Below are 57671 nucleotides of genomic sequence, written 5' to 3' on the forward strand. Positions count from 1 at the left end.
TCAAGTAAACGATGAAAAGCATTCAGCTTTGACTCTTCATGTTGATCAGTTTAGAGAGCAGATGGAGTATTTACATAATCAGGGATACAACACGATTACATTAGATCAATTATATGATTATTTAGAAAATGGTACTGAATTACCGAATAAGCCAATTGTTATTACCTTTGATGATGGCTATGTTGATAACTATAATAATGCATTGCCTATTTTAAAGGAATACAATATGAAGGCTACCTTGTTTATGATTAGTGATGCTGCTAATACGCCTGGTTTTGTTTCTACAGAACAAATGCATAAAATGGAAGCAGGTGGCTTTGATATTCAAGGTCATACTAATCATCATAAGATCTTAACAAAAATTGACCCTACTGAGTTGCCAGATGCTCTGCTTGGAGGGAAGACTTCATTAGAGGGGATTTTAGGTGAGCCCATTGAATATTTAGCATATCCTGGTGGGTTTAACGATATGCTCGTTCAATATGTAACTAAACAGTCTGGTTATAAAATGGCTTTCACAGTACAACCAGGTACAGTACAGCCAGGAGATAATCTATATGCCTTAAATCGATTGGCTATATTCCAAGGTGATACACCATATCTATCGTTCTGGATGCGCCTACATTGTGCACCATTTATTCACTACACATGGGCATTACGTGATTTTTTACGCGATAATGGATGGCCGAGATTAGCATCTATTATTCCGTTATTCTAGGAGGAACTATGTCTTACGAAGTTGTAGCAAGACCTTTACGCGTTGCTGTTTTAACAGTTTCTGATACTCGTACCTTTGAAACCGATAAAGGCGGTAATAAAGTACAAGAGTTTTTAGAACAAGCAGACCATATTGTGGCAGATCGTAAAATTGTTATTGATGATTACGATGAAATTAGAAATGCTATGATCCCATGGTGTAATGATGAAAATATTGATGTTATCATTTCTACAGGTGGCACTGGCATTGCTAAGCGAGATGTGACAATTGAAGCTGCGAATAGCCTCTATGAGAAACATATTCCTGGATTTGGTGAAATCTTTAGATATTTGTCCTATACAGAGGATATTGGTACTAAGGCGATGGCGTCTCGTGCTGAAGCAGGGGTCAACAATAATACCTTGATGTTCTCTGTGCCAGGCTCTGTAGGTGCCGTTACATTAGCTATGAGTAAACTTATCATTCCTGAAATGGCCCATCTCGTTCGAGAAATTACAAAATAATATATTTAGACTGCTCATTCGTGGGCAGTCTTTTTTTGATAATAGAATTCATAATGCTATTTAAGGGACATAAAAATATTCAGATAATACCTTATTAATGGGTATAAAATCTATATATGCTAATTCTCAATATATAAAACAATACCATTGCAGTATTGTTTTATTTCGATTATACTAGATTTAGTAATACGTTTGTCCGAGTGCACGAGAAAGGAGACCTTATGAAGTTAAATCAGGCCACGGATTATGCATTTCGCATGGTCTTGCATATGGCGCTATTACCTTCGGGAACGAAGATAACTGGCTCTGTATTGGCTGAGCAGGAATTGATTCCAGAACGATTTTTGCTTAAGATTATGCGTAGTCTCATTGCAGCTGGGATTATGAAATCCTTTCGCGGTGTAGATGGTGGGTTTGCTCTCAATCGAGATCCTCAAGAGATTTCATTGCTCGATGTAATTAGAGCGGTAGAAGGGGATGCGTATTTACAACGGTGTTTATATGATGTAGGTTCTTGCTCTAAGTCTTGTATGGGGCATTGTGCTATCAATGAGGCTATGGGGACGATTCAGGACCAATTAATTAATCAGTTGGAGCAGGTTAACTTTAAAACGCTTGCTCAACGTGAACAGTTGATTGAGGCTGAAGCGTTGCCATATTCACAAGCGCAATGATACAAGGTTTTTAGTAAAAGCTCATCAAGTGATGTAGGTATTTAATTCTAAGGAGGAAAACACATGTTTGAAGCTGTAGATTTAGCTCGATTACAATTTGCGCTAACATCTATCTATCACTGGTTGTTTGTGCCGTTCACACTAGGCATGACAGTGACTGTAGCTATCTTAGAGTGGACATATGTGTCTACAGGTAAAGAAGTTTACAAAAAAATGGCAAAATTCTGGGGCAAATTGTTCCTAATTAACTTTGCTATGGGTGTGGTAACTGGTATTGTTCAGGAATTCCATTTCGGTATGAACTGGGCAGAATATTCTCGTTTTATGGGTGACATTTTCGGCGCTCCATTGGCCCTTGAAGCATTAATGGCATTTTTCTTGGAATCTACATTCATGGGTGTATGGATCTTTGGCTGGGATCGTTTAAATAAAACTGTTCATGCCCTTGTAGCTACGTTGGTAGCATTAGGTACAAACCTATCTGCATTCTGGATTCTCGTAGCGAACTCCTTCATGCAACATCCTGTAGGTTATGTAATTCGCAATGGCCGTGCAGAAATGGACAATTTCTTAACAATTGTTCAAAACGGCTATGTTCCAGGCCAATTCTTCCATATCGTGTTGAATGGTTTATTAACAGCAGGCGTAATTATCATGGCTATCAGTGCATGGCACTTATTGCGCAACAATGCGACAGACTTCTACCGTCGTTCCGCTAAATGGGGCATGGTTATTGCTCTTGTATTCGGTACTTTAGGCGCTTTGGCAGGTCATCATCAAGGTCAATACATTACAAAAGTACAACCTATGAAAATGGCTGCGATGGAAGCATTGTGGGAAACACAAGATCCAGCTCCATTCTCTTTGGTAGCTAACATTGATACTAAAGCACAAAAAAATACGGGCGCACTTGAAATCCCTGGTGGTTTGTCCTTCTTGACTCAAAACTCCTTTACTTCTGGTAAAGTAGAAGGTATCAAAGATCTTCAAGCTAAATCCGAGGCTCAATATGGTCCTGGTAACTATATTCCAGATGTTCCAGCAATCTTCTGGACATTCCGTATCATGGTTGCAGCTGGTTCCATTATGTTACTCGTTGCATTCGTAGGTCTTATCCTTAATGCAAAAGATAAATTGGTTGGTAATCGCACATTCTTGAAAATTATGTTCTGGACATTGCCATTGCCATTCATTGCTCATTCCACAGGTTGGTTTGTAGCAGAAGCAGGTCGTCAACCATGGCTTGTATATGGCTTGCAATTAACTGCAGACGGTGCATCTAAAGCCGTTACAGCTCCAGAAATTATGACTACTATCATCGGCTTTACAGTTGTGTACATCGTAGCAGCTATTGCAGCTCTCTACCTTGCTGTAGAACACATCAAAAAAGGTCCAGATGGTAACCCATCTCACGATGTAGTTGAAAAAGAGGAGGCGAGATTATGGAATTAATTTTTAATAACCTTGAAGTGGTATGGTTTATTTTAATTACTGTACTATTCGCTGGCTTCTTCTTATTAGAAGGTTTTGACTATGGTACTGGTATTTTATTACCATTCATCGGTAAAACTGACGTTGAACGTCGTCAAATGATCAATGCCTTGGGCCCTGTTTGGGATGGTAACGAGGTATGGATGATTACTGCAGGTGGTGCATTATTTGCATCCTTCCCTCATGTATATGCTACATTGTTTAGTGGTTTCTATTTAGCGTTATTCTTAATGCTTGCGGCTCTTATTATCCGCGGTGTATCTTTTGAATTCCGCTCCAAGAGCCCTAACTTGTTATGGCGTAAAACTTTTGACTACTGCATCTTCTTTGGTTCCTTGATTCCTGCATTATTGTGGGGCGTTACAGTTGGTAACTTGATTCAAGGTACTCCAATCGATGCAAGCATGACCTATGTAGGCACATTCTTTGATTTATTAAGCCCATACACAGTACTTTGCGGTATTGCGTTTATCTTGGTATTCACATACCATGGTGGCTTATTCACTTCTATCAAAACAGCTGGTGCTGTTTCCGAACGCGCTCGCGCAGCTTCTTTGGTAGTTGGTGTTCCTACTGCAATCGGTGCTTTAGTATTGGTTGCTGCTACATATGTATGTACAGATTTGTTCAACTCTGTATTAGCAATCGTGTGCTTCGCATTAGCAATCGTGTTCTTCCTCATTTCTTGGGGTGCTGCACGTACTCGTAATACAAAATGGGGCTTTGTATTTAGCTCCTTAACTGTTATTTCTGTAACGGCTGCTTACTTTGCAGGTTTGTTCCCTCGCATCATGGTTTCTTCTTTGAATCCTGACTGGAGCTTAACTATTGCAAATGCAGGTAACTCTACTTACACATTGACATTGATGACTTGTGTAGCCTTCGTATTTGTGCCAATTGTATTGGCTTACCAAATCTGGGTATACTGGACATTCCGTCATCGTGTATCTGAAAAAGACTTACACTATTAATAGAATAGCTTTATAACTCTAGTGAGTTATAAAATTTAAGTCTCAATGTGAGGCGTGTCGTAGCGGCACGCCTCTTTTTTGTGGTAAGATGAATATAATATTGATAAATTTAGATTCATTTGTTCGTATATATTGGATTCTAAAATTCATATGATTTTTTATATTAACTATATTTACCATAGGGGATACTATGATACAGCGTACCGCCTTTAAAGCGTTGCTAGAACATAAAGGTCAGCTTTTATTACTAGGATTAACTTGTTTAGTTGAAAGTCTATCTATTGTTGGGCAAGCTTGGTTCTTTGGAACCTTAATTAATAATTTTATTTTTTCTGAAAATACCTTACACGATGAAAGGTATACCATTATCTATTTAGGGATTGCTATTATTGTGAGATTACTAGCACATTATGTGCAAGAATCTGTAGCCAACCGATTGGGGAGTGCAGTAAAAGCAACCTTTAGAAAACGAGCTTTAGCACATATGTTCAAGCTAGGTGTTCAACATAAGGAGCGTCACGGCGATGTAATCCATATGCTTACAGATGGGTTAGAGCAAGTAGATGCTTACGTAGCTCGATATATTCCGCAAATTTTATATGCTATTATGATTCCTCTTATCATGGGCATTGCTATTGTAGATACTTTGCCTATTATTGGCATCATTCTAATTGTTACAGTACCATTGATTCCATTCTTTATGATCTTAATCGGCAAGCAAGCAGATCGCCTCAATAAAGAACAGTGGGAACGTATGAGTTTCTTGTCTGGGCATTTCCTCGATGTATTGCAAGGTATCACCACATTAAAACTCTTTGGCCATGCGAAGGATCAAATAAAGGTCATTGGTCGTTTATCTGAAGAGTTTAAAGACTCTACTTTGCGTGTGTTGCGCGTGGCGTTCTTATCTGCATTGGTTCTTGAACTTGTAAGTACTATTAGTACGGCATTGATTGCGGTATACCTTGGTTTAACACTATTAGATGGGGAGATACCATTCTTTTCAGCCTTCTTTATTTTGCTATTAGCACCAGAATTCTATACGCCATTTAGACAACTGGGGGCTGCATTCCATACGGGAATGGCAGGGAAGACCTCCATTTTAAAATACGAAGAGTTTATGAATCGCCAGCCATCGTTACCTGTAGGTGGGCAATCTAAACTTCAAGGGCCTATACAAGCTATTGAAATTAAGGATTTAACCTTTACCTATGAAGATAGTGAAAATGGGGTACAACATATTTCATTAGAGGCTAAACGCAATTCTCCGATTATGCTTGTTGGTGAAAGTGGAGCCGGGAAATCTACAATCGCTCATATTATTGGAGGCTTTTTAACTGCTCCTAAAGGTGCTGTTGTCATTGATGGTCTTGATGTTTGTGACATCGATGTTGAGTGGTGGCGCCAACAAATCACCTATGTATCCCAGCATCCTCATATCATGAAAGGAACCTTACGCGATGTATTATCCTTTGGAATGAATGTAAGTGATGAAGAAATCATAGAGGCATGTAAAGAAGTACAGCTACTGGATGTGATTAATAGACAACAAGATGGTCTTGATACGATTATTGGTGAAGGTGGCTTAGGTCTTAGTGGTGGCGAACGTCAACGGGTGGCGTTAGCACGTGCGTTCTTACGAAAAGGGCAAGTGTTAATTCTCGATGAGGTAACGGCACATCTTGATGTAAAAACAGAATCTATCATAAGTAGTGCTATCCAACGTTTGATGGAGAATAAAATTGTTATTATTATTGGCCATCGCCTACAAACGATGCACTGGGCTTCTACGTTATACGTTTTAAAACAGGGGCGCATTATTCAACAAGGCTCTTATGAAGAGCTTATTGCGGTAGAGGGATATTTTAAAGACCTTGTCACCTCTGGTTTAGGCGAATTTTCTTCAACTATTGAAGAGCAGTTGCAAACAGGGAAATCATTTGATATTCAAGATAGAGATGAGCTAGATCATTCAATTCCTGTTGATAAAAAAGGTGCTCATGTAGTAGGAAACAATACACATACATCTGAAGTGTCAACGTCTAATATGGGCTTAGAAGGATGGAGATTACTCTTTTCTGTATTAAGTCCTGCAAAGTGGTCTTTAGTATTAGCTTTGATTTTTACATTCTTAACAGTATTTATGAATGTAGGACTTTTAACTGTGTCTGCATGGTTATTGGCCTCAGCTGCATTGCAACCAGGCCTTACCTATTTGAGCCTTGCCATTGTAGGGGTTCGATTCTTCGGCGTTAGCCGTGCCGTATGTCGTTATTTTGAGCGCTATACATCTCATCGGATGGCATTCCAAGGATTATATGGTTTGCGTGTATGGTTCTATGCTCATTTGGAACCATTAGCACCAGCTATTCTTAAACACTTTGGTGCTGGGGATATGTTAGGCCGTATTATGGGTGATATAGAGGTATTACAATTCTTCTACTTGCGCACATTAATTCCTCCTGTAGCAGCCATTGCTTTAACTGTTTTAGTAGCCTATGGTGTTTCTACCATTGATAGCACTTTGGTTACACCTATAGTTTTGTCGGCTTTAATATTAGGTTTTGTATTGCCTATAGTTGTATATGCTCATAATAAACAATCATTGACTGCGATTGGACCGCAACAAGGGGAGTATAAATCACTATTAAGTGATACTATGGATAGTTTGGAGGATGTCATTAGCTATGGTAATGAAGATTTAGTCTATCATCGTATTCAACATATGATGCATACTGTGGATGCTAATAAGGGTATTATTGAGCGTGGCATGAACTTAGGGAATACGCTGTTCCTAGGTGGTGTGCAAATTACTGTTGTCATTGTAGCTATATTGGCTGCCAATGCTTTGACAGGCGCTTGGGCTAGTGTTATGGTAGCGGTTGCTGCCATTGGTACACAAGCTTGGTTTGAAGCGTTACAACCTATGATTGCGGCTGTTCATCATGGTGCTGAAAGTAAGGTGGCTACGAGTCGTCTTATGGCACTCGCCAATGAGCCAATGCCTGTGGTAGACCCAAAGGCACCAAAACCATTCAATGCTAATCGAGATATTACCTTTACGGATGTATCTTTTGGTTATAATAAAGATCGTTGTATTTATGAACATCTTAGATTAGGCATTAAGCAAGGGCAATCAGTTGCTATCGTTGGTGCTAGTGGCTCTGGTAAGACTACATTATTTAATATGCTTGAGCGTTTATATGATTATGGTGGTTCCATCCATGTAGGTGACGTAGAATTAAAGGATATTTCTATAGATACATGGCGTAATGCGTTAGGAACTATTACACAAGATACGTATATCTTCCATGCGTCCTTTGAGGATAATATTCGACTAGCAAGGCCGGATGCTTCAGCAGCTGATTTAGAGCGTGCTATCGAGCGTGCTTCCTTGCGCTCTGTAGTGGATAGATTGCCAGCTGGTTTTAATACGATTGTTGGTAGTGGTGGTCATGGCTTAAGTGGTGGTGAACGTCAAAGGGTTGCATTAGCTCGATTATTTTTGCGAAATCCACAAATCGTTTTATTGGATGAACCATTAGAAGGTTTAGATCAAGTAACGAGAAAGGCTTTACATTGTGATTTGATGGAATATGTAAAGGATAAAACATGCTTATACATTACACATCAGTTAGAAGGATTAGAGCAAATGGACCGTATCGTATTTATGGATAAAGGTCAAATTATAGAAGATGGAACATATGAAGAATTGATTGCACTTCGTGGTCATTTCTATGAATATTGCTACCTATCTATGGCAAGTATTCAATAAAAATAAATATCAATTAAATTATCTATTATAACTATTAACTTATAATAGGTTGAATATTAAACTACAGTAATAAAGCCCCTTTTGCTATGTAAAAGGGGCTTTATGTATGCCTATATTTAATAGTATATGTAGTAGTCTTTTATCGATAAATCATGCAATATATGGTATAATTTGTATGTCAAAAGCTATTTTTTTGTTACCCTTGGAGGGGTTATGACTAAGATCTTCACCAAAATACGAGCGTTGGTGGATGAAGCATTATCTGATCGTGATACAGCGGTGGATAAGGTGCCTACTATAGAAAAGGCTCCATTAGAACAAGACTTGTTCGACCACCGTTTACTATATATAGAAGAAGACACAGTCAATCGTATGTTACGGGCTGCTCTTCGCAATCATTGGCTCTTTTACGCGGTAACCTTTGAATTTGAGCCAAACAATCAAATATTCCTATCCATTATTACGAAATGGGGGAATGTGATCAATGTGGAATTCACCTTAGAGGATTTATGGTTTGATGATTACTCATCATCCTTTGCAATCCGTCTCGACACAAATAATATAGATACAGGTGGGTTTATTTTAAACTCTATCCTACACTTATTAGGTAACTGGTGCCTCAGTCTCTTTGGTATATTCTTTAATCCTATTGCACTAGGTGAGAAGGGATCTACTATGCGTTTTGAGAAAAAGGGGATTATCCAGTTCGATCTATTACCGAATACACAAGTAAAAAAATTCATACCTTTGCCTGAACGACATATCGGTAGTAATGGTCCTGTTCTATTGGGGAACCCTCGTACTAGTCAATCCGTTTTACAGTTAGATTACTATGCGTTTCACGATCCAGTAGACACATTTACTGTACCAGATGTACCAACCCGTACTAGCTGGCTTCGTTCCATCGATATTGCGGCAGTTCTCTTATTGCCAATCGGCGTGTGGATTACCTTTATTATCTTGCATCACTACTTGCCTACAGAAACGTTAGAGTTCTCATTCTCTACATATTTCTTGATTTCTTTAGGGATTTTTATCATTTCCTTCTTGGTTATGAATATTCCTAGATATCTGTATATGTACTTTGATTCTCGGAAACAGTGGCAAAGTGCATTTGTACATAATAATATTAAGATTCAAATGCGCAAATTACACCGTCGTATTTTCATGCAGCAAGCTACACTCACATCTGATTGTGACGAATGTACTGCTAATGAAAGCCAAGAGCGCATTAAGCATTTGTTATTGCAAATTCGGGATAAACGGTTCCTTGCAAATCGACTCAAAATTGCTGATGATGATAGAATGCGCAAGCAGAAGGTTAAGTTTATTATCGCCTATATTGGTTGTACATTAATTGAATTGATGCTGCTCATGAATTACTAGGCATTGATTATTAAATAACATCATATGTTATGGTATAAATAAAAAACGTATCTCTTATGATATGTACCCATTTTCCTGGACACATATTGTTTACTAGCCTAAACACATGGATGCTTCCCTGTATTTTACAGGGGGCATCCATTTTGTTTTTTTCTGGATTCTTCTGTTGTTGTAATAGTTAATAGTTAATATATTCTTCTATCGCTACTGCAAAAGCATTAAATGATGAATATTCTGTTTCAAAACCATAATATATTTCTGTTTTCAATCTACCAAAAAAGGTTTCCATCACAGAGTTATCATAACAATTTCCTTTTCTAGACATAGACTGAATAATGCCATGTTCTTTAAGTGCTTGCGTAAAATAGTTATGTTGGTATTGCCATCCTTGATCAGAGTGGAAGATTAATCCCGAAAGATTAGTAAACTTCTTAAAGGCTTTCTCTAACATACGAGAAATCTGCTCTAAGTTAGGCCTTAATGCTAAGTCATAAGCAACAATCTCATTCGTATTCATATCTAAAATAGGAGACAAATAGCATTTCCCCCACGAGAAATTAAATTGAGACACATCAGTAGTCCATTTTTGTAATGGTGCAGTTGTACTAAAATCTCTATTAACGATATTTTCTGCTACTTTACCGACCTTCCCTTTGTAAGAGTGATATTTTTCTTTCGGTCGCTTTCCTGCGAGTCCCATGCTATGCATAAGTCTTTGTACTCGTTTATGATTGACTACAAAACCTCGATTAAGAAGTTCTTGGTATACACGGCGTACACCATACCGACCTTTATGTTCTGTAAAAATCTTTTGAATTTCATCTTTTAGCTCTGTATTCCTTTTATCTACAAGATCTACTTTAGTAAGTTCAAAATAATAGGTAGATTTGGCCATTTTCATAGCTTTTAGAAGATATTTTAGTTGATATCCTTGCTTTCGGAGCGTTTTAATAATCGCTGCTTTTTCGCCTTGAGACGCGCAGCTTCCTTTTCTTCTCTCAAGGCAATCTCTTTTTTTATGACTTCATTTTCAGCTTTAATATAAGCAATTTCAGCTCGTAAGCGAATGAGTTCCTCATATTCACTCTCTTTGAGTTTCCGAGGTGAGATAGTCTTAGTTACTTTCATTTTGCAATCCTTTGGTGGTCGTCCTTTAGGTTTATTCATAAGACCATTGTATCCCAAAGTTTTGTATTTATGAACCCATTGATACAGTTGTCCAGGATTAATACCAGCCACAATAGCTATCGCTCTTAAAGCTTGCCCTGAAAGAACTTGGCATACCAACTTATATTTCTCCTCTGGAGACCAATACTTCTTAGTAACTCGAAATTTATTAATATTCGGACCATGAAATTGTTCTAGTTTAACCCATTCTCTTATTTGATTATGAAATGTACGTGTTGACACACCGGCAGGTGTCTTGGGCCATTCACCTTGATAGAATAATTCAATTGCTTTTCTTTTAAATTCATAACTATATCTCATTAAAATACCCCCTTTACTGGTTGTCCAGTAAAGGGGGTACATATCATTAATAGAGATACGTTTTTTATTATGTTTGTTTTATGTTTTACCGTTTTTTACGACGTTTTCGAACGGTTTTTCTAATTTCTCGTTCTGATTCAGATCCTGGTTGTTGCATTGACTCGTAAGTTGGTCGATTGACAGGCATAAAAGGAGGATTTCCGTATTGGTTTGGTTCCGGTTGTCCCGGCAATACCCAGAAGAGGAAACCGATGAGCCATACGAAAAGCTCCAGTAAGTAATTGAATGGAGATACAGCAGAGTAAGTATTGATGAAAATAATAATTACTGACCAGAGAATCCCGGCCCATGCATTAAAGCCGATATCGTGAATACGACGGCCAAATAAGATGCAGGACAATGGGAAGAGTGTTGCTAATAAAATCCATATGATGACCCGTGTAAACCAATAAGCTGGTAAGGATACGACAAAGTCTAAGAATAGATCATCGATGTAATGAACGATGTGGAATAAAATCATTAGTACGATAAAACATATGATAAATTGAAGTCGATTTAATCGTCCCGTTAGATTAAAAATCGATAGGCCCATACGTCGACCTTGGAATGCGATGAGCAAACCTACAGTACATATGAGCAGTGTTCGTAATACAACATAGAGTAAATCCATAAGTTCCCCTTTATTTATAGCTTATAGTTGAGTTAATTCTGGCAAGACTAGCTCAAATGCTACACCTTGTTTCATAGATTTTACAGTATCTACTGTGGCTTGAATCGCTTTAGTAGTAAAATTCATTGCTAACTCTGCCGCATCATAAGGTGAATATCCCCTCATTACTGCACCGGATAATACAGCAGTAAAGATATCCCCAGTTCCTGTAGCTTTCACAGGGATAAGAGGAATATCATAAGTTTTTAAATAATCAGTTGGCCCATCATAGACAGCGATAACCGCATGCGTTTCAGATGGTACGCTGGTCATGATAACCATGTCAGGCCCCATTTGATGCAATCTTTTGCAACGATCATGCAATTCATCATCGCTAATAGGATCTGTAGAAAATGGAATATCTAATAAGAAACAAGCCTCCGTGTAATTAGGCTTTACAATATGAGCCTTGGAAACAAGTTGGCGCATAGCTACTACCATATCTGGTGTATAAATAGAGTAGAGGCGACCATCATCGGCCATAGCAGGATCGACGATAATCATTTGGCCATTGTTACCGAAGCGATCGATGGCTTCTTCCACGAGATGAATTTGTTCTGGGGATGCCAAGAAACCACTTACAATAGCGTGAAAGTCGATTTCATTTTTATCCCAGCAGTCCATAAAATCTCTCATATGTGCCGATAAATCTACAAACTCGTAGTGTGGATATTCTAAGTGATTACTCAATACAGCTGTTGCCAATGGAACCGCTTGGCAACGCATAGCGCTGATGATTGGAATCATAACGGTTAGGGCACAACGGCCGATGGAGCTCATGTCTTGAATTGTTAAGACTCTAGGTACTTCTGTCATAGACACCTCCAAAATATTATATATTTTATTGTACGTTATGTAGGGCTTTCTGTAAATGTAATGATGTAATTCATGAAATTAACTTCATAATGTAGTATAATAAAACAGATAGACTTTTTATGGAGGATAGTGACAATGACAAGGTATGTGTTTCGACGTCTAGGTGGCGCAATCATAATCTTATGGGTCATCATTACCGTAACATTTGCATTAATGCATGCAATTCCGGGGGGACCTTTTACAACTGAGAAGAAATTACCACCTCAGGTGAAAGCAAGTATTGAAGCAAAGTATCATCTTGATGATCCTGTGTGGAAGCAGTATGGTGATTATTTAGGTGGTGTTATTACTGGTGATTTGGGACCATCATACAAGTATGAAGGCCGTAGTGTAAACGATATTATCAGCGATGCATTCCCAATTTCTGCACAGCTCGGCTTATTATCATTAATGGTGGCTGTAGTAGGTGGCATTGCAGCAGGTGCTATTAGTGCTATGCGCCCTAATGGTATCGTTGATTATGCGGTAACCATATTATCTACAATTGGTATTTCTGTGCCTACCTTTATTATTGGTGCCGTTCTTGTATATGTGGTGGGCTTTGAACTAGGCTGGTTCCCAGTGGCCTTATGGCGTGGTCCATCTTATATGGTGCTACCAGTATTAACGTTAGCTGCACAACCGATGGCATTCATTGCACGCTTAACACGCAGTGGGTTGCTTGATGTGTACCAACAAGAATACATCCGTACAGCTCGCGCCAAAGGCTTGAGTTCTTGGACTATTTTGACACGTCATGCGTTAGGGAATGCTATTTTGCCAGTTATTACCTATTTGGGCCCATTGGCTGCCAGCCTTTTGACAGGTAGCTTTATCGTAGAAACAATCTTTGCTATTCCAGGCCTTGGACAGTATTTCGTAACATCTATTTATAACCGTGATTATACCGTTATTCTTGGCATTACGATTTTCTATAGTGCTCTTGTAGTATTTCTTAATATTTTGGTGGATATGATTTATCCATTAATTGATCCACGTGTTACGACAGAGGAGGGGACAGATGAATAAGGAAGATTTTTTACCTATTGAGCGAACCCCTCAAGAAGAAATTACAAGCTTTATAAAACGCCCTAGTAAATGGGCGAGATTTAAGGTAAATCGCTTGGCCGTAGTAGGGGCAACCATCATTATGGTGATGATTGTATTGGCTATTTTAGGCCCCCTAATTTCGCCATATACCTATGCAGACCAATCCTTGATTGATGCGAACCAAAGCCCAAGCTTTAGTCATTGGTTTGGTACCGATACATTAGGTCGCGACATTTACACTCGCGTTATGTACGGTGCTCGTATTTCCTTAACCATCGGTTTTGTAGCGGCATTTATCAATCTTGTTATCGGCGTTACCTATGGCGGTATTGCAGGTTACCTTGGTGGTAAGGTTGACCGCATCATGATGGGGCTGGTAGATGTATTGTACGGTATTCCACTTTTACTGTATGTAATTTTGTTGATGGTTGTACTTGGCCCTGGCTTAACATCTATTTTCGTAGCATTGGGCATTGCGTACTGGCTGAATATGGCCCGTATCGTACGTAGTCAAATTTTGAAAGTTAAAAACGAAGAATATATCATTGCTGCTGAAGCGATGGGCATTCCCAAATATCGCATTTTATTGCGTCATATTTTGCCAAACTGTGTGGGACCAATCATCATTACTTTGACATTGGCCATCCCAGAGGCTATTTTTACAGAAGCATTCCTTAGTTTTATCGGCTTAGGTGTAAATGCACCTATGGCGAGCTGGGGTGTACTCGCTTCTGAAGGGATTAGTAGCATGCGCTCTTATCCGTTCCAATTGATTTTTCCTGCTGTTGCCATTAGTGTTACCATGCTTGGTTTCGCATTCCTTGGTGATGGCTTACGTAATGTGTTAGACCCTAAGGAAGGAGATAGATAATGAATAACGCAATTGTTGATGTGCGCAATGTGTCCATTACCATCGATACCTTCCAAGGCCCTTTACGGGTTATTCGCAATCAAGATATTTCCTTACAACCAGGTGAGATTTTAGGTATTGTTGGTGAATCCGGCTGCGGTAAATCTGTGCTAGTTAATTCCTTAATGGGATTACTACCATATGGTAAAACAAAAATCAAAGCCGATACATTTATGATTGATGGCAATGATTGCCTTGAATTTACTGAAGATGACTGGAATGAACTCCGTGGTACTACTGTTGCCATGGTATTCCAAGATCCTATGACATCTTTGAATCCAATCATGACGATTGGGGAGCAAATGTATGAGGTTATCCATCGTACCAATGCATATGGTGAGGATTATGATGAACGTGCTATCGCCATCGACTTGTTAAAGAAGATGGGCCTTTCAACACCGGAAAGACGATTATCTCAATATCCTCATGAATTGAGTGGTGGTATGCGCCAACGCGTTTGTATCGCTATGGCTGTGGCAGGTCGTCCAAAGGTTTTGATTTGTGATGAACCTACAACGGCTCTTGATATTACAACAGAGGCTCAAATCTTACGCCTTATGCAAACATTAGCTGTAGAGGCTGGTATTGGCATTATCTTTATTTCTCATAATTTACGCGTTATCGCTCAAATTTGCGATCGTGTTATGGTTATGTATGCTGGTAAATGTGTTGAATCTGCTACAGTGGAGGGCATCTTTAATGAACCTCGCCATCCGTACACATTAGGGTTGTTGCTCGCTCTGCCACAAGGTAAATGGCATGGTGAGTTAAAAGCCGTTGAAGGTCAACCGCCAGATTTGTTTGATTTGCCGCGAGGCTGTGCATTTAATCCACGGTGCAAGTGGGCTATGCGTATCTGTGGTAATCGGATTCCTATGGTTACAAATGTTGGTGAGAATCATCAATTTACATGTTGGTTAGCTAAGTTGGAGGGACTTTAATGAGTTACGTATGGGAAACTGACAATCTCGTTAAAGAGTTCACTCTGTCAGGAGGCTTATTTAAGCCAAAACACACGGTACATGCTGTACAAGGCGTGAGCCTATATCAATCACCAGGGGAGACCCTTGGTATCGTAGGTGAGTCTGGATGTGGTAAATCCACATTTGGCTACACTTTGATGGGCTTACATCAAGCTACATCAGGTTCTATTTATATGAACGGTCGCCAGATTGATCCATATGTGGATCGAAAAGCTGTTCATCCGGTGATGCAAATGGTATTCCAAAACCCTTATGCATCTCTTAATCCACGTCTTACAGTTAATGCGATTCTAGAGGAACCATTGGAGCTAGATCCAAAATATACACCTCGCGATCGTGTTATTCGTGTAAAAGAAGTGCTTGATCAAGTTGGTTTAAACATGTCCTTTGGTGAGCGTTATGCTCATGAATTGTCAGGTGGCCAACGTCAACGTATCGGTATTGCACGGGCTCTCATTATGCAGCCACAGTGTATCATCTGTGATGAACCGATTTCAGCACTAGATGTATCCATTCAAGTACAAATTATGACCTTGCTTGAGAGATTACAAGAACAACATGGTATTTCGTACCTCTTTATTTCTCATGATTTAAATATGGTGCGCTACATCAGTCATCGCATGGTGGTTATGTACTTAGGTGCTGTTATGGAAGAAGGTCCAGCACTGGATTTATACGAATTCCCACAACATCCTTACACTCGTGCATTGACGGCCTTAAATGGTCCTGTTATACCACATGCTCCAATTGGAGCACCTCTTAAAGGGGACCCACCAAATCCACTAGACCCACCGAAAGGTTGTTTGTTTAGTGGTCGATGTCCAGAAGCAGAGGGTCGTTGCTTTGCAGAACGTCCACCTCTTCGTGATTGGGCAGATCGCCGCATCGCATGCTGGCACATATAATGGGAGAATAGTATGGAAAAGTTACTTGTTGGCAAGTCCTTGGAGCATCAACTCGATACAGTTATTAAAGAATTAGCACCAAAAGGAAATATATCCTATGTAGTACTTCAATTTGACGATGAAGAGGAACCGATTATTATCGCTTCTAAAGGGGAGGATACGGTACATTCTAGTGCAAGTTTGATTAAGGTACTCATCATGGAGTATGTGTTCCATTTAGCTCGTACTGAACAGTTAGACCTTAATGATACAGTTCCACTATCTAGAACACCTCGTGTTGAAGGTGGTGGAGCACTACAAGAATTAGTAGCAAAGCATAGCTTTACGTATCTTGAGTTATGCCGTCTTATGATGGTTCTCAGCGATAATATTGCAACAAATTTGCTCATTACAGTTCTTGGAATGGAAAATATCAATGCTCGTGCAGAACAGCTTGGTGTAGATGAGATAGAACTTAATCGCATGATGATGGACTTTGAAGCTCTCGCCGAAGGCCGTGATAATCGTATGACTGCTATGGCGTTAGCTCGTCTCTATAAACACATTTTTGAATGTCGCGATAGAGATTTTTATGGCCGAGAAATGTGGAACATTTTAGGTCGCCAACAATTCCGTGATATTTTGCCATTTTATTGGGGAGAAGATGTACGCTTTCACCATAAAACAGGATCCCTTAATCGCGTAGAGCATGATGGGGGCATATTGGAAACGTTTAGAGGTCATTTTTGCTTTATCCTTTTGATGAGCGATATTGATAATGACCGAGGTAAAGAGTTAGGCGCTCGAGTAGGGCGTATCATGAAAGAATTTGTAGAGGAAGCATTGCCATGATGGATAAACGAAATTTGTTAAAACTCATGGTCCTTGCTCTTGGGGTGAGTGTGCTCTTGTTTGTATTTGGTTATCCTCGCGGGGAACAACCAATTGATGAGCATACAATCCGATATGTTATTGAGCAGGAACCATCCACATTGGATCCAGCAAAGTCTACTACCTCTCCGGAGGCAACGGTTCAACTCCAATTATTTGACGGTTTAGTTCGTTTAAATGATGAAAGTGAACCAGAGGCAGCACTTGCTAAAAGCTGGGATATTTCTGATGATGGTCGCGAGTATACCTTCCATTTGCGACCAGATTTAAAATGGTCCAATGGAGAGCCTTTGACGGCTCATGATTTTGAATACGCTTGGAAACGCGTATTAGACCCTGAAGTCCATGCGGACAATGCATATATGTTATATGTATTAAAAAATGGCGAAGCCTTTAATAATGGTGATGCCAAAGCTGAAGACGTTGGTGTTAAGGCCATCGATGATGATACATTGGTAGTTACCTTAGAAAATCCAACCGCCTATTTCTTAAAATTATTAGCATCTCATAGTTACTATCCAGTAAGTCAAAAGGTTGTAGAGGCTCATGAAAACTGGGCTGCTAATGCAGATACATTTGTGTCTAATGGTCCATACCGCTTATTATCTTGGAAGCATAATGGGGAAATGGATTTCATTAAGAATTCAGATTACTGGGATGCGGACTCTGTAAAAACAGAGAAGATGAATTGGCCTATCAGTGAATCCCAAAGCACACGCCTTACATTGGTTGAAGGTGGCGAAGCAGATATGACTGTTGAGCCTCCTGTAGCGGATCAAAAACGTTTAGAAGAAGCGGGCCTATTACATATTGGACCTATGCTTGGTAACTATTACTACGTATTCAATGTGAAAGCAGAGCCTTTTACAGATCCTGAAGTACGTAAAGCATTCTCCATGGTTATCAACCGTGCTAATATCGTTAACAATATTGTTCGTGGCGGTAAAGAGGCTGCTTATGCATTTGTTCCATATGGCATGCTTGAAAGTAACGGTCGTGAAGACTTCCGTGAAGCTGGTAGCTATCTCGTTTACGAAGATGTAGAGCAAGCGAAAGAAATTTTGAAACAAGCTGGCTATGATAAGAACCATCCATTGCCTCCAATTACGATTTTGTATAATACAAGCGAATTACATAAAGCGATTGCTGAAGCTGTACAGGATGCATGGGTAAATGCATTTGGTGCAGATGTGCGCTTACAAAATCAAGAGACAAAGGTATTCTTAGCCGACCGCGAAGCTGGTAAATATCAAGTTGCTCGTGCTTCTTGGGTTGCGGATTACAGTGATCCACAAAACTTCTTAGAAGTATTCTCTGCGGAAGACAACGATAGTCAGTACCATAGTGAAGACTATAATGAGTTAATCGCTCGTATTCGTACGACACCAAATGGGGCTGAACGGGATGCGTTGATGCATAAAGCAGAACAGATGATTTTTGATGAATCTCTAGTAATGCCATTGTATTTCACAACACAACCATATGTAACAAATGGAAGTATTCAAAATTATTTCTGGACTACATTGGGCCTTGTTGACTTTAAAAAAGCATACAAATAAGATACACTTAAGACGTACACTATGTGTACGTCTTTTGTTGTATTTTATGAGGACATATGAACTGGATTGAACCAAAGCGCTTAGCACCGGGCATGACCATAGGTATTATGGCACCTGCCAGTGCAAGCGATGAAGATTTACATAGAATAGAAGAAATTTGTAACCTAAGGGGCTATAAAGTACTCTTTGGTGAAAGTGCACATCGTAAAGGACTCTATGGTGGTACACCAGAGGAGCAATCCCAAGAGTTTCAATATATGATGACCACCGCACTTTGTGATGCGGTGCTAGCTTTGCGCGGTGGTTACGGAACGATGCGTTATCTAGACTTATTAGATTATAAGGCCATTCGTAAATATCGTAAGGCCTTTGTCGGGTATAGTGACTGCACGGCTCTTCATATGGCTATCAATCGATATAGTAGACTTATTACGTATCACGGGCCGATGGGCGTAGATTTTAAGCCTGAACGCAAAGCAGATATTGATGCTTTATTTAATACTTTAGAAGGTAAATTACAAGTCATAGAACCCTTACCTGAACCGCCTCGTGGTGCTATTGGTACTGAGCTAGGCGAAGGTATTTTACGGGGCGGCAATATGACGATGTTATCTATGTTGTCGGGAACACCGTATTTTTTAGAGGATGCATCTTGGAAGGATACATTACTATTCATTGAAGATGTAGGAGAGGCACCTTATAAGCTAGATCGCATGTTGCAACAATTTCGCCTCAGTGGTTTATTGAGTCGTATTAAAGGTTTAGTGATTGGTACTTTTACAGATTGTGAAGGCGACGATGATGAGCGTGATTACGATTTAGGCTATGAAGCGTTACGCTACATGGAGGAAAATAGAGACCCTGAATTGTTGGATCCTTTTGTATGCTATGTCCCAACAGGTCATGGAACGCCGCATCAAACATTACCACTAGGAGCGATGATTAACTTTAGGTATATTTCAAATACCATAATTGTTCATCCCTATACGAAATAGACACATTCTCCTTAGTTAGAATAAATAATCAACAGTATAAATTAGAAATTAAAAAGGGAAGTTATGACATTACAAGAACGAGAGGCTCGTGCCTGTGCCATCATAGATAGTATGACAGAGGAATTGCGCGATATCTCCTTATATTTACACGATAACCCAGAATTGGGCTTAAACGAGCATAAAGCAGTTAAGGTAATTAACCAATTCTTAGAAACACATAATTTTACATCTCAAGTGGGGCTAACTGATTTTCCAGAGTTACAAACGGCGTTACGGGGTGACTATAACGGTACTGCACAGCATAAAATAGCCTTTTTAGGTGAATATGATGCACTACCAGAACTCGGTCATGGTTGCGGACATAATCTCATTGCCATGATGAGTTTAGGCGCGGCGGTTGCTTTTAGTCAATGTGCACCAGAAACATGGGGAACGACCTTCTTTGGATGTCCTGCAGAGGAAACCATTGGTGGTAAGGTATATATGGCGGAGGCAGGTCTATTTAAAGGCTATGATGCAGCACTCATCATTCATCCAGGCGGTGAAAATGAAGTGGGTGGCACATCGTTAGCGACGCATCCCTTAGAGGTAACCTTCCATGGTCGATCCTGTCATATCGCATCACTTACTGATTCTGGTATCAATGCCTTAGATTGTGCTGTAGATCTTTATCAAAGAGTTAAAGAGTTAAAGAAAACCTTCCCTAAAGGTGCTATTGTAGGTGCTATATTTACCGAAGCTGGTACGGCACCAAACGTAGTAACTCCTAAGGCTACGCTTCGCATGACTGTACGGGGGCGTACGGTGGATGATTTAGAAGGTATTATTTTGCCGGCTATCAAAGCGGCTGCGCAAGAGATCGGAGCATCCTATGGCGCTCAAGTTGAAATGCATCATTATGAGCCACTTTTTAAGGATATGCGTCAAGATAAAAAGTTATTAGATCTTTTTAACGATGTGATGACTGAGTTTGGTGAAACACCTCGTATATTGCCTGATGATGAAGCGGATGGTAGCACTGATGTAGGGAATGTATCCTATGAGGTGCCTACGGCACAGCCTACATTACAGATTGGATTAGGCTTAGAAGCGCATACGCCAGAGTTCACTTGTGCAGCCGGTTCCGATTATGGATTGGAGCAAGCGATTAAGGGCGCTAAGATTATGGCTGTGGTAGCCTTGCGTTATGCAGTAGGTAAGTGATGTTCAATTTTTGACATATAGAGGTCAAAAAGGTACAATAGATATAATATTTAAGTAAGTATGAAACAAGCCGTCTTCAACAAGACGGCTTTTATTCCGGTGGAGATAGATATGAGTGTTTTAACCGTTTCAAATGTAACCCATGGTTTTGGAGCGCGACAAATTTTAGATGATGCATCATTCCGCTTGTTGAAAGGTGAACATGTAGGGTTAATTGGTGCTAATGGTGAAGGCAAGTCTACATTCCTAAATATCATTACAGGCAAAATACCTCCTGATGAAGGTAAAATTGAATGGTCCAATCAAGTAACTGTAGGTTATTTGGATCAACATGCGGTCCTCGAAAAGGGCATGACCATTCGCGACGTATTGCAACGAGCTTTTGATGATTTGTTTGTAATGGAGCAAAACATTAACGATGCGTACAATCGCATGGGTGATGTGTCTGAAGATGAAATGAATAAGCTTCTCGAGCAAGTAGGGGAGTGGCAAGAAATTCTAGAGCAGCGTGGCTTCTATGAAATTGATGCGGTTATTGAGCGTACAGCTGCAGGTTTGGGCCTTATGGATATTGGACTTGACCGAGATGTTACGGAGCTCAGCGGTGGCCAGCGTACAAAGGTTTTACTTACAAAACTTTTACTAGAAAAACCGACGATTTTGCTCTTGGACGAACCGACAAATTATCTTGATGTAGAGCATATCCAATGGTTGCAAAACTATTTACAAAACTACGAAAATGCGTTCATCTTGATTTCTCATGATATGGAGTTTTTAAATTCCGTAGTCAACGTGATTTATCATATCGAGCAAGCAGTTTTAACGCGTTATACTGGCGACTATCATCAGTTCCAAGCGGCTTATGAAGTGAAAAAAGCGCAAGCAGCTAAGGCTTATGAGCGTCAACAACAAGAAATTGAGCGCATGGAAGACTTTATCCAACGCAATAAGGCTCGTGTAGCAACGCGTGGTATGGCAAATTCTCGAGCTAAACGGTTAGAGAAAATGGAGATTTTGGAAAAGCCAAAAGAGTACATTAAACCAAGTTTTGGTTTTAAAGAAGGCCGTACGCCAAGTCGTTTTATTGTAGAGGCCTTTGGTTTGGAATTAGGCTATGATGAACCGTTGACTCGACCAGTAGACTTTCAAATTGAAAGAAATAAAAAAATCGCTATTCGTGGCGTTAATGGTCTAGGTAAAACGACATTATTGAAAACAATTTTAGGGTTATTAAAACCGGTGAGTGGTGAGTTGGTAAAAGGTGATTTCTTACAAATTGGGTATTTTGCTCAAGAAGATACACCATCCAATTCTGAAACTGCCTTAGATTATATTTGGAATGAATATCCGGCAATGACTAATGCAGAAGTACGTGCAGCGCTTGCTCGTTGTGGCCTTACTAACGAGCATATTACATCGCAAATGCGCGTGTTATCTGGTGGTGAGAATGCAAAGGTTCGCTTATGTAAACTGATGCAAAATAAGTACAATGTACTCGTATTAGACGAACCAACGAATCACTTGGACATTTATGCAAAAGAAGAACTGAGTCGTGCTTTGCGTGAGTTCAAAGGAACTATCGTTTTAGTAAGTCATGAATCTGAATTTTATAAAGATTGGGTTACGGATATTTGGAATATTGAGGATTGGACGACGAAAATCGTTTAGGAGGACCGATGAATCAACGTGCAAAGGACGGGATAAAGCAATTTTTAGCGGCTTTATCTGTTGATACTGAGGCGCCAGAGCTAGAGAAAACACCAAGTCGTGTAACAGAATTATATAGTGAATTATTCAGTGGCGTAGGATTAGATACAAAGTCAGCCTGGGGTGAAACATTTAGTACTGATTATAAGGGTCTTGTAGCGGTTACAGGAATTCCTTTTTACTCTATGTGTGAGCACCACTTGTTGCCATTCTTTGGAACCGTGGATATTGTGTACCAACCTAAGGATGGGTGTGTGGCAGGGCTTAGCAAGTTTCAAGATATTGTTAATATTCTTAGCCGGAGGCCGCAACTACAAGAGCGGTTAGCATCAGAATTAGCAGATGCAATTATGAATGATTTATCTGCTCATGGTGTATTCGTACGCATTACATCGACTCAGTTGTGTATGCTTATCAAAGGGACCATGCAGCAAGATTCAAAGGTTATTACATTAGAAAGCCGTGGTGTACTAGCAGAGACTGGCACATTACGAGATGAAGCGTTGGCAATGTTAGGTGGAGGACAGGCAAATGTTTAAACGTAGAAATTACACATGGAATGATGGCAAAAGTTTATCTTTGTGCGATCGTACCCTTATTATGGGGATACTAAATGGTACGCCTGACTCTTTCTCTGATGGTGGTAAATTCAATACTCCAGAAGCGGCAGCAGCACATGTAACGCAAATGATTGAAGATGGTGCTGATATCATTGATTTAGGCGTAGAATCTACGCGCCCTGGTTGCACACCATTGACAGCAGATGAAGAAATTGAACGCTTAGCCCAATTGATAGACCCTGTACTACATGCATCTACAGTACCTGTATCTATCGATACCTATCATGCTAAAACTGCTGATTATGCACTTTCAAAGGGCGCTCATATTTTAAATGATATTTGGGGCTTACACTATGATCCTGATATGGCAGCAATAGCCGCAAAATACAAGGTACCTGTAATCATCATGCACAATAGTAATGATACAAACTATGGTGACATCATTGAAGATATGAAGGCATACTTCTTCTTTGCTGTAGATAAAGCCTTAAAGGTTGGTGTAACACCACAACAAATTTGGCTTGATCCAGGTATCGGATTTTTTGGTAAAACAGAAGAACAAAATATTGAAGTTATGCAACGTTTAGGCGAATTAACGGCTTATGAATACCCTATTTTACTTGCCCCTAGCCGTAAGGGTTTTATCGGTTCTATGTTGGGCGGTTTACCTCCAGAAGAACGCGATGAAGGCACGGTAGCGGCTTGTATTACGGGTGTATTCCAAGGTGTTGATATGGTGCGTGTTCATAATGTGAAAATGCACAAACGCGCCTTGGCCGTAGCAGATGGCCTATTACGAGGTGAATAATGGATAAAATCGTTTTAAAAAACATGGCATTTTATGGATACCATGGCAATTTGACATCTGAACAAGCGCAAGGACAGCGCTTTTTTGTAGATGTTGAAATTACTACGGATCTTACAAAGGCCGGTCAAAGTGACCAGTTAGAGGATTCTATCAATTATGTAGAAGTATATGAGCTTGTAGAATCTGTTATGACTGGAGAAAAACATAATTTATTAGAGCGTTTAGGTGCACTTATTGCCGACTCTTTATACCAACATTATCAAGGTATCGTTGGCTTATCTGTAACGGTGCGCAAACCATCTGTACCTATTGCTGGTATCCTAGATTATGTTGAGGTTGTCACTACAAGAGGTCAAATTTGATGTATACCTATTACATCAGTGTAGGTTCAAATATAGGTGATAAAAGAGGCTATATTAATTCCGCTTTTCACCTATTACAAGGGCATGAGGCCGTTTCAGAGGTTATTAGTTCTTCTTTGATAGAAACGGAACCTTGGGGATATACAGATCAGGCGTCATTTATTAATGGCATGTGGTCTTGTAAAAGTACTTTGAATCCTCATGAAATGTTAAGTGTCCTTCAGTCCTTAGAACAAGAGGCTGGTCGTGAACGACTCATTCACTGGGGACCACGTACATTAGATTTAGATATTATTTTGGCTTTTGATGAAGCCGGTTCTATGATTTCCATTTGTGCTGAAACTCTAACTATACCGCATCCTTATTTTTGGGATAGAACCTTTGTCTTAGAACCTTTACATGAGTTGTTACCAACTTTTACCTATAAGGGTATCTCAATTAGCGAGCGACTAGCTACATTAAGTTTGGCATAGAAGTCCACAAAGATATTAAAAAAATTTACAGTTATACCTAGAATTGGGATTATATTAATAGGGACTTACTGTAATGGCAATATATTATTACGTTTTATGCCTGGGGATTCATAGGGAGTATAAATGAATATAAAACGTATCGGTTTATGCATACTAGCATTAATTGTAGTGGGGCTCTCCTATTGGCTTGCAGTAGGTGGCAATTACGACAGTAAAACAGTACGCATAGACCCAGAAGAGCATACATTAGTAAATTCTAGTGATGCCATCATTTCAAAACGAATATTAGCGATGAAGTCTATCGACTCACAAGTGTACTTTCTAGGTTATGAAGGGTATGGTATTTATAATTTAGCTGATAATACACTTCGGTTGATGCCTATTACCTTTCGTGGCCAACATATTGAGCCACCGAAGACCGAGAATTACCAACGTGGTTTACGAGAGATTACTATGGTAAAAACTTTCTCTGATTTTAGTGGGCCAGAACAATCCGTACTCAAGGATTTGTTGGAATCTACAGATAGAGGAGCTCATTATTATGGGGACTTTTACCATTCAGGTTATGAGTCATCCCTCATTGACATGAAGGATCAATATTTTATAACGAATACGGTACGAGCTTTAAAGCGTATAAATCATACATTGTATGTATATGATGCGTCAGGGTTTATTATCATTGATTTAGATAGTCGTCGTATTCAAGGGTTCTTTAATAATCGTCTAGGTGGAGAAGGACCCAAAGGAGTACCTGATAGCTTGCGTGGCCATTATGGTTCAGATTTCACGATGATATATGCATTGTCCAAGTTAGATCCAAAGGATTTAGAGATTTTATGGTCAATGCGAAAACAATATTTAGAAAAGTCACCACAAGTGATGGAGAATAAGGATTTATTCCCGCTTAATCTTGATGAGATGACTTTATAGGAGGTATATTATGCTTTGGTCAATTATTGTAGGCGGATTCATTGGTTTTGTAGCTGGTCGTATTACTAAAAAGGCGCAAAGCATGGGGATTATTCTTCGTGTTATTGCTGGTTTAGTAGGGGCTTCTGTAGGTCAAGCTTTGCTTGGTACTTGGGGCCCAAGTCTTGCAGGCATGGCATTAATTCCGTCCATCGTTGGTGCAGTTATAGTGATTGCTGTAGTAAGCTTCTTTACTGGACGAGACTAACTATATAATAGAAGGACTATTATAGGATTTCCTATAATAGTCTTTTTTTATCGCTATAAATCTATTTTCTTATATACCTATGAGAAAATAGGTATATAATAGTTTATGTATTTTACAAGCAATATGTTTTAATATAACTTAACATTGTCGATTCATATAATGGCAATCGCTGGTTTAAGTGGAATTGTATTAGAAGATGTATATCTTTTAGTGCGAATCGTAGGAGGCCCTTATGAAGTTACGTAAAGTAGGTATTATTGGCACTGGACATGTAGGTTCTCATGTAGCATTTTCTCTTGCTCTACAAGGTGAAGTAGATGAATTGTATATGATGGATATTGACGAGAAAAAAGCTAAAGCACAAGCAATGGATATAAATGATGCTGTTAGCTATATTCCTCATAAAGTAACAGCTACTGCAGGTCCTATTGAAGATTGTGGGGATTGTGATATTCTCGTATTTAGCGCTGGTCCTTTACCAAATTTATATCAAGATCGTTTAGAAAGTCTTGGTGATACAGTAGAGGTTTTAAAGGATGTTATTCCTCGAATTAAAAAGTCTGGCTTTGATGGTTTTATTATCTCTATTTCTAATCCTGCTGATGTTGTTGCTACTTATTTATGTAAACATTTAAATTGGAATCCAAAACGTATTATTTCCAGTGGTACAGCTTTAGATTCAGCGCGTTTACAAAAAGAATTGGCGCGCATTTTTAATATTAGTAACCGTACAATTACAGCCTATTGTTTAGGTGAACATGGCGGTAGTGCTATGGTGCCATGGTCTCATGTTTATGTACAAGGAAAGCCGTTAGTACAATTACAACAAGAATTGCCTCATAGATTTCCTACACTTGATCATACTCAAGTGCTAGATGATGTAAAAATTGGTGGTTACCATGTATTGGCTGGTAAAGGCTCCACAGAGTTCGGCATTGCTAGTGCAACAACAGAATTAATTCGTGCTGTATTCCATGACGAAAAGAAAGTCTTGCCATGTTCTTGTTATCTAGATGGCCAATATGGTGAAGAAGGTATCTTTGCATCTACACCAGCAGTTATTGGTAAAGATGGCATTGAAGATGTATTTGAATTAAAGCTTACCGAAGAGGAATTGGCTTTGTTTAAAAAGTCTTGCGCTGTTATTCGTGAATACGCTCATAAAGCAGAGTCCTTATAAGGCTCGTATCTGTTATATAAGTCTAGTGCTGATAATAAATATCTATATATAGAGAGAATATATAGATTTAAAGGAAACTATAGATAATTTTATTTAGTCCCTAACAAGGTTCTATGATATAATTAAAAAATGACAGTATACAGATGATGAATATTTTTGGGGGACATTATGAGTCAAGACACTATGGAAGTACAACGTCCAAAAAGGCCGCGCAAACGGGTTCGCCCTAATCGCAAAGCGCAGGATCAACGTATTATCCTCATGTGGATCAAGCGAATTGGTATAGGGATTATGGTGCTGCTATTGTTAGGGCAAGCCTATCGCTTGGTGGCTGTATATCAAGAAAAACAACATATTGAGCAACAATTGCAAGAATTAAAACAGCGAAATGAAGAATTAGAACAGGAAAAGGCTAAGTTGCAAGATCCAAAGACCATTGAGGGGGTGGCTCGTGAGGAGCTCGGCCTTGTAAAACCTGGTGAAGTACCTTATGTAAAATAGGTTTGACTGTAGTAATTTAGATTCGCATTAGTTTGTAGTTTGAGGTTTCCGCATTAATTAGGAGGTTGCATGGCAATCGAAGTTGGTAACATTATTGATGGTACCGTATCTGGTATTACAAAATTCGGTGTATTTGTTGATTTAGGAGAGAAGCAAACCGGTCTAGTTCATATTTCTGAAGTAGCTCATGGGTATGTCGAAGATATTAATACCGTATTAAAGGTTGAAGATCCAGTAAAGGTTAAGGTTTTATCTATTGAAGGCAATAAAATAGGCCTTTCTATTCGTCAAACACAACCTAAAGAGACACCAAGTGAAGAGCGACGTCCTCGTCGTGTTCAATCTAAACAAAGCACAGAGGCTTTTGAAGCAAAGATGAAATCATTCTTGCGCGATAGCAATGAACGATTGCATGATTTAAAACGCAATACAGAAGGTAAACGCGGAGGCCGAGGCGGTCGTCGAGATTAATAGTGAGAGATGGCATTGAGCCATCTCTTTACTTATGTATAGGCTTTCACAGTATAATAGTGTTAGAGGAATACTAATTATGTAAGGAGCGGTTATGAAGTTAGCTATTATCGATATTGGATCTAATTCAGTGCGCTTATTATTGGCTACCTATGAGAATAATATATGGCACTATGAGCCAAAACAGTTATGGACTACTCGATTGGGACAACGAAATGCAGATGGTACATTGCGATCTGAATCGATGGAGTCATCGTATCAGGCCTTTAAGGATATTAAAAACTTGGCAGACCAATATGGTGCGGACTATTGCTTTGGTTTTGCTACTAGCGCTGTTCGTGAGTCTCAAAATGGGCTTGAATTTATGGAACGAATCACGGAATACTGCCCTATGGAATGGCGAATTTTATCAGGTGATGAAGAGGCTATTTATGGATTTAATGGTGCCTTGGGAGATCAGTTGAATGATGGTCGTCATTATACGACTATCGATATTGGTGGGGGTAGTACAGAACTCGCTTTAGGAAATAAAGACGGCGTATATTGGAGTCGTTCTTATCCAGTGGGAGCGGTGCGTTTACAATCTATGTCTGACGAAGGACCTCAACGGGTATGGGAAGAAACTCGATTCCTTTGGGACCCAATGATGATTCAAGGCGAATTTGGTGAATTTATTGGCATCGGTGGTACATTAACGACGCTAGCTGCTATAGATTTAGGCCTTGAAAATTATGATGGTACAAAGGTGCAAGGTCATAAATTAAGTCGTGAAACAGTAGAGGGCATTATTCTAAACTTGCGTTACATGAGTTGCGACGAGAGATTACAGGTAAAAGGTTTACCTGCAGGCCGTGCCGATATCATTGTAGCCGGTGCAGAAATTTTGACGTCCTTTATGGATGCCTATGAGGTTCCTCATGTATTTGTGAGCGATCAAGATGGTATGGAGGCGATGGCCCGTGAATGTGAAAGCACTCGTTCGAACTGTTAATCACACCTTAAAATCGCATAATCTATTTCCCGAAAATAGTCGAATCTTAGTGGCATGCTCCGGTGGACCTGATTCAATGGCTCTATTGCATTTGTTGAAAGACATTGCCATACATCGACATACAACGTATGAATTAGGTGTGGCTATCGTAGATCACTGCATTCGTCCTGAAAGCAAGGAAGAGGTTTTGTGGCTCCAACATCAAGTAGACGATTTAGGACTACCATTTTATTCTGCTACATTTGATGTGCCTCGCTTGAGCAAGGAACAAAAAATGTCTGAAGAAACTATGGGGCGTCAAGTACGGTATCAATGGCTTACAGAGGTTGCAAAGTCTGAAAACTATGATTATGTTGCGGTGGCTCATCACAAGGATGATCAAGCAGAGTCGATTCTAGCACATATCATCAGAGGTTCGGGATTAAATGGTTTGGCCGGCATGTCTGTAGTAAGCTCTGAATATGCTACTCCTGTAATTAGACCGCTGTTAGAGGTTACAAAAGAAACCTTATTGGCTTATTTAGAGGTGAAGAGGATTTCCTATTGTGTTGATCGTACGAATGAAGATGTGCGATACCAACGAAATAGGATTCGGCATCGTATTATACCTGAGTTAGAAGCTATTAATCCAAATGTAGTAGATGCTATTGTTAGATTGGGAAATTCCGTACATGAAGATTTACTAGTTATGTCTGATTTAACGGAGCTAGCTTTCGAAAAACTTGTGACTATAGGTGCTGATGGGGTGAGCTTATCTCGCCGTGCCTTACGACAAGAATCGTTGGCAATACAACGGCGCTTATGGCAGCGTTTAGTGAATACGGTAGACCCTGATATAACGCTTTCTGCAGCCCATCAAGAGCAATTACTTGATATTGTTAACACCGGGGAAGAGAAAACTTTCACTATTAAAAGTATAAAAGTAACCGCTCAATGTGATACAATAAAAATATATTGCGAACATTAATATGAATCGTGGAGGTCATATAGATGCATCAAGATGCAAAAGAGATTTTATATACAGCGGAACAATTACAAGCTCGTGTAGCAGAGTTGGGTAAAGCAATTAGCGAAGACTATAAAAATGAATCTGTCGTGCTTGTAGGGGTATTAAAGGGAGCTGTCGTTTTCTTTACAGACTTAGCACGCGCTATCGATGATAGTGTAGATGTAAGTTTTGACTTTATTTCTTGCTCTAGCTATGGTAGCGGCACAACAAGTACAGGGGTAGTACGAATTTTAAAAGATTTGGATCGCTCTGTAGAGGGTAAGCATGTACTCGTTGTTGAAGATATCGTAGACACTGGTACAACATTACATTATTTATTAGAAAATTTACATGCTCGTGGTGCTAAAAGCGTACGCCTTGCAGCGTTGTTGAATAAACCAGATCGCCGTAAGATGGATGTAAATGTTGACTATGTAGGCTTTATTATTCCTGATTACTTTGTTATCGGTTATGGTTTAGACTACGCTGAAAAATATCGTCATTTACCATATATCGGTATTTTGAAGGAAGAAATGTATCAAAATTAAAAATATGATATAATATATGAGTGCATCTCTCAATGAGATGTACTCAATTCGTTTATACAACTAAAAATTATTATTGAAAGGGGTAATCTTTTGGGTCGATTTACAAAAAATATCGTCCTTTATTTACTTATCATTGCCGCTTTCGTTATCGCCATTGACGCTTTCTCTGGTCAAAGTGCGAATAAATCTGAATTAAGCTACACAGGATTTATTCAACAAGTACAACAGAAAAAGGTTGAGTCCGTAACGATTACCAATGATCATGGTATTAAAGGTAAACTAAAAAATGGAACAGAATTCAATTCTTATGCGCCAAGTGATGAAACATTAATTAAAACATTACAAGATAATGGCGTAGAAATTACAGCAGCGCCACCTGAGCAACCAGCTTGGTGGATGAGCCTTTTAGGTTCTGCTATTCCTATTATCATCTTGGTAGTGTTGTTCTTCTTCATTATGCAACAAACACAAGGTGGCGGTGGCCGAGTGATGAACTTTGGTAAAAGCCGTGCTAAATTGATGGGTGAAGGTAATGTTAAGGTTAGCTTCAAAGATGTAGCAGGTGCGGAAGAAGCAAAACAAGAATTAGAAGAAGTAGTAGAATTCTTGAAGGATCCAGGTAAATTTACAGCTATCGGTGCTAAAATTCCGAAAGGTGTATTGTTAGCGGGACCTCCAGGTACAGGTAAAACATTGCTTGCTAAAGCTGTTGCTGGTGAAGCAGGCGTACCATTCTTTACGATTTCCGGTTCTGATTTCGTAGAAATGTTCGTAGGTGTTGGTGCATCTCGTGTACGTGATCTTTTCACACAAGCGAAAAAGAATGCGCCATGTATTATCTTCATCGACGAAATTGATGCGGTTGGTCGCCAACGTGGCGCAGGTCTTGGTGGTGGTCACGATGAACGTGAACAAACATTGAACCAATTGCTCGTTGAAATGGATGGCTTCGGTGCCAACGAAGGTATTATTACCATCGCTGCTACAAACCGCCCAGATATTCTTGACCCAGCGCTCTTGCGTCCAGGTCGTTTTGACCGTCAAGTTATCGTAGGTCGTCCAGACTTACGCGGTCGTGAAGCAATCTTAAAAGTTCATGCTCGCAACAAGCCGTTGGCTGACGATGTAGACTTGAAAACAATTGCGAAGAAAACACCAGGCTTTACTGGTGCCGACTTAAGTAACTTGTTAAATGAAGCGGCTTTATTAGCGGCTCGTCTTAACAAAAAAGTAATCACTATGGCTGAAGTTGAAGAGGCTAGTGAAAAGGTTAGCATGGGTCCTGAACGCCGCAGTCACATTGTGAGTGATAAGGATCGCAAGTTAACAGCGTACCATGAATCTGGTCATGCCATTGTGGCACATTTGTTGCCTCATGCAGATCCTGTTCATAAGGTAACAATCATTCCTCGTGGCGCAGCAGGTGGTTACACTATGATGCTTCCTACAGAGGAACAAAACTACAAAACAAAATCTCAATTATTAGCGGATATTCGCGTAGCCCTTGGTGGTCGTGTGGCAGAGGCCTTGATTTTGGATGAAATCAGTACAGGTGCTTCTGGTGACCTTCAAAGTGTAACGAATACAGCGCGCGCCATGGTAACGCGTTGGGGCATGAGCGATGAGCTTGGCCCAATCGTATTTGGTGAACAACAAGAACAAGTATTCTTAGGTAAAAACCTTGGCCATGAACGCAACTACAGTGAAGAAATTGCTGCAAAAATCGATACTGAAATTCATCGTATCGTTGAAGATGCTTATAAAGATGTAACAAAACTTCTTAGCGATAACGAAAAATTCTTACATGATATGGCGAATGCTCTATTAGAGGAAGAAACAATCGATGCGAAAGCAGTGGCAAATCTTTACAAATATGGTACAACAAAGGCCCCTGAAACAGAGGAACCTAAAGCTACGTTAGAAGCGGCAGGTATTGTAGTGCCAGAGGTTGTAGATGCTAATGAGCACACTTCTACAGTGGAAGCGCCTAGTGAAACACCTTCTAACGAAATTAAATAATGGATACTGTCCAAATAAAAAGAGCTGATCTCCTTGGAGACCAGCTCTTTTTTATTGTCCATCATGGATGTGACGGGTTGCTAAATATTCTTGTATGCGACGTTCCTTAAGTGATTTTAAGTATTTCTGTGCTAATACATGCGGTATGGCCACACCGACAGCGATGCCAACGATGGTTAAAATACCTGTTACACCATTTTGTACCATATGTACAAGGCCGGATTCATTGAGTGCATTGATGTGAAGAATATCGAATAGAAAACGATAATATAGAATCCCTGGCATTAATGCGATAGCAGACGGAACGATAATGATCGTACTAGATGTTTTAAGCCAGGTAGAAACTTTTACATAAATAATGCTCATCACGGCGGCCCCTACAAAGGTGGCCCCAGCAATAGAGAATCCCAATTCAACAGCTAGTAAATTGCGAATAAAGACACATAATACACCGCCGATACCTATTGAGAGCAAGAGGCGTACAGGAGCGTTAAATAAAACAGCGAATGACGCAGCGGCCATAAAAGAACCTATAATCTGTTCAATGGATAGTACATGAGGTTTAATGTCTACAAAGCTAAATGCAGGCATTGGATTAAAGTATAAGGCCATGGCCATACCTAAGGTCATACTACCTACGATGAGAATTGTTCTAATGGCTCGTGTAATACCCGATAAGATATGATTGTTTATTGTATCAATGACGGCATTAATAAGCGGTACCCCTGGAATCATAAATAAGGTACAGCATACAAGAACATAAACTAATGAATCCTGTTCAATATGTGAATAGAAACCGTAGGCAGAAACCATAGCGGCAAATCCACCTAATGCAATACCTACATACTCATTACAGCCTAAACGCACGGATAGAGTACGTGTGAAATAGCCGATTAGAGAACAAATAATTGTTACTATAAAAGCTATCATATCACCACTATATAGAAAGGCGAGCCCTGCAGAACCTAGTGCACATGCAATACCCTTTATCCAATCAGGATATACAGGTATAGTAGAATCTAATTTTGAAATGAGCTGTTCATAGGTTGTGAGTGAGTAATGTCGTTCGAAGGCGCGCCATGTGAGTTTAGATACGGCATTGATCATGGCCATATTGGGAACATGAACTGGTGTTTTTCTAAAAACTGTTATGGAACGCTCTTTATGCAATAGATTCACCATAATAGTGGTATATGAAATATGAATATTTAAATAATTATGAGGTATCCCCATAAATGTGGCAGCTTTTAACATCTCCTCAATGATCCGATTTGTATCAGCACCACATTCCATAAGTAGCTTGCCTATGTTTAATAGAACATCAAGTTTTCTGTGAATATGGATAAATGGGTTCTCTAGAACTTCATTTTTTTCTTCTAATGTAAATTGTTGCATATATCTCCCCAGATAATGATAGACTATACTATTGTTATCTTTTACATAAGGTATAACTTAATACTACATGTATTATACCATTAATTATTTTAAATAATCCTTGCATTTTATAGGGTACACTTGTACAATCGAATTGTAAACCTAGGTTGACAAAGAAAGGGGCTCTAAACTATGCGTGATGAAGTATTAGAATTCTTGAGACAAAACCAAGGTGGTTTCGTATCGGGACAAGATATGTCGGAAGCGTGTCATGTTTCGCGCACAGCTATTTGGAAGCATATCAAAGCATTACGTCAAAAAGGCTACAAAATAGAATCTTATACCAAGAGGGGGTATCGATTATTGGAGGAACCTGATTTGTTGAGTCCATTAGCAATGAAGCAAATCTTAAAAACAGATGTATTTGGCAAACGGTATGTCTATATGGACACTACCGAATCTACAAACCTAGAAGCTCGTCGTTTAGCACAACAAGGTGCAGAAGAAGGCACTGTTGTTGTTACAGAGGAACAGGCTGCTGGCCGCGGTCGTTTATCGCGGGGCTGGTATTCTCCATTCGGAAAAGGTCTATGGTTTAGTCTCATTTTACGCCCTGACTTTGCACCAGTAGAAGCACCGAAGTGTACATTGATGGCTGCCGTGGCATTAACAAAGGCATTTCATAAAATGGGCCTTACAGATGCGGGTATTAAATGGCCAAATGATATCCTTGTAAATGGTCGTAAATTAGTTGGTATTTTGACAGAAATGTCCGGCTCTATGGAGGAAATTTCCTATATTGTTATGGGCATAGGTGTCAATGTAAAGACTAAACAAGAAGAACTTCCAGAAGAATTGAAGTTAATTGCTACGTCATTAACAATGGAAGGCATTGATATTGAACGGACAGAAGCTTTTAAAATTATTTTGGAATCCTTAGAACATCAATATTATGAAGTCCTCGATAGTGGCTTTGAGGAAACATTAAATGAATGGCGCCAATTATCGGTAACCCTTGGCGAAGAAATTGAAGTGAGAGCACCAGGAAATACCTATGAAGGGGTAGCTACAGATATTGATGAAGATGGTAACTTATTAGTAAGAATCCCTGATGGGACAGTTAAACGTATTGTGGCAGGGGACGTGTCAATTCGTCCGCGCAAATAGGAGGCATTCATGTTATTAGTAATTGATGTGGGGAACACCAATATTGTTCTCGGTGTATACGACAAGACAGAGCTTGTAGGTCACTGGCGTATTTCCACGGATCGCGTTCGGACCACCGATGAATATGGCATGTTGATGATGAATTTATTCTTCCACGATCGCAAGGTTAATGTGAAAGATATTAAGGATATTATCATTTCCTCAGTTGTGCCACCGTTGATGCCTACATTAGAACGGGTATGTTTACGTTATTTTAATGTAAATCCTCTCATTGTTGGACCTGGTACTAAGACTGGTATTGCTATTAAGTATGATAATCCTCGTGAAGTAGGGGCTGACCGTATCGTAAATGCTGTGGCTGCACATGAACAATATAAAGGTGATTTAATCATTATCGACTTTGGTACGGCTACAACCTATTGTGCGGTTCAAGGTAATGGCGATTATATGGGCGGTGTAATTACTCCAGGCGTTACAATTTCTGCGGAGGCTTTATTCCAACGAGCAGCTAAATTACCACGTATCGATGTAAGAGATCCTGGTCAAGTGATTTGTCGCAACACCGTATCTTCTATGCAATCTGGTATGTTCTATGGCTACGTAGGCCAAGTAGAAGGTCTAGTATCTCGTATGAAAGCTGAAATGGGCGGTCAAGTAACTGTAGTGGCTACAGGCGGTTTAGCACAGCTTATCAGCAGCGCTACAGACTGCATTGACCATGTAGAGCCTATGCTTACATTAGAAGGCTTACGTCTTATTTACGAAAGAAATAAATAATGCTACTATAATATAGTTACGTATATGTAACGAAGTAGTGTACATTTGGGTACAGCTTATGCTGTACCCTTTTTGTTAGGGGATATAGAATTATATGAACAATAAACAATGGCAAATAGGATCCGTCAAAATTGATGGACAAGCCATATTAGCGCCAATGGCTGGGGTTAGCGACATTGCCTATCGTTTACTTGCTAAAGAGCATGGCGCCGCCTTGGTATGTACCGAAATGGTAAGCGCTATGGGCATTAAATATAAAAATGAACGCACCCATGAATTGTTGCGCCTTGAAGATGTGGAACGGCCTGTTTCTATGCAAATCTTCGGTTCTAATCCAGAGGCGATTGCCATCGGAGCAAAGGTTGTAGCTGATGCGGGGGCAGATATTGTAGATATCAATATGGGTTGTCCTGTTAAAAAAGTTGTTTCCTCAGGGGATGGCTCTGCACTTATGAAGAATCCTGATTTGGCGGCACGCGTAGCAGAAGCGGCAGTTAAGGCTGTCGATGTACCTGTAACGGTGAAAATGCGCATTGGTTGGGATAGTGAATCTATCAATGTAGTAGACTTTGCAAAGCGCATCGAATCCACGGGGGTCGCAGCAATTGCTGTACATGGCCGTACAAAGGAACAAATGTACAGTGGTCATGCGGACTGGTCCTATATTAAGGCTGTAAAAGATGCAGTATCTGTACCAGTTATTGGCAATGGTGATATCGTAGAACCAGAGGATGCGAAGCGCATGCTCGATGAAACGGGATGTGATGCGGTAATGGTAGGCCGTGGTGCACAGGGAAATCCATGGATCTTTAATCGTATTCATCACTATTTAGCGACTGGTGAAGTATTGGCGGCGCCGAGCGATATTGAACGTCTCGACATGTTGTTAAAGCATTTTGATCTCTTATGTCAATATAAGGGTGAAAGTATGGCCGTTAAGGAAATACGAACTCATGCAGGCTGGTATATGAAGGGCCTCCCTGAATCAGCATACTGGCGCAATCGTGTGAATACAATTCATACTGTAACAAGCTTTCACAATGAGCTAGAATCATACCGTAAAATATTGTCTGAAATGTAGTCAGATTGACAAATGTACAGTATTTTTATATAATGGTTGAGATAATTTAGAAATAAAAGATAAGGTGTCATCTTATTATGGCACTTTTTTCTTATTTAATTTATATGTAGAAAGAGTGGGGTACCCATGGCAGACGTAAAAGAAACATTACTTACCGCCGACGGTTTAAAGAAATTAGAAGAAGAATTAACGTATTATAAATCTGTACGTCGTATTGAAGTGTCTGAACGTATTAAGACTGCTATTGAATATGGCGATATTAGTGAAAACTCTGAATATGATGATGCAAAAAATGAACAAGCTTTCATCGAAGGTCATATTGTAGAGCTTGAAAATAAAATTAACACTGCGAAAATCATCGACGAATCCGTAAAAGGTGATGTTGTATCCGTAGGTAGTAAAGTAACGGTACTAGATACAATGTACAATGATGAATTAGAATATGTTATCGTTGGTTCCTCTGAAGCGGATCCATTCAACAATCGTATCTCTAACGAATCTCCTGTAGGTAAAGCTATTTTGGGCAAACGTAAAGGTGATGAAGTAGAAGTTTCCACACCAGATGGTCCTGTTACATTCAAAGTGTTAGCAATCCAATAATTTACATTTACTGACGAAGAGGCGATAACATGAGTGAAGAAATTAAAAATGTACAAGAAGAGCTGAATGAGCAAATGCAAATTCGCCGCGACAAATTGGCTGAATACGAAGCGGATGGCATCTATCCATTTGGTCAACGTTTTGTTGTAAAAGATAATGCAAAAGAAATTAAAGATGACTTCTTCTTGAAATATGATGGTCAACCTGTAGTTATTGCAGGGCGTTTGATGACAATCCGTTCCCATGGTAAAACAGCATTTGCCAATATTCGTGATAAATCTGGGGATATTCAAGTATATTTCCGTAAAGATGTATTGGGCGAAGATGCTTATAAATACGTAAAAATGCTTGATATCGGTGATATCATCGGTGTAGAAGGTCATGTATTTAAAACTCATACAGGTGAAGTTACAATTAAAGTTAACAAATTAACTTTGTTATCTAAATCTTTACGTCCATTGCCAGAAAAATGGCATGGTTTAAAGGATACAGAACTTCGTTACCGTCAACGTTATGTTGATTTGATTGTAAATCCTGAAGTGCGTGATACATTTGTAAAACGTTCCCAAATCGTTGCTAAAATTCGCGAATACATGATGCGTGATGGTTTCATGGAAGTAGAAACACCAATGATGCATGCTATTCCTGGTGGTGCTGCAGCTCGTCCATTCATCACTCACCACAATGCGCTTGATATCGATATTTACATGCGTATTGCACCAGAATTATACCTTAAACGCTTGATCGTTGGTGGTATGGACCGCGTATTCGAAATGAACCGTTGCTTCCGTAACGAAGGTATCGACAACCGTCATAATCCAGAATTCACTACTATCGAATCTTACCAAGCTTATGGCGATGTTGAGGATGCTATTCGCTTAACAGAAAATCTTGTGTCCTACTGTGCACAAGAGGTTCTAGGTACACAAGAAATCACATACCAAGGTACAGAAATCAATTTGACTCCACCTTGGAATCGTATCACAATGGCTGAAGGTGTAAAAAAATACACTGGTGAAGACTTTGATGCAGTTACTACTGTAGAAGAAGCTCGTGCTATTGCAGATCGCTTAAATGTAGAATACACAGAAAATGATGGTATTGGTAAAATCTTAAATCTTTGCTTTGAAGATTATGTAGAAGAAAACTTGATTCAACCAACTATCGTATATGGTCATCCAAAAGAAATTTCTCCACTTGCTAAAGCAAGTCGTGAAAATCCTTTGGCTACAGAACGTTTTGAAGCATTCATTTATGGCCGTGAATTGGCAAATGGCTTCTCCGAGTTAAATGACCCAATCGACCAAAAACAACGTTTCTTGGATCAATTGAAAGAACGTGAAGCTGGCGATGATGAAGCTCACCGTATGGATGAAGACTTCGTTACAGCTCTTGAATACGGTTTACCTCCAACAGCTGGTTTAGGTGTTGGTATTGACCGTCTTGTTATGTTCTTAACAGACTCTGCATCCATCCGCGATGTATTGTTGTTCCCATTGATGAAACCAGAAGCTCCTAAGCATATTGAAGCTGAAGAAGAAGCAGCTGAATAATCTAAAACTAAAAGGCTCCCTATTCTTTGAGTAGGGAGTCTTTTTATTCGTTATATGTTTTTATACTATGTTTTATTCCATATGTGTTGATGTATATATCGAGTGTGATACATAGTTACGAAAGGAGGAGGCTGTGAAACATTTAAAGGTTGCCTTATCTGATTCCGTACAATCCCAAATTAGCTCTATAGAGGGTCGTCTATGTGTTCCTGTTTGTGATACAGATTTTATAGATGTCGGTGCCGTTGTCATTGGCGATTGTGACTTAGAGCTTATCAATAATAATCAAATTCATACCTTTGGTATACCTGTTATTGTCCTAAGATTTGATGAAACTAGCGATTTATCTTTATATAAGGAGCGCATAGCATCCATTATAGAGTTTTCATCTACAAGTTTGGACGACTGCAAATTAGAGATTGAAAAATTAGTTGTAAATTATGAATCCTCTATTTTACCACCATTTTTCAGTGCTTTATCCGATTATGTGGGAGAACGAAATTCACAGTTCGATTGTCCAGGACATCAAGGTGGTCAGTTTTTCTATAAACATCCTACAGGTCGCGCCTTTTACAATTTCTTTGGGGAGAATATATTTAGAGCGGACCTTTGTAATGCAGATGTAAAATTAGGAGATCTTTTAATTCATGAAGGTTATGCTTATGATGCGCAAGCGCATGCTGCGAAAGTCTATAATGCTGACAAGACCTATTTTGTGTTAAATGGTACATCTTCAGCGAATAAGGTAGTACTTAATGCTCTGTTAACACCGGGCGATATTATCTTATATGATCGGAATAATCATAAATCCATCTGCCATGGTGGTCTTGTTATGTCTGGTGCTACCCCTATATATCTTGAGACAGCGCGCAATCCTTTTGGGTCCATTGGCGGTATTTTAGATCATTGTTTTGATGAAAGTTATATTCGATCTTTGATTGCAGAAAAATCGCCTGAAAAAGCAAAGGCTAAACGTCCTATTCGGCTGGCAGTCATTCAATTAGGCACCTATGATGGTACAATTTATAATGCACGCCAAGTATTAGATAAAATTGGTCATCTTTGTGATTATATTTTCTTTGACTCTGCTTGGGTCGGATATGAACAGTTTATTCCTATGATGAAAGATTGTAGTCCCCTATTATTAGAGTTAGGTCCAAATAATCCTGGGATTTTAGTAACCCAATCGGTACATAAGCAACAAGCAGGTTTTTCTCAAACCTCTCAAATTCATAAGAAGGATAGTCATATAAAGGGGCAAGACCGTTATGTAGATCATAAACGTTTTAACAACTCCTTTATGATGCACGCGTCAACCTCGCCATTTTACCCCTTATTTGCCTCTCTCGATGTAAATGCTAAAATCCATGAAGGTGAGTTGGGACAAAACCTGTGGCGTGAGTGTGTTGAAGTTGCTATTGATGCTCGTAAAGCTGTGTTGAAGCAATGCAAATATCTCCGTCCATTAGTACCACCGATAGTGCATGGCAAAAAATGGGAAGACGGAAATACACAGGTCATGGCGGAAGATGTAAATTATTTTGCCTTTGAACCAGAAGCGAAATGGCATTCATTTAAGGGCTATGGTAAGGGGCAGTATTTTATCGATCCTTGTAAGTTCCAGTTGATTACACCAGGAATTAATGTAGAGACCGGAGAATATGAAGCGTTTGGTATTCCTGCTAATATTCTTGCTAATTATTTACGGGAAAATCGAATCATTCCTGAAAAATGTGATTTAAATACGATCTTATTCCTTATGACACCAGCAGAATCTAAGCATAAGATGGATGCACTCGTGGAGGAACTCGTTCGCTTTGAAGACCTCATAGACCGGGATGCACCGATGGAAGAAGTGTTACCGTCTATTTACAATAGTCATATAGAGAAATATAAAGGTTATAGTATTCGTCAACTATGTCAAGAAATGCATGATTTTTATAAGTCTAGAAATGTAAGCCTCTTACAACAACGCTTATTTTCCCATGAATACTTCCCCGACTATGTCATGAATCCACAGGAGGCAAACTTTGAGTTCCAACGTAACAAGGGGGAATTAGTACCGCTACGCGAAGCAGAAGGGCGTATTGCTCTTGAAGGAGCTCTTCCGTACCCACCAGGTGTATTGTGTGTGCAACCAGGAGAACGTTGGTCGAAGACCGCTTGCGACTATTTCTTGGCTTTAGAGGAAGGTATTAATCTGTTGCCGGGGTTTGCGCCAGAAATACAAGGCGTATACATTACTGAACAAGCTAATGGCTATAAACAAGCGTATGGTTATGTATTGAAAAAAGAATATGAGATGTAAATTATGACTGTGGCATTCATCATTCACTTTGCTATTTAAATAGCATATACTATGAATCATATAGCATAGTCTATTAAAGAAAAAACTAGCGTGTTATATGAGCTTAGCATTTTAGGGCTCTAATTACGCGAGGAGGTTATATGAATTCGACAGTTATTTTAAAAGGGAATATCTTATATACACCGCGTCCTTCAGAATTTATATCGATTCAACATGGCTATATCATTGCCGTAGATGGTGTAGTTGTATATTGTGGTGAAAGTATTCCACCAGCCTATGCAGATTGTGAGGTTACTGATTATGGTGATAATCTCATTATTCCAGGCTTTGTAGATACACATGCACATGCTCCACAGTATTGTAATCGTGGCCTTGGGATGGATAAAGAACTTTTACCTTGGTTAGAAACCTATACATTTCCTGAGGAGGCAAAGTTTAGTGATCTAGATTATGCACGGTTAGTATATGGCGCCTTTGTCCAAGACTTATGGCGCAATGGGACTACTAGAAGTATACTGTTTGGCACTATCCATAAAGAGAGCACATTAGTGTTGATGGAACTTTTACAAAAAACTGGATTATCTGCCTATGTAGGCAAGGTCAATATGGACCGCAATAGCCCAGATTTCTTGATTGAAGAAACAAGTCAATCTTTAGCGGATACGAAAGACTGGTTAGAGGCATCGGCTCAATTTGGTCCATTGGTAAAACCTATTATTACCCCTCGTTTTGTACCATCTTGCACGAGCGAGTTAATGGATGGCCTTGGTACATTATCAGAAGAGTACAAGGTACCAGTTCAATCCCATTTATCTGAAAATCACGGTGAAATTGATTGGGTAGCAGCATTACATCCGGAGTCACCAAATTATACAGATGTGTATTATGAACATAAATTGATTGGGCGGACGCCAACGGTAATGGCTCATTGCATTCATTTAAGTGATATCGAGATGGATCGTATGGCTGAAACACAAACTATGGTATCGCATTGCCCATATTCCAATGTAAATCTATCAAGTGGTATTGCACCGATTCGTAAGCTAATGAAACGGAATATACCGATTGGTTTAGGTTCTGATATCTCAGGCGGTCATATTGTATCAATGGCGAAGGTTCTTACAGAAGCAATTGGATTATCTAAGATGAAATGGGTGGAAGTGGATTCAAATTATGCGCCCCTCACATTAAGTGAAGCCTTCTATATGGCTACAAAGGGTGGAGGTAAGTTCTTTGGTAAGGTTGGTAGCTTTGAAAAAGGCTGTGAACTAGATGCCCTTATCATTGATGATACATCACTATTTGACCCGAATGAACGCACCTTAGAGGAGCGGTTAGAGCGTTGGTTATATGTTGGTGATGATCGACATATCGTTAAGCGCTATGTAGGGGGCATCGTATTACCTAATCCCCAAGGTTGATATTTCAGCTCTGATAACGCTAAAAAGAGGAACAAAATTTAAATAATAGCCAGTACAGGTAGTTTGTATATCATGCAAGCTACCTGTTTTATTTTGACCTCGTGTTGCGCATCAATGCCCTTGGTGTATAATAAAAAGATGTATAAATTAAGAAAGTGGGGTACTTGATGGATATATTAGGGGCAAGGCGCTCTATAGAACAGAAGTTACTTATGCAATCCGTAGGGCTAATGGCCCTTGTAGCAGTAAGTGGCACTATAATGGGGATTGTTACAGGATCTAGCGCAGTCTTATTAGATGGCGTATTTTCCTTTGTCGATGTTGTTATTAAGATCATGATGCTCATGACGGCCAAGTTAATAGCCCGTGAAACGAGTAAGCGCTTTCAATTTGGGTATTGGCAGTTTGAACCTTTGGTACTGGCTGTAGAAGGATTCTTTATATTACTAATTGTAATTTACGCTCTATCTAGTGGCATTACAGATCTTATATCGGGCGGCCGTCATGTAGATTTTGGACCAGCCATTTATTATGCCATCTTCTTTACCGTAGCTGATACAATCTATTACTTGTATGTACGACGGATTAACAAGAGCTTACAGTCCAACTTAATTAAATTTGATAATGTGAGTTGGTATGTTGATGCGTTACTGGAAGCAGCTATTTTAATCAGTTTTGTAGTGGCAATCATGTTAGAAAGAACTGAATATGCTGACTGGGCAGCGTATATTGACCCAATTGTTCTCATTGTATTGGCCGTACAGATGATACCGTCAGCGTTCCGTATTATCATCCCATCTGTGAAACAAGTATTGGGATGGGCACCAACTTCATTGCATAATGAAGTGCAAGAAATCATGGATCGCTTTATGGAAAAGTACAATTTCAAAGATTATGTTTCTAGTGTACAAGTATATGGGAACACTCGAATTATTGAAATTGATATTTTAGTTCGAAAGAACTTCCCATATCAAACGATTGCTGAAATCGATGCGATTCGCAATGAAATTGACCAGGAAATCGGAGGGAATCCAACGGAAAAATGGGTAACTATTTCTTTCACAGGTACCCGAAAATGGATGGCAAAAGATTATTTACTAGAAGAAGATGATGATGAATAGCATAAAAATTAATTAGAAATCTAGTAGATAGCCTATAATTTAATGATAAATACACCAATATATGGTATACTTAAACGTATTGAATATATTGTTCGTAGCATAGTTGGAAGATGAGGTTTATAGTATGTTAGACTTGAAATTTGTCCGTGAAAATATTGATTTAGTGCAACAAAACTTAGATAATCGTCACACGAAAGGCGATTTAGAAACCTTTGTATCCGCTTATGATGAACGCCGTCAGTTGATTGGTAAAGTAGAGGAGTTAAAAGCTCTTCGTAATTCCGTAACTGAAGAAATTAGCCAATTAAAACGCAATAAAGAAAATGCGGATGATAAAATCGCAGAAATGAAAAAAGTAGGCGATGATATTGCAGAGCTTGATAATCGTATTCGCGATGTAGAAGCTAAATTACGTGATGCGGCTTTGATGTTGCCAAATATGTGCGATGCATCTGTTCCTGTTGGTGCTGATGAAGATGAAAATGTGGAACAACGTAAATGGGGCGAACCACGTCAATTTGACTTTGATGTACAAGCTCATTGGGATTTAGGTGAAAATCTTGATATCCTTGATTTCAATCGCGCTGGTAAAATGAGTGGTGCTCGTTTCACTGTATATAAAGGTTTAGGTGCTCGTTTAGAACGTGCTCTTATTAACTTCATGGTTGATCTTCATGTAGATAAACAAGGCTACACTGAAATGATGACTCCATATATGGTAACTCGTGAAACTTTGACAGGTACTGGCCAATTACCTAAATTTGCTGAAGATATGTACCATGTAGAGGATACAGAATACTTCTTGATCCCTACAGCAGAGGTTACATTGACTAATTATCATAGCGGTGAAATCTTGAGCGAAGAAGAGTTGCCTAAATACTATACTGCATTTACAGCGTGCTTCCGTGCTGAAGCTGGTTCTGCAGGTCGTGATACACGTGGTCTTATCCGTCAACATCAATTCAATAAAGTTGAAATGGTTAAATTAGCTAAACCTGAAGATTCTTACGCAGAATTAGAAAAGTTAACTGATAATGCAGAAGAAGTATTGCGCTTATTGGAATTACCATTCCGTGTCATTACACTTTGCACAGGTGATATTGGCTTTGGTTCTGCTAAAACATATGACGTAGAGGTATGGATGCCAGCTCAAGGCAAGTACAGAGAAATCTCCTCTTGCTCCAATATGACTGATTTCCAAGCTCGTCGTGCAAATATTAAATTCCGTCGTGGACCTAAAGGTAAACCAGAATTCGTTCATACATTAAATGGCTCTGGTCTTGCTGTAGGCCGTACAGTAGCAGCTATCTTGGAAAATTACCAACAAGCTGATGGCTCTGTTGTAATTCCTAAGGTACTTGTTCCTTACATGGGTGGCGTAGAAGTAATCAAGGCAGCAAAATAAGAGGGGGCATTTGATGAAGTTCTTTATTGATACCGCAGAATTTGATGAGATAAAAGAAGCATATGCTTTTGGTTTTATCGATGGTGTGACTACTAACCCATCCCTTATCGTGAAAGCTAAACGCGACTTAAAACAAGTTATTTCTGAAATTGCAAATCTTGTAGAAGGTCCTGTAAGTGCAGAGGTTATTGCTTCTGATGCAGAAGGCATGATTGCAGAAGCTCATGAGCTTGTAAAATTAGGCTCCAATGTAGTTATTAAAGTGCCTATGACTCCAGAAGGTCTTAAAGCTGTTGCTGTGTTGAGCAAAGAAGGTATTAAAACAAATGTAACCTTAATCTTCTCTGCTAACCAAGCTTTATTGGCAGCTCGTGCAGGTGCTACCTATGTGAGCCCATTTGTGGGTCGCATTGATGATATCAGCATGGACGGCCTTACATTAATTCAAGATATTGCAGACATATTTGCTATTCATGGCATTGAAACCGAAATTATTGCAGCCAGTGTGAGAACGCCATTGCATATCATTCAATGTGCTAAAGCCGGTGCTCATATTGCAACAGTGCCATTCAAAGTACTTATGCAAGCTATGAAACATCCATTGACGGATGCAGGGCTTGAAAAATTTATGGCAGATTGGAAACAAGCTAATCAATAAGTTAAGTATTCGGCTCAATGTAAGAGTCATATTACAATACACACAGGACTTATAAGGAGGCCTATTATGGATCGTACATTATCTTTGGAATTTGCTCGTGTCGTTGAAGCGGCTGCTTTACGCAGTGGTCGTTTACTTGGTCGCGGTCAAAAGGATGCAGCGGATGGTCTTGCTGTAGATGCAATGCGTCAAGCATTTGACTCTGTTCGTATTTCTGGTACAGTAGTTATCGGTGAAGGCGAAATTGATGAAGCGCCTATGCTTTACATTGGTGAACATGTAGGTGCTGGTGGCCCAGAAGTAGATATCGCAGTTGACCCAATTGAAGGCACAAACTTGATTGCAAAAGGCCAAAATGGTGCGATTGCAGTTATGGCTATTGCTGAAAAAGGTGGCTTGTTACATGCACCAGATATGTATATGGAAAAACTTTGCGTTGGCCCTCGTGGTGCAGGTGCTATTGATATTACTAAATCTTTGACTGAAAATATCAAAAATGTAGCAGCAAAAATGAATCGCAATGTCGATGAAATCACACTTGTTATGCTAGATCGTGAACGTCATCATGGCTTGATGAAAGAAGCTCGTGACCTTGGTGCACGTATTATGTTAATTTCTGATGGTGATGTTAACCCAGCTATGGAATGTTGTATTGAAGGTTCTGGTGTGCACATGGTTGTTGGTACTGGTGGTGCACCAGAAGGCGTATTGGCTGCAGCTGCTTTGAAATGCGTAGGTGGCGATATGCAAGCCCGCTTGAAACCAGAAACAGAAGAAGAAATTCGTCGTTGTCATGAAATGGGTATTACCGATGTAAATCAAGTACTTACATTGGATGATCTCGTTCGTACAGATGATGTTATCTTCGCGGCTACTGCTATTACTCGCGGTAACTTATTGAATGCTATTCAATACTTCCCAGGTGGTGCGCGTACACATACTATCGTAATGCGCTCTAAAACTGGTACTGTTCGTTTCTTAGATACAGTGCATATGGATGAGAAACTAAAATCCTTAAAAGCAAAATAATAATTAGGCCCCTCAAAATGAGGGGCTTTTTTCTCAGTATTTTCTCACAGTCTCTTGATGAGATATATCGAAAAATAGTATAATAATATTCAGTATATGACGTTATAAATACAACGTCTTGTAGTTCATACAAGATGATCGATATAAAAGTGTAGGAGGAATTCTGTTGGAAAAGCTAATCATTCAAGGTGGCAATCGGTTGGAAGGCCGTGTACGTGTTAGTAGTGCTAAAAATGCGGTACTCCCTATTATTGCCGGTACTTTACTAGCATCAACGCCTAGTAAATTACTTGAAATTCCAAATTTGGAAGATGTAGGTACGATTTGCCAAGTTATCGAGTCTTTGGGGGTTAAAATCACTCGTAATAAAGCAGATGATGAAATTATTTTCGATGCATCTACATTAACTGCTACGGAAGCTCCTTATGAGCTTGTACGCAAAATGCGTGCATCTTTCCTTGTAATGGGTCCACTTTTAGCGCGCAAAGGGGAGGCTAAAATCTCCATGCCAGGTGGTTGTGCAATTGGTGCACGTCCTATCGACCTTCACCTAAAAGCTTTTGAAGCGTTAGGTGCTAAAATTGAAATTACTGAAGATTATGTATATGCACATGCTCCAGAAGGCCTTAAAGGTACTCAAATTTACTTGGATTTCCCAAGTGTAGGGGCTACAGAAAATGTAATTATGGCGGCTTCTATGGCGGAAGGTAAAACTGTTATCGAAAATGCTGCGGAAGAACCTGAAATCGTTGATTTAGCGACATTCTTAAATGCAATGGGCGCTAATATTCGCGGTGCTGGTACCAATGTAATTCGCATTGAAGGGGTGCCTCAATTACATGGTGCGATTCATACGGTTATTCCTGACCGTATCGAAGCTGGTACATATTTGATTGCCGCAGCTATGGCTGGTGGCGACGTATTTGTAGAAAATGCATTGCCAGAACATTTGAAACCAGTAGTAGCTAAGTTGAAAGAAGCTGGCGTTACTGTAGAGGAAGAAATTGATGGTATTCGTGTTATCAGCACTGGCAAAGGCATTAAAGCTGTTGATATCAAAACATTGCCATACCCAGGCTTCCCAACAGATATGCAAGCTCAATTTATGGCGCTTACTACAATTGCTGAAGGCACAAGTACAGTAACAGAAACTGTATTTGAAAACCGCTTCATGCACGTTGCAGAACTTCGCAAAATGGGTGCCCATATCGATATCGACAATCGTCAAGCGATTGTAGAAGGTATGCCACGCTTACATGGTGCTGTAGTTAATGCCACAGACTTGCGTGCAGGTGCAGCTCTTGTTTGTGCTGCGTTGACTGCAGAAGGTAGAACAGAAGTTGGTCGTCTACATCATATCGATCGTGGTTATGAAGATTTCGTAGGTAAATTGCAAAGGTTAGGTGCTGATATTGTTCGGGTTGACGAATAAAAGTACAGAGCCAAAACAGAATAAAAAGAAACGAAGCCGGCGCTCAAAAGGGCCGGCTTTATACAACGAGCAACAAAACCTAGGTGCTGCAAAGGTTGAAAACTCTAAGGCGAGCACGACTCGTAAGCCTTTGCGTAGAACAAAGCGTAAGTCTACGAAACTTTCAGAAGGTGTAGCTAAACAAGCGAATCACTTAGCTTCTAATATGCGGGAGGCCATGGTTAAAGTGACGAAGATGCGCCGTGTTGAACGTCGTAACCGTGAGACTGTAGCTATTGCAAAAACTACACCAGCTATGACCTTGAAGCGCCTAGTTCGTCCTGAGCAGGTGGGCGATTTAATGGGACGATTAAATCGTTCATTAAACTTTGACTTGGGCATCGACTTAGGAACTGCGAATATTCTTATTTTCGCTAAAGGTAAGGGCTTAGTCTTAGATGAGCCAGCTTATATTGCGAAAGATGATAAAACAGGGGATATTCTTGCCTTAGGCGAAGCTGCACGTACTATGATAGGACGTACACCTAAAGGCATATCTGTTATTCGCCCTGTTCAAGCAGGTGTTATTGCAGATTATGATATGACCGAATTTATGTTAAAGTATTTTATTCGTTCAGTCGTGCCTGCTTCTAGATTGATGAAAACGCGTATTATCGTATGTGTACCATCTGGGATTACACCTGTTGAAAAACGGGCCATTTTAGAAGCTTTGCTTAGAACTGGGGCCAAGAAGACTGTCTTGATAGAGGAACCATTGGCGGCAGCTATGGGGACAGGGCTCAATGATGCAGATCAAGTTGGGGCCATGGTTGTCGATGTTGGTGGCGGTACTACGGATATCGCAGTTCTTTGTGATACTGGCGTTGTGGTGAGTGAATCCCTTCGCATTGGGGGAGATTCCTTCAATGAATCTATTATCCGTTACATCCGTCGTAAGAAGCGACTTGTTATTGGACCTTTAACAGCTGAAAAGATTAAGATTTCTGTCGGTACTGTAGATCGTCGTGCTAAGGAGCGAACTATAGAGGTTAGAGGGCGGGATGCAAGCTCTGGATTACCTAAGATGGTTGCTGTTAATTCCTTAGAGATTCAACGTGCCTTAGAGGCGCAAGTGATGAATATTCTAGAAGGAATTAAATCTATTCTAGAAAAAACGCCACCAGAACTTGTGGCGGCTATTAATGATCACGGCATCATTCTTACCGGTGGCGGTGCTCTCATCGATGGGTTGGATCGTGTTATTACACGTTCTGTAGGTATTGCATCGTATTTGGTAGAGTCTCCACGATATGCTGTTATTAAAGGGGTCGCCAAAGCCCTTGATGAAATGTCACAATTGCGTGATACCTTGGATGAATTACAATAAAATATTGTATTGACATACTATGTAAATTGACGAAGTTGCTATTTATAGTTAGGCCATTGATGATTGGAATAACTGTAGATAGTAACTTCGTTTTTTAGTGCCCTCTTTTTGTAATTTTCATCTTTATGATGTATACTATAGTAAAAGTATATTGCGTAAAATTGATGTGCAAATATAAACCTATTAATATGGTTTGTCGCTATAGAGGAATTGTATATGAAACGATATTTATATTTGACTTTTGCTGTTTTAGGTTTTCTAGGCAGTACCATACCTTATGCTGAGGCAGGGAATTTAACAGGTGTACGTGTATCTAATCACGAAGGCACAAGTCGAATTGTATTGGATGTATCTGAAATGCCTGTATCTTGGACTAAGTCTTATAATGAGTCCACACATGCCCTTACACTTAACCTTGGTGGTACTACAAATGGATTGACGGGTCCTATAGCGCAAAATAATACAAAAACAGGTGTTTTAAAAGGCATTGGCTTACAACCTGTTAATGGATCTTTGCAAGTAACATTGACGGCTAACAAGGATGTACAACATCATGAATTTACATTGGAGAAGCCATCGCGTATTGTAGTTGATTTGTTTTCTAGCTATGCTCAACAAACAACAAAGGATGTAAATAAATCTGTTACGTATAGCAAGATTAATAACACTGTATCAGAAGGCAAAATCCAGGCCTTTGCATTATCTGTGGACAATGATTCACCTATGGTGGTCGCTCATGTTTCGGAAGGTAAACCCTTATCATCTGTAGTTCAATCGCATACTGCTATAATTGGCGCAAAGGTAAAAGGTAGTAGTTTTGATCGCCCTTATTCGGTAGCAAGTGATGGAACTATTGATTTAGAGCGTATTTCTAACCGTGGCACCTTGCGATATACACCAAATCGTGGATATTTTATTGAAGAAAAAAGACCTTTACTACAGGCTAAAACACAGAAGGATACATTCCTGATTACCTCTGTTAATACAAGTCGTAAAGAAAATGCTTTGACTCTATATACATCAGCGTATGGGGCATCTACAAAGACTAATGACTTTGGATACGAAGTGACTGTTGCTAATGGCAAGGTGGTTAGTGGTCAAAAAGGGAATTCTAAAATTGGAGAAAACCAATACGTGTTATCTGGTCACGGAGAATCGCGGGATACATTACGTAAATTAAAGGTGGGCACACCGATTACGATTCAAAATAGACCGGAGTTGGCACAAGTGAATACCACTGGTGGAGCAGCTTTACAAGCAGGTACTATGGTTTTGAAAAATGGTAACTATGTAGGTGCTGATGGGACCAATAATAAAGCTCGTAGTTTTATAGGAACTACTAAAGATCATAATTTGGTGGTTCTTACTGTTGATAAAGCTGGGCTTCAATCCGTAGGGGTTACACAACAAGAAGGGGCTCAACTATTATCCAAACTAGGCGTCGTGGATGGTGCTGAATTATCGAATCAAGGTAGTGTTGATTTAGTAGTCAATGATACATACGTTCATAAAGCGACTTCAAATCCTACGACCTATGAGGATATTGTAATTATAAAATGAATTCGTTGCATACAATTTTGTTTGAAATATTAGTAATAATTTAGTATACTATAAATACATAACTAATTTTGTAAAAGGAGGGATCGTTATGAAAAGAGTAGTGTTGGCATTAGCTGCTTTAGGCATTTTAAGTGTTAGCTCTGTAATGGCGGCCCCTGTATCATACCAAAGTGTATTAACAGGTAAAGTTGCTTCTACAGTTTCTGTTGGCTCTGCTGTAACAGAAGGTCAAACATTGGTAACTGTAGAGACATTGGCTGGCCCTATGGCTGCTGCTAAATCTACTGTAACTGGTACTGTAACGGCGGTTAATGTTACAGTGGGCTCAGACGTTTCTCGTGATCAAATCGTTGTCACAGTAGAAAGTAAATAAAGGAGAGAAGGAATGAAGTTTTCTCATTCTTGGCGTCGGTATAGAAAAGCGATACTGGCGCTTTTCTTCTGTACTTCACTTACAGCTGCACAGGCTGTTGATTTCATGCCTGTCAATGATGTAACTACAGGTATGGAAGGCATTGCAAAAACTGTAATTGTAGGAGATACCATTTCTACCTTTGATGTAAAGGTACTTGGTGTCATGAAGGATAAGGGACCATCTGGTCATCTTATTTTAGCGAAGTTCTCTGGTCCTGTTATGGAAAAAACAGGCGGCATCGCTCATGGCATGAGTGGTAGTCCTGTATATATAAATGGTAAGCTCGTTGGTGCTGTTGCTTATGGCTGGGGCTTTGCAGATGGTACGATTGGGATGATTACCCCTATCGAGGATATGGTGAAATTATGGAATATTCCATATGAGAAGAACTTATCCAAACCATGGGATGATAAACAATTGATCCCTCTTGGCACGCCACTTATGGCTTATGGCTTTGATGCAGCATCCATGGATTACTTCAAATCCAAGTTGCCACAATATAAATATGAAACATATGATACGGCTAGTGCTAGTGGTGATGAAATTGCTAAACCTCTAGAAGCCGGTGGTTCTGTAGCAGCATTACTAGTTGATGGTGACCTAAAACTGGGGGCCATTGGTACTGTTACCTATGTAGATGGGGAAAAGATTGTTGCCTTTGGTCATCCATTCTTAAAACATGGCTCCTCAAACTACTTCATGCATAATGCAAGCATCTTTACAGTAGTTAAAAGTTATGATGCTGCTTTCAAATTGGGCTCTATGGGCAAGGAAGTTGGCTCTGTAACTGAAGATAGAGGTGCTGGTATTGCAGGTGTTTCTGGTGTGATTTCTCCAGGGATCCCTATGCGATTCCATTTGAAAGACCTTGATATGGGGCGTGATAAAACTAGCTCTGTTAAGGTTATTGAAGATAGTGAGATGACACCGACTTTAGCGGCTACATCTCTATATAACATGTTGAATAAAACGTTGGATCGTAGTGGCGCTGGTACGGCTACCATTTCTTATACAATCACACCAAGAGGTAAAGAGCATAAACCGTTGACGCGAACTAATATGTTCTATAGCTCTGACTCTATCTCTGAGAAGGCTGTTGATGAGTTCTATAATGTTATCGACGTTCTTATGAATAACCGATTCATTAATTATGAAATTTCTGACATCTCTGTAGAAACTGAGGTGACACAAGATAAGAAAACAGCTAAGCTTGTTGATGCCTCTGCATCTTCAACCATTGTTTCCCCTGGTGATACAATCGTTGTAGATGTAACGTTGGAGCCGTTCCGCGGTGAGAAGGTCGTTAAACAAATCTTCTTTAAGGTTCCTGAGGATCAAGCTGTTGGCAAGTATACCTTAGAGGTGCGTGGGGGCGGTGAAATCCCATTACCTTATGTATTAGAAAAGCAAAAATATAATTTAACTGATGAAATTTTACGTCGCTTAAAAGTTCATAAAGATTTTAATGAACTTTATGATGAAATTCAAAAGACTGATACAAATAATCAAATCGTTGTAGAGTTTTTAGAAGATGGCATTAGTCTTGTTGATGAAGATGGTTCCCAATCTGTTAAAAAAGCTAAACTTAAAGATGTGGAATCAAAACCTATGCCAGGGGATGTAAAGAAAAAAACAGGTCAAGAAGATTTGAGTTCTAGTAAGGACGATGATAATCAAATAGAAAAAACTGCTATTGATACGGAATACATCGTTCAAGGTGATGGTCAATTTACAATTCATGTTATGAAACCAGCCGATCGCGATAAAGCATTAGCTAAACGCGTAAAAGAAGTTAAAAATCAAAGCAAGATGGAACATAAATTAGAATTGGAAGACCAATCCAAAAAGGATAAATCCAGTAAAAAAGATGTGAAAAAGTCTGATAAACAAGATGTGAAAAAATCTGATAAACAAGACCAAAAAACACCTGATAAAAAGGATGAATCTAAAGTAAATGATACTAATGCAGCTGAATAAGCTGAAAATGTAAGGGGAAAGGGCTAAACTGTTGAATTGGCTAGAATCGATAGGACGAGCTGTAATGAACGGCCTATCACAGATGGGGAGTGCTACATTATTGGTGTGGCACACAATTAGACAACTGAAAATGATTAATCTGTGGCATGTGTTTCAGCAGATGGCTCACTTAGGCGTAGATTCGTTGCCGATTATCAGTTTAACGTTACTCTTTGCTGGTGCAGTTATGACCTTACAGATTACAGATGTATTGATTACATATGGTGCACAAAGCACTGTAGGTGGTCTTATGGCTGTTGCTATGGGACGTGAATTAGGTCCCATCTTAGTAGGGGTAGTACTAGCTGGCCGTGTTGGCGCTGCCATCACGGCTGAAATTGGTACAATGAAGGTAACCGAACAAATCGATGCGCTTCGTGTTATGGCTGTCGATCCTATTGGTTATCTTGTGGTACCTCGTGTAGTAGCATGTATGATTATGGTGCCTATATTGGCGTTTTATGGTGTAGTAATTGGCATTGCAGGTGGTTACTTTGTGGCTACTGCAATTAAGGGTTTAGCGCCAAGTACCTATTTAGATTCTATTCAAATGTTTTCTACTATTTCAGACTTCACATTAGGCTTAGTTAAGTCCAGTGTGTTTGGTGCTGTTATTGCATTGGTAGGCTCCTATAAGGGGATGGAAACTAAAATGGGCGCAGAAGCCGTAGGCTTCTCCACAACTAGTTCTGTAGTAACTAGTATTATTTTAGTATTTGTATTAAATTACTTTTTGTCTACTTTGTTATATTAGTAGATACGCTAGAGGGATTTATGATAGAACTACGCGATGTTGTAGTTGCCTATGAGTCACGTGTGATTTTAGACTCCATTAATCTTACCATTAATGATGGGGAGACGTTGGTTATATTAGGCGGTAGTGGTAGTGGTAAAAGTACATTGCTTCGCTTATTAATAGGCTTGCAGCGTCCTACATCGGGACAGATTATTGTAGATGGCACAGATATTACAACATTATCTGAAGATGAATTTAATACAGTACGAAGAAAGATGGGGATGGTATTCCAATACTCTGCTCTGTTTGATTCTATGTCGGTAGGTGAAAATGTAGGCTTTGGTTTACGTCAACATACGGACTTAGGCGACGATGAGATACGACGCATTGTAGCAGAGCGACTAGATTGGGTCGGTTTGAAAGGGTATGAATCCTATATGCCTAACGAATTGTCAGGCGGTATGAAAAAGCGCGTTAGCTTAGCTCGCGCCATAGCGCTAGACCCAAGCTTAATCCTCTATGATGAACCTTCATCCGGCTTGGATCCTATTACATCTGGTACGATTAGTATGCTAATTAAGGGGATGCAACAACGGCTTGGTTGTACTTCTATTGTAGTAACACATGATATGCAATCCGCGTTTTACGTGGCAAATCGCATAGCTTTACTTGATAAGGGGAAATTTGTGGAAATTTCTGATACAATAGACTTTAAGAATTCTACAAATAAAAAGGTACAACAGTTTATTCATGGTGAAGCAGAACCAATTAATGTATCTGCGATGGGAGATGTGTAATGAAGTGGACGACGGAGGCCAAGGTAGGGGCTTTCACAATAATAGGTATAGCTCTATTTATTGCGGGAATACTTTTTGTAGGTCGCATTGATATATGGGCTAAGCCACAAATGACGATTACTGGCGATTTTGCTCAAGTTAATGGCCTAAAAAATGGCAATCAAGTTAAATATTCAGGTGTGGCCATCGGTAATGTCTCTGATATCGAGATTACTCCGCATGGTGTTGTAGTAAAAATGAAGCTTGATGAAAAAACACAAATTCCAAGTGATTCTACGTTCACATTGGGATCAGATGGTTTTTTAGGTGATAAATTTATTCAAATTTCACCAGGTCAATCTAAGGTGTTTTTACAAGATGGTGACTCTGTTAAGGGCGAAGGTGCAGACGCTATGGATAAAGCGATGCAAAGTGCTCAAAAGTTAATGGATGGCACCGAAAAAATGTTGCAATCTATCAATAATATTATTGGTGATCCAGCAACGCAAAATGCACTTAAACATTCCTTGCAATCTACTGCGACGATGGCTGATAATGCTGTAGCGATTACACAAAATATGGCTGATGTAACGGCACAGCTAAATCAAGCTGCTCAACAATTTAATGCAGATGGTAATGCAGGCAATGATATGCGTGCTATTTTGACTAACTTAAAACAAACTACGGATCGTGTAGATAATATGGCTCGTTCTATGGAGTCTACTGTAACTGATCCTAAAGCACAGGAAAATATTAAGGAAACATTACATAATACGGCACAGATTTCAGCTCGCATCAACAAATTGATGGGTGGTAAAGCATATCAAACTGATGCAAGTGGAAATGTAGTAGATGGAAATAATGTTGAAAAAAAGTCATCTACTAAAGTTGAGCCTTCTGTAGATTTGTTATATAACACAACAGATGATGAATTCCGCATCAATGGTCGTGTTCGTGCTTATAATGATAAAGGTATGGCTGAGCTTGGCCTTTCCAATATCGGCGATGGCACTAAATTCGATTTAAATGCAGGTCGATTCATTAGCTCTAAATGGCTAGTACGGGGCGGTATTTTTGAAAGTGAATTAGGACTTGGCGTTGACTATAATTTACGTGGTCCAGTTTCATTATCCGCAGCGGTATATGACCTTAACAATCGCAAATATCGTATTCGTAGTGATATACGTTTACATAAAGATACTTATGGGGTTATTCAAATGACCAGACCGTTCGGTTCCACGAATGGTGGTACCTACTTTGGTATCAAACAAGTATTTTAAAGACTAATACATTCACTTTAGGTGAGTATGGAGGTACATATTATGAATAAAAAGGTTTTATCCTTAGGTGTAATGCTCTCCTTAGCTACTACAGGTGCAATGGCTGCTGATGTAGTTACAACTTCCGTTAATAATGGAGACCAATTAAGCAAATATCAAAAAGAAGCGATTCAATTAACACAAAAGCAATTAGCCGAAAAATCTGTTCAAGATAGTAAAACATATGAGAGCAAATTGGACCTCGATGAGACTCGTACCATAGAGTTGGCGTTGGCGAATAACCGTACAGCAAAACAAACTAAATGGGGCTATGAAGCTGCTAAATCTGCAGTGAGCCAAGTAGCAGCAGGCAAGAACCCTAGTGTAAGCTATGGTTGGTCTGCTCAAAAAACAGGCGGTGACACTGGCCGTGGTAAATCTGGTAGTCATAACTTCTCCATTAGTGCTCCTGTATTTAATCCTCAACTCGATGCAAGTATTGATTCTGCACGTTATACTCGTGAAGGCACTGGCGCTAGCTATGAAGAAGCATTGCAACAAGCAAAATATGATGCTATTAGTGGCTACTATACATTGATCATGAACCGTAATCTTGTTGATGTGGCTCAACAAGCTGTTAAAGATTACCAAGGTCATGTAACAAATGTGCAAGCTCAATATAATGTTGGTTTGGTAGCAAGTTCTGATGTATTGGCTGCTAAAACAAATCTTGCTGATTCTGAAACAAATCTTGTAAAAGCGCAAAATTCTGCAAATTTAGCAGAGG

General features: G+C 39.5%; 55 protein-coding genes (2 of these 55 only partly in view). 49 read left to right on the plus strand and 6 right to left on the minus strand.

What is annotated here, in order from left to right:
- From VRHSUH10_RS08855 to VRHSUH10_RS08885, 7 genes are all read left to right on the plus strand, one after another.
- Window positions 1–718: the 3' portion of a polysaccharide deacetylase family protein gene (locus VRHSUH10_RS08855; protein ID WP_105090263.1), read on the plus strand. 143 nt of this gene lie to the left of the window's left edge; 718 of the gene's 861 nt are visible here — the last part of the coding sequence; the start codon falls outside the window, past its left edge; the stop codon is at window positions 716–718.
- Window positions 719–726: 8 nt separating this feature from the next.
- Window positions 727–1221 carry a molybdenum cofactor biosynthesis protein B gene (locus tag VRHSUH10_RS08860; RefSeq protein WP_105090264.1) on the plus strand — a complete coding sequence of 165 codons (495 nt, stop codon included), beginning with the start codon at window positions 727–729 and terminating at the stop codon, window positions 1219–1221.
- A gap of 221 nt (window positions 1222–1442) precedes the next feature.
- Window positions 1443–1895: an Rrf2 family transcriptional regulator gene (locus tag VRHSUH10_RS08865; RefSeq protein WP_105090265.1), complete on the plus strand. Its 453-nt coding sequence runs from the start codon at window positions 1443–1445 to the stop codon at window positions 1893–1895.
- A gap of 63 nt (window positions 1896–1958) precedes the next feature.
- The gene (locus VRHSUH10_RS08870) at window positions 1959–3347 is read left to right on the plus strand and encodes a cytochrome ubiquinol oxidase subunit I (RefSeq protein ID WP_005387190.1); all 1389 of its coding nucleotides are present in this window, start codon (window positions 1959–1961) and stop codon (window positions 3345–3347) included.
- Window positions 3338–4357, plus strand: a complete 1020-nt coding sequence (gene cydB / locus VRHSUH10_RS08875) for a cytochrome d ubiquinol oxidase subunit II (RefSeq protein WP_005387191.1) — start codon at window positions 3338–3340, stop codon at window positions 4355–4357. Before VRHSUH10_RS08870 ends, cydB begins: the two co-directional genes overlap by 10 nt.
- Before the next feature lie 190 nt (window positions 4358–4547).
- A complete protein-coding gene (gene cydD / locus VRHSUH10_RS08880; RefSeq protein WP_105090266.1) occupies window positions 4548–8132 on the plus strand; it encodes a thiol reductant ABC exporter subunit CydD in 3585 nt (1194 codons plus the stop codon).
- A gap of 213 nt (window positions 8133–8345) precedes the next feature.
- Window positions 8346–9518: a hypothetical protein gene (locus VRHSUH10_RS08885; protein ID WP_105090267.1), complete on the plus strand. Its 1173-nt coding sequence runs from the start codon at window positions 8346–8348 to the stop codon at window positions 9516–9518.
- 93 nt (window positions 9519–9611) lie between these two features.
- Here VRHSUH10_RS08885 and VRHSUH10_RS09625 read toward each other — a convergent pair whose 3' ends face one another.
- The 5 genes from VRHSUH10_RS09625 to VRHSUH10_RS08905 all read right to left on the minus strand — a co-directional run bounded on the left by VRHSUH10_RS09625 (window position 9612) and on the right by VRHSUH10_RS08905 (window position 12531).
- Complete coding sequence (locus VRHSUH10_RS09625) at window positions 9612–9710, minus strand: IS3 family transposase (protein WP_369819993.1); 99 nt, start codon at window positions 9708–9710, stop codon at window positions 9612–9614.
- Window positions 9697–10473: an IS3 family transposase gene (locus VRHSUH10_RS08890; RefSeq protein WP_233187116.1), complete on the minus strand. Its 777-nt coding sequence runs from the start codon at window positions 10471–10473 to the stop codon at window positions 9697–9699. Before VRHSUH10_RS08890 ends, VRHSUH10_RS09625 begins: the two co-directional genes overlap by 14 nt.
- The gene (locus tag VRHSUH10_RS08895) at window positions 10437–11006 is read right to left on the minus strand and encodes a helix-turn-helix domain-containing protein (RefSeq protein WP_233187110.1); all 570 of its coding nucleotides are present in this window, start codon (window positions 11004–11006) and stop codon (window positions 10437–10439) included. The genes VRHSUH10_RS08890 and VRHSUH10_RS08895 overlap by 37 nt, the downstream gene beginning before the upstream one ends.
- Before the next feature lie 85 nt (window positions 11007–11091).
- Entirely contained in the window at window positions 11092–11676 is a 585-nt protein-coding gene (locus tag VRHSUH10_RS08900) for a DUF805 domain-containing protein (protein ID WP_105090270.1), read from the minus strand.
- Window positions 11677–11697: 21 nt separating this feature from the next.
- On the minus strand, window positions 11698–12531 hold the full coding sequence (locus VRHSUH10_RS08905; RefSeq protein ID WP_105090271.1) for a pyridoxamine kinase: 834 nt from the start codon (window positions 12529–12531) through the stop codon (window positions 11698–11700).
- A gap of 135 nt (window positions 12532–12666) precedes the next feature.
- Here VRHSUH10_RS08905 and VRHSUH10_RS08910 point away from each other — a divergent pair, with 135 nt between their 5' ends.
- The 22 genes from VRHSUH10_RS08910 to ftsH all read left to right on the plus strand — a co-directional run bounded on the left by VRHSUH10_RS08910 (window position 12667) and on the right by ftsH (window position 32830).
- Complete coding sequence (locus VRHSUH10_RS08910) at window positions 12667–13599, plus strand: ABC transporter permease (protein WP_060924985.1); 933 nt, start codon at window positions 12667–12669, stop codon at window positions 13597–13599.
- The gene (locus VRHSUH10_RS08915) at window positions 13592–14491 is read left to right on the plus strand and encodes an ABC transporter permease (protein WP_060924984.1); all 900 of its coding nucleotides are present in this window, start codon (window positions 13592–13594) and stop codon (window positions 14489–14491) included. Before VRHSUH10_RS08910 ends, VRHSUH10_RS08915 begins: the two co-directional genes overlap by 8 nt.
- The gene (locus tag VRHSUH10_RS08920; protein ID WP_105090272.1) at window positions 14491–15471 is read left to right on the plus strand and encodes an ABC transporter ATP-binding protein; all 981 of its coding nucleotides are present in this window, start codon (window positions 14491–14493) and stop codon (window positions 15469–15471) included. The genes VRHSUH10_RS08915 and VRHSUH10_RS08920 overlap by 1 nt, the downstream gene beginning before the upstream one ends.
- Window positions 15471–16418, plus strand: a complete 948-nt coding sequence (locus VRHSUH10_RS08925; protein ID WP_005387207.1) for an ABC transporter ATP-binding protein — start codon at window positions 15471–15473, stop codon at window positions 16416–16418. The genes VRHSUH10_RS08920 and VRHSUH10_RS08925 overlap by 1 nt, the downstream gene beginning before the upstream one ends.
- A 12-nt stretch (window positions 16419–16430) precedes the next feature.
- A complete protein-coding gene (locus VRHSUH10_RS08930; protein ID WP_105090273.1) occupies window positions 16431–17249 on the plus strand; it encodes a serine hydrolase in 819 nt (272 codons plus the stop codon).
- Complete coding sequence (locus VRHSUH10_RS08935; protein WP_105090274.1) at window positions 17246–18847, plus strand: peptide ABC transporter substrate-binding protein; 1602 nt, start codon at window positions 17246–17248, stop codon at window positions 18845–18847. The genes VRHSUH10_RS08930 and VRHSUH10_RS08935 overlap by 4 nt, the downstream gene beginning before the upstream one ends.
- A 56-nt stretch (window positions 18848–18903) precedes the next feature.
- Window positions 18904–19842: an LD-carboxypeptidase gene (locus VRHSUH10_RS08940; RefSeq protein ID WP_105090275.1), complete on the plus strand. Its 939-nt coding sequence runs from the start codon at window positions 18904–18906 to the stop codon at window positions 19840–19842.
- A gap of 63 nt (window positions 19843–19905) precedes the next feature.
- Entirely contained in the window at window positions 19906–21045 is a 1140-nt protein-coding gene (locus VRHSUH10_RS08945; RefSeq protein WP_105090276.1) for an amidohydrolase, read from the plus strand.
- A gap of 111 nt (window positions 21046–21156) precedes the next feature.
- Window positions 21157–22713, plus strand: a complete 1557-nt coding sequence (locus tag VRHSUH10_RS08950; protein ID WP_105090277.1) for an ABC-F family ATP-binding cassette domain-containing protein — start codon at window positions 21157–21159, stop codon at window positions 22711–22713.
- Between the two features lie 8 nt (window positions 22714–22721).
- Window positions 22722–23291, plus strand: a complete 570-nt coding sequence (gene folE, locus VRHSUH10_RS08955; RefSeq protein ID WP_005387220.1) for a GTP cyclohydrolase I — start codon at window positions 22722–22724, stop codon at window positions 23289–23291.
- Complete coding sequence (gene folP / locus VRHSUH10_RS08960) at window positions 23284–24120, plus strand: dihydropteroate synthase (protein ID WP_105086148.1); 837 nt, start codon at window positions 23284–23286, stop codon at window positions 24118–24120. The genes folE and folP overlap by 8 nt, the downstream gene beginning before the upstream one ends.
- Entirely contained in the window at window positions 24120–24482 is a 363-nt protein-coding gene (gene folB, locus VRHSUH10_RS08965; RefSeq protein ID WP_105086149.1) for a dihydroneopterin aldolase, read from the plus strand. Before folP ends, folB begins: the two co-directional genes overlap by 1 nt.
- A complete protein-coding gene (gene folK, locus VRHSUH10_RS08970) occupies window positions 24482–24955 on the plus strand; it encodes a 2-amino-4-hydroxy-6-hydroxymethyldihydropteridine diphosphokinase (protein WP_105086150.1) in 474 nt (157 codons plus the stop codon). The genes folB and folK overlap by 1 nt, the downstream gene beginning before the upstream one ends.
- A gap of 123 nt (window positions 24956–25078) precedes the next feature.
- The gene (locus VRHSUH10_RS08975) at window positions 25079–25885 is read left to right on the plus strand and encodes a hypothetical protein (RefSeq protein ID WP_005387227.1); all 807 of its coding nucleotides are present in this window, start codon (window positions 25079–25081) and stop codon (window positions 25883–25885) included.
- Between the two features lie 10 nt (window positions 25886–25895).
- On the plus strand, window positions 25896–26132 hold the full coding sequence (locus VRHSUH10_RS08980) for a GlsB/YeaQ/YmgE family stress response membrane protein (protein WP_005387228.1): 237 nt from the start codon (window positions 25896–25898) through the stop codon (window positions 26130–26132).
- Window positions 26133–26364: 232 nt separating this feature from the next.
- Window positions 26365–27312: an L-lactate dehydrogenase gene (locus VRHSUH10_RS08985; RefSeq protein WP_105090278.1), complete on the plus strand. Its 948-nt coding sequence runs from the start codon at window positions 26365–26367 to the stop codon at window positions 27310–27312.
- A 168-nt stretch (window positions 27313–27480) separates the two neighbouring features.
- Entirely contained in the window at window positions 27481–27813 is a 333-nt protein-coding gene (locus VRHSUH10_RS08990; RefSeq protein WP_105090279.1) for a septum formation initiator family protein, read from the plus strand.
- Between the two features lie 69 nt (window positions 27814–27882).
- Window positions 27883–28284 (plus strand): S1 RNA-binding domain-containing protein, encoded by a 402-nt coding sequence (locus tag VRHSUH10_RS08995; protein ID WP_105090280.1) that lies wholly within the window; start codon window positions 27883–27885, stop codon window positions 28282–28284.
- Between the two features lie 94 nt (window positions 28285–28378).
- Window positions 28379–29275, plus strand: coding sequence for a phosphatase (locus VRHSUH10_RS09000; RefSeq protein ID WP_105090281.1), 897 nt, complete (start codon window positions 28379–28381; stop codon window positions 29273–29275).
- Window positions 29244–30242, plus strand: a complete 999-nt coding sequence (gene tilS / locus VRHSUH10_RS09005; protein WP_105090282.1) for a tRNA lysidine(34) synthetase TilS — start codon at window positions 29244–29246, stop codon at window positions 30240–30242. Before VRHSUH10_RS09000 ends, tilS begins: the two co-directional genes overlap by 32 nt.
- A gap of 23 nt (window positions 30243–30265) precedes the next feature.
- The gene (gene hpt / locus VRHSUH10_RS09010) at window positions 30266–30811 is read left to right on the plus strand and encodes a hypoxanthine phosphoribosyltransferase (RefSeq protein WP_105090283.1); all 546 of its coding nucleotides are present in this window, start codon (window positions 30266–30268) and stop codon (window positions 30809–30811) included.
- Between the two features lie 90 nt (window positions 30812–30901).
- Window positions 30902–32830: an ATP-dependent zinc metalloprotease FtsH gene (gene ftsH / locus VRHSUH10_RS09015; RefSeq protein WP_105090284.1), complete on the plus strand. Its 1929-nt coding sequence runs from the start codon at window positions 30902–30904 to the stop codon at window positions 32828–32830.
- Window positions 32831–32881: 51 nt separating this feature from the next.
- On the opposite strand, the gene VRHSUH10_RS09020 is transcribed toward ftsH, so the two are convergent.
- The gene (locus VRHSUH10_RS09020; protein WP_105090285.1) at window positions 32882–34225 is read right to left on the minus strand and encodes a threonine/serine exporter ThrE family protein; all 1344 of its coding nucleotides are present in this window, start codon (window positions 34223–34225) and stop codon (window positions 32882–32884) included.
- 171 nt (window positions 34226–34396) lie between these two features.
- Between VRHSUH10_RS09020 and VRHSUH10_RS09025 the strand changes: the two genes are divergently transcribed.
- The 20 genes from VRHSUH10_RS09025 to VRHSUH10_RS09120 form a co-directional block, all read left to right on the plus strand.
- Window positions 34397–35371, plus strand: a complete 975-nt coding sequence (locus tag VRHSUH10_RS09025) for a biotin--[acetyl-CoA-carboxylase] ligase (RefSeq protein WP_105090286.1) — start codon at window positions 34397–34399, stop codon at window positions 35369–35371.
- Between the two features lie 9 nt (window positions 35372–35380).
- Window positions 35381–36148 (plus strand): type III pantothenate kinase, encoded by a 768-nt coding sequence (locus VRHSUH10_RS09030; RefSeq protein ID WP_105090287.1) that lies wholly within the window; start codon window positions 35381–35383, stop codon window positions 36146–36148.
- A gap of 94 nt (window positions 36149–36242) precedes the next feature.
- A complete protein-coding gene (gene dusB / locus VRHSUH10_RS09035; RefSeq protein ID WP_105090288.1) occupies window positions 36243–37229 on the plus strand; it encodes a tRNA dihydrouridine synthase DusB in 987 nt (328 codons plus the stop codon).
- Between the two features lie 126 nt (window positions 37230–37355).
- Complete coding sequence (gene greA / locus VRHSUH10_RS09040; RefSeq protein ID WP_105090289.1) at window positions 37356–37829, plus strand: transcription elongation factor GreA; 474 nt, start codon at window positions 37356–37358, stop codon at window positions 37827–37829.
- A 29-nt stretch (window positions 37830–37858) separates the two neighbouring features.
- A complete protein-coding gene (lysS, locus tag VRHSUH10_RS09045) occupies window positions 37859–39382 on the plus strand; it encodes a lysine--tRNA ligase (RefSeq protein ID WP_105086163.1) in 1524 nt (507 codons plus the stop codon).
- 133 nt (window positions 39383–39515) lie between these two features.
- Window positions 39516–41690 (plus strand): ornithine decarboxylase, encoded by a 2175-nt coding sequence (speC, locus tag VRHSUH10_RS09050; RefSeq protein ID WP_105090290.1) that lies wholly within the window; start codon window positions 39516–39518, stop codon window positions 41688–41690.
- Between the two features lie 140 nt (window positions 41691–41830).
- Window positions 41831–43111: a guanine deaminase gene (gene guaD, locus VRHSUH10_RS09055; protein WP_105090291.1), complete on the plus strand. Its 1281-nt coding sequence runs from the start codon at window positions 41831–41833 to the stop codon at window positions 43109–43111.
- A 167-nt stretch (window positions 43112–43278) separates the two neighbouring features.
- Window positions 43279–44232, plus strand: a complete 954-nt coding sequence (locus tag VRHSUH10_RS09060; protein ID WP_105090292.1) for a cation diffusion facilitator family transporter — start codon at window positions 43279–43281, stop codon at window positions 44230–44232.
- 124 nt (window positions 44233–44356) lie between these two features.
- Window positions 44357–45637, plus strand: coding sequence for a serine--tRNA ligase (serS, locus tag VRHSUH10_RS09065; RefSeq protein ID WP_105090293.1), 1281 nt, complete (start codon window positions 44357–44359; stop codon window positions 45635–45637).
- A gap of 13 nt (window positions 45638–45650) precedes the next feature.
- On the plus strand, window positions 45651–46295 hold the full coding sequence (gene fsa, locus VRHSUH10_RS09070) for a fructose-6-phosphate aldolase (protein ID WP_105090294.1): 645 nt from the start codon (window positions 45651–45653) through the stop codon (window positions 46293–46295).
- Between the two features lie 66 nt (window positions 46296–46361).
- Window positions 46362–47324 (plus strand): class II fructose-bisphosphatase, encoded by a 963-nt coding sequence (gene glpX / locus VRHSUH10_RS09075; protein WP_005387249.1) that lies wholly within the window; start codon window positions 46362–46364, stop codon window positions 47322–47324.
- A 166-nt stretch (window positions 47325–47490) separates the two neighbouring features.
- Window positions 47491–48756 carry a UDP-N-acetylglucosamine 1-carboxyvinyltransferase gene (murA, locus tag VRHSUH10_RS09080; RefSeq protein WP_105090295.1) on the plus strand — a complete coding sequence of 422 codons (1266 nt, stop codon included), beginning with the start codon at window positions 47491–47493 and terminating at the stop codon, window positions 48754–48756.
- Window positions 48737–50122, plus strand: coding sequence for a rod shape-determining protein (locus tag VRHSUH10_RS09085; protein WP_105090296.1), 1386 nt, complete (start codon window positions 48737–48739; stop codon window positions 50120–50122). The genes murA and VRHSUH10_RS09085 overlap by 20 nt, the downstream gene beginning before the upstream one ends.
- A 216-nt stretch (window positions 50123–50338) precedes the next feature.
- Window positions 50339–51682, plus strand: a complete 1344-nt coding sequence (locus tag VRHSUH10_RS09090; RefSeq protein ID WP_105090297.1) for a phosphodiester glycosidase family protein — start codon at window positions 50339–50341, stop codon at window positions 51680–51682.
- An 88-nt stretch (window positions 51683–51770) separates the two neighbouring features.
- The gene (locus VRHSUH10_RS09095; protein WP_005387253.1) at window positions 51771–52055 is read left to right on the plus strand and encodes a biotin/lipoyl-containing protein; all 285 of its coding nucleotides are present in this window, start codon (window positions 51771–51773) and stop codon (window positions 52053–52055) included.
- A gap of 12 nt (window positions 52056–52067) precedes the next feature.
- On the plus strand, window positions 52068–54074 hold the full coding sequence (locus VRHSUH10_RS09100; RefSeq protein WP_005387254.1) for a SpoIVB peptidase S55 domain-containing protein: 2007 nt from the start codon (window positions 52068–52070) through the stop codon (window positions 54072–54074).
- 31 nt (window positions 54075–54105) lie between these two features.
- Window positions 54106–54867, plus strand: coding sequence for an ABC transporter permease (locus VRHSUH10_RS09105; protein WP_039969447.1), 762 nt, complete (start codon window positions 54106–54108; stop codon window positions 54865–54867).
- A gap of 20 nt (window positions 54868–54887) precedes the next feature.
- A complete protein-coding gene (locus VRHSUH10_RS09110; protein ID WP_105090298.1) occupies window positions 54888–55646 on the plus strand; it encodes an ABC transporter ATP-binding protein in 759 nt (252 codons plus the stop codon).
- Entirely contained in the window at window positions 55646–56905 is a 1260-nt protein-coding gene (locus tag VRHSUH10_RS09115; protein WP_105090299.1) for an MlaD family protein, read from the plus strand. Before VRHSUH10_RS09110 ends, VRHSUH10_RS09115 begins: the two co-directional genes overlap by 1 nt.
- A gap of 42 nt (window positions 56906–56947) precedes the next feature.
- Window positions 56948–57671: the start of a TolC family protein gene (locus VRHSUH10_RS09120; protein ID WP_105090300.1), read on the plus strand. Its footprint extends 737 nt past the window's final position; the window shows 724 of its 1461 coding nt (coding positions 1–724); it begins with the start codon at window positions 56948–56950; the stop codon falls past the right edge of the window.

The organism is Veillonella sp. T11011-6 (assembly GCF_002959755.1).
Taxonomy (GTDB): domain Bacteria; phylum Bacillota; class Negativicutes; order Veillonellales; family Veillonellaceae; genus Veillonella.

Bases quoted from the DNA above. Each gene is read 5' to 3' on its own strand.
- VRHSUH10_RS08860 (WP_105090264.1), top strand. From the start codon at position 727: ATGTCTTACGAAGTTGTAGCAAGACCTTTACGCGTTGCTGTTTTAACA.
- VRHSUH10_RS08865 (WP_105090265.1), top strand. From the start codon at position 1,443: ATGAAGTTAAATCAGGCCACGGATTATGCATTTCGCATGGTCTTGCAT.
- VRHSUH10_RS08870 (WP_005387190.1), top strand. From the start codon at position 1,959: ATGTTTGAAGCTGTAGATTTAGCTCGATTACAATTTGCGCTAACATCT.
- cydB (WP_005387191.1), top strand. From the start codon at position 3,338: ATGGAATTAATTTTTAATAACCTTGAAGTGGTATGGTTTATTTTAATT.
- cydD (WP_105090266.1), top strand. From the start codon at position 4,548: ATGATACAGCGTACCGCCTTTAAAGCGTTGCTAGAACATAAAGGTCAG.
- VRHSUH10_RS08885 (WP_105090267.1), top strand. From the start codon at position 8,346: ATGACTAAGATCTTCACCAAAATACGAGCGTTGGTGGATGAAGCATTA.
- VRHSUH10_RS08895 (WP_233187110.1), bottom strand. From the start codon at position 11,006: ATGAGATATAGTTATGAATTTAAAAGAAAAGCAATTGAATTATTCTAT.
- VRHSUH10_RS08900 (WP_105090270.1), bottom strand. From the start codon at position 11,676: ATGGATTTACTCTATGTTGTATTACGAACACTGCTCATATGTACTGTA.
- VRHSUH10_RS08905 (WP_105090271.1), bottom strand. From the start codon at position 12,531: ATGACAGAAGTACCTAGAGTCTTAACAATTCAAGACATGAGCTCCATC.
- VRHSUH10_RS08910 (WP_060924985.1), top strand. From the start codon at position 12,667: ATGACAAGGTATGTGTTTCGACGTCTAGGTGGCGCAATCATAATCTTA.
- VRHSUH10_RS08915 (WP_060924984.1), top strand. From the start codon at position 13,592: ATGAATAAGGAAGATTTTTTACCTATTGAGCGAACCCCTCAAGAAGAA.
- VRHSUH10_RS08920 (WP_105090272.1), top strand. From the start codon at position 14,491: ATGAATAACGCAATTGTTGATGTGCGCAATGTGTCCATTACCATCGAT.
- VRHSUH10_RS08925 (WP_005387207.1), top strand. From the start codon at position 15,471: ATGAGTTACGTATGGGAAACTGACAATCTCGTTAAAGAGTTCACTCTG.
- VRHSUH10_RS08930 (WP_105090273.1), top strand. From the start codon at position 16,431: ATGGAAAAGTTACTTGTTGGCAAGTCCTTGGAGCATCAACTCGATACA.
- VRHSUH10_RS08935 (WP_105090274.1), top strand. From the start codon at position 17,246: ATGATGGATAAACGAAATTTGTTAAAACTCATGGTCCTTGCTCTTGGG.
- VRHSUH10_RS08940 (WP_105090275.1), top strand. From the start codon at position 18,904: ATGAACTGGATTGAACCAAAGCGCTTAGCACCGGGCATGACCATAGGT.
- VRHSUH10_RS08945 (WP_105090276.1), top strand. From the start codon at position 19,906: ATGACATTACAAGAACGAGAGGCTCGTGCCTGTGCCATCATAGATAGT.
- VRHSUH10_RS08950 (WP_105090277.1), top strand. From the start codon at position 21,157: ATGAGTGTTTTAACCGTTTCAAATGTAACCCATGGTTTTGGAGCGCGA.
- folE (WP_005387220.1), top strand. From the start codon at position 22,722: ATGAATCAACGTGCAAAGGACGGGATAAAGCAATTTTTAGCGGCTTTA.
- folP (WP_105086148.1), top strand. From the start codon at position 23,284: ATGTTTAAACGTAGAAATTACACATGGAATGATGGCAAAAGTTTATCT.
- folB (WP_105086149.1), top strand. From the start codon at position 24,120: ATGGATAAAATCGTTTTAAAAAACATGGCATTTTATGGATACCATGGC.
- folK (WP_105086150.1), top strand. From the start codon at position 24,482: ATGTATACCTATTACATCAGTGTAGGTTCAAATATAGGTGATAAAAGA.
- VRHSUH10_RS08975 (WP_005387227.1), top strand. From the start codon at position 25,079: ATGAATATAAAACGTATCGGTTTATGCATACTAGCATTAATTGTAGTG.
- VRHSUH10_RS08980 (WP_005387228.1), top strand. From the start codon at position 25,896: ATGCTTTGGTCAATTATTGTAGGCGGATTCATTGGTTTTGTAGCTGGT.
- VRHSUH10_RS08985 (WP_105090278.1), top strand. From the start codon at position 26,365: ATGAAGTTACGTAAAGTAGGTATTATTGGCACTGGACATGTAGGTTCT.
- VRHSUH10_RS08990 (WP_105090279.1), top strand. From the start codon at position 27,481: ATGAGTCAAGACACTATGGAAGTACAACGTCCAAAAAGGCCGCGCAAA.
- VRHSUH10_RS08995 (WP_105090280.1), top strand. From the start codon at position 27,883: ATGGCAATCGAAGTTGGTAACATTATTGATGGTACCGTATCTGGTATT.
- VRHSUH10_RS09000 (WP_105090281.1), top strand. From the start codon at position 28,379: ATGAAGTTAGCTATTATCGATATTGGATCTAATTCAGTGCGCTTATTA.
- hpt (WP_105090283.1), top strand. From the start codon at position 30,266: ATGCATCAAGATGCAAAAGAGATTTTATATACAGCGGAACAATTACAA.
- VRHSUH10_RS09020 (WP_105090285.1), bottom strand. From the start codon at position 34,225: ATGCAACAATTTACATTAGAAGAAAAAAATGAAGTTCTAGAGAACCCA.
- VRHSUH10_RS09025 (WP_105090286.1), top strand. From the start codon at position 34,397: ATGCGTGATGAAGTATTAGAATTCTTGAGACAAAACCAAGGTGGTTTC.
- VRHSUH10_RS09030 (WP_105090287.1), top strand. From the start codon at position 35,381: ATGTTATTAGTAATTGATGTGGGGAACACCAATATTGTTCTCGGTGTA.
- dusB (WP_105090288.1), top strand. From the start codon at position 36,243: ATGAACAATAAACAATGGCAAATAGGATCCGTCAAAATTGATGGACAA.
- greA (WP_105090289.1), top strand. From the start codon at position 37,356: ATGGCAGACGTAAAAGAAACATTACTTACCGCCGACGGTTTAAAGAAA.
- lysS (WP_105086163.1), top strand. From the start codon at position 37,859: ATGAGTGAAGAAATTAAAAATGTACAAGAAGAGCTGAATGAGCAAATG.
- guaD (WP_105090291.1), top strand. From the start codon at position 41,831: ATGAATTCGACAGTTATTTTAAAAGGGAATATCTTATATACACCGCGT.
- VRHSUH10_RS09060 (WP_105090292.1), top strand. From the start codon at position 43,279: ATGGATATATTAGGGGCAAGGCGCTCTATAGAACAGAAGTTACTTATG.
- serS (WP_105090293.1), top strand. From the start codon at position 44,357: ATGTTAGACTTGAAATTTGTCCGTGAAAATATTGATTTAGTGCAACAA.
- fsa (WP_105090294.1), top strand. From the start codon at position 45,651: ATGAAGTTCTTTATTGATACCGCAGAATTTGATGAGATAAAAGAAGCA.
- glpX (WP_005387249.1), top strand. From the start codon at position 46,362: ATGGATCGTACATTATCTTTGGAATTTGCTCGTGTCGTTGAAGCGGCT.
- VRHSUH10_RS09090 (WP_105090297.1), top strand. From the start codon at position 50,339: ATGAAACGATATTTATATTTGACTTTTGCTGTTTTAGGTTTTCTAGGC.
- VRHSUH10_RS09095 (WP_005387253.1), top strand. From the start codon at position 51,771: ATGAAAAGAGTAGTGTTGGCATTAGCTGCTTTAGGCATTTTAAGTGTT.
- VRHSUH10_RS09100 (WP_005387254.1), top strand. From the start codon at position 52,068: ATGAAGTTTTCTCATTCTTGGCGTCGGTATAGAAAAGCGATACTGGCG.
- VRHSUH10_RS09110 (WP_105090298.1), top strand. From the start codon at position 54,888: ATGATAGAACTACGCGATGTTGTAGTTGCCTATGAGTCACGTGTGATT.
- VRHSUH10_RS09115 (WP_105090299.1), top strand. From the start codon at position 55,646: ATGAAGTGGACGACGGAGGCCAAGGTAGGGGCTTTCACAATAATAGGT.